Source organism: Thermodesulfobacteriota bacterium, assembly GCA_040757775.1.
Lineage (GTDB): Bacteria > Desulfobacterota > UBA8473 > UBA8473 > UBA8473 > UBA8473.
In genome coordinates this window covers 1-57,671 of record JBFLWQ010000008.1, presented here as the reverse complement: position 1 = coordinate 57,671, position 57,671 = coordinate 1, and the positions used below count along the sequence as shown (strand labels likewise).

Here is a 57,671-nt window from a genome sequence, read left to right as displayed (position 1 = left end):
GTACTTGCCAGCTTAAGACCATATTTTTCAGCGGTACTGGTAGCCGCTCGAAACCCTGTTTTCCCATATTCACTATCAGGGGAGACATAAGATATTTTAGGCTGTTTAACTCCCAAGACTTCTTTTATGTACTTGAACATAAGTGTGATCTGGTCCTCATAGGTTGCGGATGGTATGAAGATGTATCTCCTGTAAGGGATTACCATATCCTCTGCGAGACTTACAGTAAAGGTAGGTATTTTCTCTTTTTCAATATTGCGATACAATGCCTTTGTCTGTCCTGTACCCGATGGGATAAAGACAAACACCTTTTCTTTATAGAGGAGTCTCTTGAAATTTGCCACACATAGAGGGATGCTGTAGCGATCATCCTCAACCACTACTTCAACCTTTCTTCCGTTAATCCCTCCCTTATCATTGATGTGTCTGAAGAAGTTTCTGTACCCTTCCGTCATTTGTCCGAGAATGCTGACTACAGGTCCTGTCATGTCAGTGGAAACGCCTATTTTAATTGCATCATTGGTTATCCCTCTCACTTCCTTTGCATGGACAGGAAGGTCAAATAACATTACAATACTTACAATCAATACTACGAGCGTTAAAACTTTCTTCATAAACTTTATCCCCCTAACTTCTTTTTATTTAGATATTGTCTGATTTCGATATAAACACTATGAGAATTTTGCATTACTCTTAGATGGCTTATGGTGCTATAAAAAAAGAAAACAACTAATATGTAAACGGCCACGACTTATAGTATATTTTGGTTTTGATCCAGCGTCCATATATGCCAGTGGGTTCAAAGATAAGAAAAAGGATTATTGCCAGTCCGAATGCCATTACCTTTACCTCAAAGAACCTGTCTACCAGAACAGGGTAAGAGGTACCAAATACGTCTGCTGCTATTCTTATTCCTTCAGGTAGCATAGTTACAAACATTGCCCCAAAAACAGAACCCAGGATTGACCCCATACCTCCTATGATGATCATGGCAAGGTAGTCTATGGATAGGGTAATGGGAAAATGTTCCGGACTGATATCCGTTATATAATAAGCATATAAACCACCTGCCAGCCCAGCATAGAATGAACTGACAAAGAACGATGTTACCTTATACCGTGCCAGATTTACCCCCATTACCTCAGCCGATATGTCCCTGTCCCTTATGGCTACCCAGGCTCGGCCTACCTTGGTTCTGATAAGATTTCTAGCAAATAGCAGAGCAAGGGCTGTTATGGGTATGATCAGGAAGTAAAATGCCCTATCGTTATCGATTGCATGACCAAAAATCTTTGGCGTTGGGACACCCATACCTGTAGAACCTCTTGTCAGACTTTCCCATTTTATTATTACATACTGAACAATAAAACTGAATGCAATGGTGGTCATTACCAGGTAAAGTCCCTTGAGTCGGAGTGATGGTCCCCCAACTATCAGTCCAGAGATTGCCGTAATCAGAGCCGCAGTCGGTAGTGCAAGCCAAAAAGGAAAGCCTGCATCAGCGGTAAGGATGGCAGTGGAGTATGCCCCGATGGCAATAAATGCCCCATGTCCCAGAGATATTTGACCGGTAAACCCTGTTAATATATTAATGCCCAGCGCACCAATGGTAGCTATTGCTGCCAGGTTTACAACATAAGTTAAATATGGACCTGCCCAGAATGGGAAGAAAATCATAAAGACAATAAATCCTGCCATCCACAACTTTATCCAGACGGTTTGAAATATTGCCATATCTGCCTTATAGCTTGTTTTGAAATCTCCACTCGTCATCTATGAGGTACTCCTTTCTTTTCGTGAATCGTGATTGGTGATTTTTCGTTTTCAACTCTTAGCTTTTTGTTTCTATACACGTTCTATCTCTTCTGTACCGAAAAGACCGTAGGGTCTTATCATCATAATCAGGAGGAGAATTATAAAAGCAGCTACCTCTTTAACACCTCCACCGAATAGGTGATCCAGGTATCCTCCAGCCAGGTTCTCCAGAACCCCTATTATTACTCCTCCAATCATTGCACCTGCGATACTGTCCAATCCTCCCATAACAGCAGCAGGTAAAGCCTTCAATCCTATAAAATAGAGATTTAGATTTAAAAGATTTATATTTGCCAGAAAGATACCGGCTATTGAAGATACCACCGTTGCTATCAACCATGATACAGCCACTACCTTCTTCACACTTATACCCATCAAGAAGGCTATATCCTGATCATCTGCCGTTGCCCTCATGCCGATACCCATTGTAGTGAATTTAAAGAAGGACAAGAATAATATCATAACTATAATAGCCATTATCATTGCCCATAGATGTACATGGGAGACTGCTATGGTACCGAGCATAAGCGGTTCTTCTGAAAAAGGACCTGGAAATACATAGTTTAAAGGTCCCCATATCATTCCTATTATACTTCTAAACACTGTGCCCAAGCCGATTGTTATCATTACTATAGCAAGTATAGGTTCACCTATCATAGGTCTTAATATGATGCGTTCCAGCAAGATACCCAGGATAGCCGAGAAGACGAGGGTAATCAGGAATGCTGGGATATAAGGGATCTTGTAGGTAGTGATAAGGGTAAAACAGAAATATGCCCCAAGCATCATTAACTCACCTATTGCCAGATTGAGTACATCTGTGGCTTTGTAAATGAGGACGAATCCTAAGGCGATTAAGGAATAAACACTTCCTACTGTAATCCCACTTACTACTAATTGAGCCAAAAAATGTAACTGATCACTAAACATCTCTCCTCCTTATGTTTCTTTTCTTTTTAATTATATTTAGTTACACATCATACCCTGTCTCGTGAATTCCCTCAATAATGTCCCTATACATTTCACGAATCGCTGCCCTTCGTACTTTCTGGGTAGCCGTCATTTCATCCTCATCATGATCCAGCTCTTTGGTGAGCAACGTAAACTTTTTGATCTGCCTGTCGTGTGCAAGGGTCTTGTTCACCTTCCTTATCTCCTCTGCAATCAGTCCATATACTTCGGGTCTCATGGAGAGGCTTTTGAATGTAGTATAGGGTATCTTTTGATTCATTGCCCATTTACCCACATACGGGTAGTCTATCTGAATAAGAACAGCCAGATGCTCCTTGCCTTCGCCAACTACTATTGCTTCCATTATAAGTGGACTGAACTTCAGTTTATTCTCTATCTCATCAGGGGCTATCATTTTACCATCGGAAGAGATAAATATATCCTGCCTCCTGCCCAGAACATGGAGATAGCCTTCGTCATCCATATAAACCAGGTCGTTGGTCCTCATCCAGCCATCTCCTTTAGCCTCCTCGGTTGCCTTGGGGTTTTTATAATAACCCTTGAACATAGCTGGAGTTTTGCATATAAATTCCCCTTCCTCGGTTATCCTGTATTCAATACCAGGTAACACCTTACCCGCCGTTCCAATCTTAAATCCCCTTCCCTGATGGGTAGTGGCGATACCGATCTCAGTCATTCCGTATAGTTCTCTCAGCTTGATACCGATGGAATAAAAGAATCTGTTCATCTCCGGAGCAACGGCGGCACCTCCAGTATACATTATTCGGGTTCTCAAAAACCCCAGATGATCCTGAAGCGCCCTGAAACATAGTAGATATGCAAGGAAATTCAAAATCCTCCAGTAAAAAGGTATTTTTTCTCCTTTTTCATCAAAGGCGCATATCCTATGACCGATGGGCATTGCAATCTTATAACACAACCTTTTTATCCAGGTTGCATCCTGCATCTTTATCTGTATGGCAGAGGAGAGTTTTTCATATATCCGGGGAACTGCTAAGAAAAAGGTGGGTGATATTTCCCTGATATTCTGCTCTACTGTTGAGGTATCCTCGGCGAAGTTTACTGTACATCCTATATGAACAGGTATGATTACAGACATAATCCTTTCTATGGCATGATTCAAGGGAAGAAAGGAAAGGACAGTATCGCTTCCATATACTGGATTTGCCTGGGTTAACCCTGATATCAGATGTTTAATGGTTCTATGTGTGTACATCACTCCTTTGGGTTTTCCGGTTGTGCCCGAGGTATAGAGCATCATATTGACATCATCAGTCTCGATTTCATCCATGCGTTTTTGTAACAAGGAAGGATCTTTTCTGTCCAGCTCTTTGCCCATATCTACTAAATCATAAAAGTTGATGATAAAAGGATCATTATAGTTCCGAAGCCCTTTCGGGTCCATCACAATGCATTTCAAAAGATGAGGTTGTCGATCCCTAAATTCCAGGACTTTATCTGTCTGTTCCTGGTCCTCTGCAACGATGAACTTGGCCTGGCAGTTGTCTACAATATATCTGACGCCTTCAGCATAGTCGACCGAATAAATTCCTACTGTAACACCTCCAACTGACTGTATAGCTATATCAGCATAAACCCATTCTTTACAGCTCTCGCCAATAACACATACATTGTCTCCTTTTTCAAGACCAAGGCTTACTAGTCCTAGGGCAAAGTTTCTGACATTTTCTCCATATTCTTTCCATGTTATCTCCTGCCAGATACCAAATTCCTTTTCCCTTAGTGCAACCCTTTTATCTCCGTACTTTTTTACCTGCTCAAAAAACTTATGAGGAAAGGTATCCTTTATCATAGAAGTTCCTCCTTTTAATATTCTTCAACCCGTCTGCCGACTACTAAATCTTCTGAGCCCAGATAGGCTTTAATTACCTCGGGATCTTGCTGTATCTCACTGGCAGTGCCTTCAGCTATCTTCTCTCCGAAATCTATAGCAGCCACCCTGTGGGAAATATCCATTACTACACCCATGTCATGTTCAACAATGACACAGGTTATTCCCAGTTCTTCATTTATATCCAGGATAAACCTTGCAATGTCTTCGGTCTCTTCCAGATTCATCCCTGAGACTGGCTCATCCAGCAGGATAATCTTAGGGTCCATTGCCAGTGCCCTTGCCAGTTCTACCCGTTTCTGGGTTCCAAAGGGCAGGTTTCTGACCACCTGCTTTCTAACTGCTTCCATTTCAAGGAAATCTATTATCCATTCTGCCCTTTTTCTATGTTCGATTTCCAGATGCTGTGCCTTTCCCAAATAAATCCCCCCTGCTATGACACCGCAATTCATGATATGGTGCCTGCCCAGCATAAGATTATCAAGGACAGTCATGTTTTTAAAGAGTTCCACATTCTGAAATGTCCTGGCAATCCCTAACCCCGCGACATTGTGGGGTTTGAGTTTCAGGATATTATGGCCTTCAAAGGTAATCTCTCCCCTTTGGGGCGTATAAACCCTGCTTATGCAATTGAAGATCGTTGTCTTCCCTGCACCATTAGGGCCTATAATAGAGAATATTTCCCCCTTTTTAATCCCGAAGCTCACATTATCCAGTGCCACTATCCCCCCAAACCTCATAGACAAGTCTCTTATCTCTAACTGATATTCATTTGACTGCTGATGCATAACCAACTCCTTTTTAACCTGTAATGTCCTTTTCTAAAACTTAATTTCCATTAACTCAACCACCTTTTCCTTCTCTTATAATGCTTTACCTCCTTGTAGCTCTTCTTTTGAGCATCCTCAGTCAGACCCAGGTAAAATGTCTTTACGTCTTCATTTTCTATTAATTTCTCGCTTTTGTCATCCATTACAATCTTGCCATTTTCCATAATGTACCCATAACTTGCGTGAAGAAGGGCGACATTTGCATTCTGCTCCACAAGGAGTATACCCGTCCCCTCTTCCTGGTTAATACGCATAATAACGTTAAATATCTCTTTAACAACCAGTGGAGCCAACCCGAGAGATGGTTCATCCAGCATCATAAGTTTAGGCTTTGACATCATGCCCCTGCCAATAGCTAACATCTGCTGTTCCCCTCCACTGAGATAACCAGCCAGTTGGTTTTTTCTCTCTTTCAGGAGTGGGAATAAGTCCATCACGAAATCATAGTCTCTGGTTACTCTATTTTTGTCTTTACGGGTAAAGGCGCCTACTCTAATGTTCTCATCAACCGTAAGATCATCGAATACCCTTCTACCCTCAGGAACCTGGCATACTCCCATTCTCACCACTTCTTCAGGACTTTTTTCATTTAATCTTACCCCGTTGAATTCTATAGACCCATCCTCTATTTCTCCATCCTGAGATTTTAATATCCCCGATATTGCTTTAAGGGTAGTACTTTTACCGGCACCGTTAGACCCTAAGAGGGCAATGATAGCCTTGTCCGGGACTTCAAAAGAAATGCCCCTTACAGCTGCGATGACATCATTGTACACAACCTCAACATTGTTTAAGGTCAACATAAGATTTTAATTCCTCCTTCTATCTATTTATAAAATCTTCTTTTCTCCCTTTAAAAGGAGACTATATAACCACATCTATTGAAATTTCGTCTGCCTGTAAAAAAACTTATAAAAGATAAAAGTATTGCAGTGCTTGTTAAAGCTAAAAAGGATAGTCTCTCAAAGCCCTCAAATCTATTAAGTTCAGAGCAGCTTCTTCAAAAATACTGGAGATAGGGTGATTGGGCAGTAGACAGGATGTTAAGTGTATAAAAACAAGATCAGCGCTCAGTTGAAGAGGTCTACCCCATCTTTTTAATTTTGACTAGGTAACAAGACAACAGCGCAACAGGATTATTTGGCTTTTAAAAAATAGAATTATTTAACTAGTATAAAACGTGTAACATGTCAAGAAGAATTTTAATCCCTAAAAAGAACCTTTTTTAAACCTTCCTTCTATCATCCACCAATGGGGCATCCTCAGGGATTATTCCTTTTTTAACCAATTCAAGCTGGGGGGTTACGCGAATGGCAACTTTTAAATCATTTACTAATCTTTCCGTTATGCCTTCTAAGTTAACTGCCTTTTTGTATTCAATCTTTATAGTAAGTTCATCGCGGAGCTTTGGCCTTTCTACAATTATTTGGTATTTACCCAATTCTGGATAATTATCGAGGACGTTGTCTATCTGTCTGGGAGAAATAAACATTCCCTTTATTCTTGGTATATCTCCCACACGACCCAATATTCGTTTGATCCTAGGTGTAGTTCTCCCACAGGAACATGGCTCCAGATTTAAACCTTCAGTAATATCCCCTGTCCTATAGCGGATAATAGGCATAGCCTTCCTGTTAAAATCGCATCCGCATATCTCCCCACTTTCTCCCCAAGCTACAGGCTGTCCTGTATGAGGGTCCAATATCTCCACAAGGACATCTGGATCAAGGTGCATACCACCGCTTTCTGAGCATTCAGCGGCAACTATCCCCAGGTCTGCTGTACCATACAGTTCCCGGACGTTTGCCCCAAATGCTTCTCCTAATGCCTTTTTGCCAGCCTCTGTCCTTACCTCACCAAAAACTTGGACTAGTCTGATAGAAAGGTCTTTATCCGGGGCAATCCCCATTTCAATTGCTGTATCTGCTAATTGCTGACAGAATGTAGGAAACCCAAAGATTAAAGAGCATTTGGTCAGTTTCATCACTTCTATGTGAGTCCTTGTCATGCCAACTCCACCAGGGAGTACTGCGCAACCAACCATCTTCATACCATCACCCAAGAGCATGCCAGCAATTACCCAATTATAATTGACCGTACAGTCTACTATGTCATCTTTGCGTGCACCCATAGTGAAGAGTGCCCGCGCTACGACCTCTATTACATAACCCCATTCTTTCCATGTAAATGGATAGATGATCGGTCCAGGAGCATAAAAGAGCTGGCTGAGTTCCTTTGGCTCGACTGCCAATAGCCCCCCAAAGGGCTGATTTCGAGCCTGAATTTCAATTAGTTGGGGCTTTGATATGAAAGGTATACCCTTTTGATAGTCTTCAAAGGACTTAATATCTTCTGGTTTCACTCCAGCCTCATTAAAACTCTTCTTGTAATAAGGAGAATTTTTATATGCGTATTTTAACTGTTTTTTTAATCTTCCTAATTGATGTTCTCTTAATCTTTCTTGAGGCATGGTTTCCAGTTCTTTGCTCCAGTATTCATACTCATTTGCCATCGAAATTCTCCTTCCGAATGCATGCTAATCAATTGAAATTAAAAGGCTATTAATAATTGCTGCGATTGTTCAAAGAATGACCTCTTTTCTTAAATCCATAACCTTCTTTGCATCATCAGGTATAGTACCCCTGGACACAAATTCAACCTTATTTACCCTAAGACGGCATATATTCTGGAAACTCTTCATAAAAGTGTCAGCTAATTTCTCCTTATCAACACCCTCGTCTGTAAGCTCAAATTTAGCGGTTATGAAGTCCCTCATTTCATGGTGACTGATCAATATCTGGAATTTTGAAACCCCAGATAACCTCGAAACTACATCCTCTGCCTCTAAAGGATGGATAAACATACCCCGTGTCTTTACCGCCTCTCCTACCCTTCCGACAACCTTTACAATACGGGTAGATGTCCTCCCGCAGGGACATGGTTCATCTGTACAATAGGCAAGATCGCCGCTTCCAAAACGAATCCTCGGCAAGACATCATTGAAAAGAGTGGTAACAATTATCTCGCCTACTTCACCACAAGGGAGCTGTTTCCCGGTCAACGGGTCAACTATCTCGACGATAAAGTCTTCCTCTATATGCATGCCAGACTTCTGGTCACATTCACATGCAGGCAACCCCACAGGCAGGAAAGCATAGAGCTCTCTGGTATCTATATTGTAATCCTTCTCCAGACTCTTTCTTACCGGAGAGGTTCCAAGGGCAAGTGCCTTTTTCAGGGCAAAATCACGTTTGAAATCGTACCCCATTTTCTCTGCCTCTTGTATTATATTCATAAGAAAAAGGGGAAATCCGACAAAGTAACTGGCCTCCAAATCATGAATGATCTGAACCTGTAAACTGGTGTTCCCTATCCCGGTTGGAACTACTGTTGCTCCCATAGCAGTTATGAGATCATCCAGTAACAGCCCGGCAGCAACAAGATGATAAGACAGAGCATTTATAACTATATCATCCTTTCTTATTCCTATCTTCCAGACGACCTTTAGTGCATGCTCGATATCCGTATCAGCAAGGGTTTCATATTGGGGGCCGGGATGGATAAAGATTCTCTTGAGTTCCCTGGGATGCACAGTCAAGAAACCACCAAAAGGAGGAGCTTCCCGTTGCATCTTTATAAACTGGTCTCTTGTCACTATAGGAATTTTCTCTAAGTCCTTGATACTCTTTATCTTAGAGGGATCAGCTCCGGCTTCATCAAATCTTTTCTTCATTGCCGGTGCATTCTTATAGGCATGTATAGCCACTTCTCTAAACTTATCTACAAGATACCTTTCTCTATCTTCAACTGGCATCCATTCCCTTTGATCACTAAATTCATTCACATTCTTTCCTCCTTGGTTGTATAAAGACCGAGATGGGAGACTTCTTTACCTCAAAGATACAGGCTAAAAAAGCGTTTTATCCAGTTTCAATTCTTATTGATTAATTGTTACTTGTACTATGAGGTTATCTGTGTTTATATTATATATACTTCCCAGTCAAGGAAAAAGTTGCAAGGGTTTCCTAAGTAAGTCTGATCTATAAGTTAACCAGTTACAACGAGGGAATAAGAATATTCATGTGCTTGGGAATATTGAGGTTGTTTAATTAAAAGTACATATAAAAAAACCAGGAAATAAACTGTGGAATTTGGGCGACATTTTTGTTTATTTTCAACCTTGACTTCCTTTTCCTAATAATATAAATAAGTGCTAGTTAAGTCAATAGATTATAAGGTATAAGAGGATTTTATGCCTTTTTTCCCCTTCTCTCATAAAAATGCGTGGAGTCTTAAGACCAAATTCTATCTTATCTCCGGTTTTTTGATCCTAATGGTTATCATTATGATGGCTTTTTCCATTTATAGAGAATACCGTTTGACAAAGGAGAACCTAGAACGGGGAAAGAAAGATCTGGTAGAAGTGTTTGCGGTTTCTATTTCTGATGCCGTAATGAATGAGAAACCAGAGATGGGGAAGAAGGGTGGGGGAGTGTTAGATAAACATATTGGACAGATGATTAACAAAAACTTAAACATAGGATATGTTGTTATTGCCGATGCCTCTGGCCAGATAATAAGAGACCGTTATAAGGAAGGTTTCGAGAGATACAGAGAGATTCCTCTGGGGCAAACTACTTTGCAAGATACTCTCCCCAATAAGACACTCATTCGAAGATATAAAGCTGACCAGGAAATGTTGGAAATTTCCACACCTCTTATCTATGGATATAAGAAAGTGGGTTATTTAAGAGTTGGATTTTATTTACAGAGTCTGCAAAGCAAGACGCTCAAGCGATATTTAGTTAAACCTTATAATGAGATGATTTTTTTATCGGCAGTGCTGATAGCTCTCACTTTTATTATCGTTTATGTCTTAACCCTAAAGATTATAAGACCTGTTCTAAAATTAACGGACGACCTGAGAGAGGTAAGCAGAGGGAATTTATCGATTCGGTCTTCTATCAGCCATAAGGATGAAATAGGGTTTCTGAGTCAGGCTTTTAACACCATGATGGATAACCTCAATCAGGCCAGAAGGGAACTTAGACGTACCCATGCTAACATGATTCAGACTGAGAAAATGGCAGCGATGGGGAAGCTGGCGGCGGGTTTAGCCCATGAAATCAATAATCCCTTAGGGGGTGTTCTAACCTGTCTTGAAACTCTCAGACAAAACTCGCAGGATGAGGAGTTAAGGGTCAAATATTTTAACCTGATCCAAACAGGTCTGGAACGAATACGGAGGACAGTTAAACAGCTCTTAAATTTTGGCAAGCAAAGGAATTTTCAGCCCGAACCAACTGATATTAATATGTTGATGAACCGGACGTTGGAGATGACCTCCCATCACTTCTCTTCAAATCGTATTACTGTCCTGAAAGAGTTTGATGAAGATATTCCAAAGATATTGGCAGATCCTCATCAGTTAATTCAGGTTTTTGTGAATCTTATATTGAATGCCATCCAAGCTATGCCAGAAGGGGGAGACCTTTGGATCGAGACTCGTCAGGAGGATAAAAATGTTAGTGTAATAATAAGGGATAGGGGGTGCGGGATCCCAAAGGAAAACCTGGATAGGATTTTCGATCCTTTTTTCAGTACAAAAGAACACGAACAGGGAACCGGGCTTGGTCTTTCTGTCAGTTACGCAATTATTCAGGACCATGCCGGAGAAATCGAGGTTGAAAGTAAAGAAGGCTTTGGAAGTCAATTCATGATACTTTTGCCTGTCAATCATCGGGAGGATAAGAAGACCCATAAATCGTTTTTAAAGGGGCTACAGCATGGAGAGAGGTAAGGTTTTGCTTATAGATGATGAACCTATCTTACTTGTGACAGTATCCGATGCTTTAGCCAAAGCCGGATACACGGTGGAGGTCTCTGAAAATGGCCGAAAAGGGCTTATGATGTTCCAAGAGGGTTCCTTTGATATGGTGCTGTTAGACATGGTCATGCCTGATATGTCCGGCATGGATATACTTAGAGACATTAAGAGCCTGTCTCCCCAGACGATTGTGGTTATGATTACAGCGCATGGCACAATTGAAAAGGCTGTGGAAGCAATGAAATTGGGTGCCCACGATTTTATTGCCAAGCCTTTCTCTCTCGATGAACTGATTTTGAAGCTCCAAAATATCAGTTCTTTTCAGTGCTTAAAAGAGGAGAATATCTATCTCCGCCAGCAACTGGAGAAGAAATACCACTTTGGCAACCTTGTAGGCAAATCCGATAAAATGCAGGAGATCTACGAACGTATTCAGATAGTATCGGAAACGGATGCCACTGTTCTGATTCAGGGTGAAAGTGGTACAGGGAAAGAGCTGGTTGCTAACGCTATTCATTATAATAGCCGTCGTAAAAATGGCCCTTTCATTAAAGTGAGCTGTGCTGCCCTATCGGAGACAATTCTCGAGTCAGAGCTCTTTGGTCATGAAAGGGGAGCATTTAGTGGTGCCGTACAAAGGAAACCTGGTCGATTTGAACTGGCAGATCAGGGGACACTTTTTCTAGATGAGATTGGCGACATATCACCTACCGTCCAGGTCAAACTCCTCCGTGTTCTCCAGGAGAGAGAATTTGAGAGGGTGGGTGGTTCCAAGACTATTCATGTGGATGTAAGGGTAATCAGTGCCACAAAATACGACATGGATGAAATAAAGACCAAACGTCTTAGGGAGGATTTGTACTATCGTTTAAACACAATTAGAATCCAGCTTCCGCTCTTACGTGAACGCAGAGAAGATATTCCCCTTCTGGCTAAATATTTCTTTAATGAGTTTAGAGGAAGGACTTCCAAAAGCATAGTTGGATTTACGGAAGGGGCATTGGACCTATTGGAACAATACGAATGGCCTGGCAATATCAGAGAGCTGAAAAATGTCGTGGAGAGGGCAGTGGCCTTTTGCCGCACAGAGAAGATCCAAATTGCGGATCTTCCCCAGGAAATACGAGAGATTCGCTTGAAAAAGAAGCTTATCCAGCACGAGATTGAAACCCTAGATGATGTATTAAAGGCTGTAGAAAAAGAATATCTCCAAAAAATCCTTCGAGTAACGCAGGGGCGGAAGGCTAAAGCTGCTGAGCTTCTGGGTATAAACCGCAAGACCCTGTGGGAAAAAATTAAAGAACACCAACTGTCTGACAAGTCTCCTTCATAGCTACCAAGACATCTTCTTTCTAAAGACGCTTCGTTACTTTTTCGTAACATGGTTTGGATTTGAAATAACTTCTTCAAAAGCAAAGGAAAATTCTATTTTTAAAGAAAACCACTCATTTAAAAATGTTACATTTTTTTCTCCTTTGGGCTATCCGTTTACGGGTTTACTATTTTCCAGAAGATAGCCTTACGTGAATATACTCAGCTTTTCAATAGTTCCTAACTATATTATTAAGGATATTTAATACTGCGATCTGATTCCAAATCATAGTCAGTGAATTTTTCATGGCATGTTTTTTGCTACTCTTTTTAGTTAGGAATATAATATTCTAGAGAGTAATGAGTATTGCCTCGATGGTTCGGATTCTTATAGATGAAGAAAAGTGTAATTGTTGTGGGTTATGCGTGGACGTTTGCCCCAATGAGATACTGATTAAAAGAAAGTATGGTTGTGCTCCCCTGATAACTGGGGGGGAATGCTTCGGATGTGAGAACTGTATAGTAGTATGTGAGACAGGGGCATTGAGCATTATTGGGGAGAGTGGTGAATTTTCAAGGGATGTAGAGCAGGAATATTGAAATTCCAAGGCTATGTTTGGGTAAAGGCAGGTATTCTGTGTACAAAGATGCTAGTTGCTATGTCACTAGATGTGCTAATGTTTATGAATAAGGAAATAAGGAGGTATTCATATGGCAGATTATTACATTAATATCTTTTTGGATAATGAAAAATTCAAGAAGATTGAAAATGCTGGGTTAGCAGATCAGGTTAAGGAGATAAGTGGTAAAAAGGTGATTCAGGTAGGTATTACCCAGAAGGAGCATAAGAAAATTTGTAAGGGTTTCCCAAACATGACAACAGACTCTTCCAATGCTTGTGTGCTTCCAGAAGAGGCAGAAAATACCCTTATGGGTTTTATAGTGAATATGAAGACTCTGGATGTTATGAAGGCTGCTATAATGAAGCTTTATAATCCTCTTGCAGGCAAGGAAATCCGTTCAAAATTACATTAAGATTTTTTTAGGGCGAACATAACAGGGTTTTTGGGTCAAACAGCCTCTGATAGTATCATTCATGGGTTGCGAGAAAGTAATTAATTCCAATTCAAACCTCTTAGAAAAAACTGTTGACTTTTTTAAGGTGCAGTGGTATTTTGCAAAAGTTTGTGAATGAGTATTCATTCAATATTTTCCCCGGTTAGAACAGGGTGCACTTAGTAACCATGCTAAATAATAGGATATTTAGATGAATAGGCTTTCCCCTGAACAGGAGGAAAGGAAAAAGGCTGTCTTCGATGGGATGTCGGCCAGGAATAAGAAGAAAATCCTGGCCAGAGGATACGGCAGATGGGATCCTTTTTTAGACCCAAAGGACCCAATCGATATGAGGGTAAGCCAAGGAAGACATGCGGCATGGGAACTTGCAAAGAACTTTCTTCAAACATGCAGTCACGAAGATTACAGTAATGAATATGGCCAAGGGGTATGGGAAATCTGTACAGGAATTATTAGCGGTAAAGACCGATACAGAGCGATGTACGAGTTTTCCTGTTGGTATCAACGCCTCTTGAAGAATGGTAAGCTATGAGTGAAGAGTTACTCTTAGAAGGTTATGTGAAAGATCTCAGGCATAGGTTAATTGAGAACCCGGGTTGTGCGCTTACCCATTACAACTTAGGGATCGCGCTTATAAAGCAGCATAAATGGGATGAAGCAATATCCGAATTTGAAGAGGCTATAGATGAAAGCCCTAGCATGGTAGAGGCATACATCAACTTGAGTGGGATATATTTCCAAAAGGGAGAAATTGAGAAGGGTATCGATACCTGTAAGAAGGTTATAGAGTTAAGGTCTGATTTTGCCATTCCTTATGGTAACCTGGGATTCGCCTATTTGCAGAAAGGGGAAGTAGAAAAGGCAATTGATATGCTCCAGGTGGCAGTTAAAAAAGACCCAAAATTTGTTCAGGCTCTGAGTACCCTTGGAAGTGCCTATCTCAGGCAGGGAAACATTGAAGAAAGTATTAAGTGTAGTAAGAAGGCTATCGATATTGCCCCTAACTTTGCAGTCGCACATAATAACCTGGCCATTGCCTACTTCGAAAAAGGGGAATTCAAAAAGGCAGAGGAACATTACAATAAGGCGGCAGAGTTTGGTTTTGATGTACACCCGGATCTCTTGAAAGAATTGAAAGCGTATCGTTCTTTATAAACTATAATAATGGCAGGATAACTTGATATGGTTCTAACTAATTAAATTAGATAGTGTTATCCCTTGCCTTGATCAGAGGGTTTGAATACAATTACCAATGTTCTTTGGGAGGGGGTGAGTAGATACAAAATCCATATTAATTGAAGGTAGTTTAAATTTAAACTTAGGAATGGAGGTATTTTGATGGCAAAACATAAAACTCCTATGCTCGATGAGCTAGAGAAGGGAAGGTGGCCAAGTTTTGTCTCTGATATTAAGCAGGAGGCAGAGAATAGGGGAAAGACCAGTGTTGAATTACATGCCCCAAAGGAGGCTTGTGATGATCTACTAGGTCTTCTTGAACTTACTTACAAAGACAAGGTAGTCCACTGGAAACACGGTGGAATTGTTGGCGTTTTTGGATACGGCGGTGGTGTAATAGGCAGATATTGCGACCAGCCTGACCAATTCCCCGGGGTGAGAGATTTTCATACAATGCGTGTCAACCAACCTTCAAGTAAGTTTTATTCCACTGAATTTTTGAGGCAACTTTGTGATTTATGGGAGAGACGCGGTAGTGGTCTTACCAACATGCACGGTTCTACAGGTGATATAATATTGCTTGGGACTACAACACCGCAGTTGGAAGAGATCTTTTGGGAGCTTACCCATGACCTTAATCAGGACCTTGGTGGTTCGGGTTCCAACCTTAGAACTCCGTCGGACTGTATAGGGATGGCTCGCTGTGAATATGCCTGCTACGATACTATGGCTTTGTGTTACGACCTGACTATGGAGTATCAAGACGAGCTGCACAGGCCTGCATTTCCGTATAAATTCAAATTTAAGTTTGATGGCTGCCCCAATGGTTGCGTGGCATCTATAGCAAGAGCTGACATGTCGGTTATAGGAACATGGCGGGATGACATCCGTATCGATCAGGGGGCTGTGAGGGAATATGTTGGCGGTGAGTTTAAACCTAATGCAGGTGCCCATTCAGGACGCGACTGGGGAACCTTCGATATCCAAAAAGAGGTGATAGGTCTCTGCCCAACCCAGTGTATGGAGTGGGATGGAAAGAAACTTAAGATCGATAATAAAGAATGCACCCGCTGTATGCATTGTATCAATGTAATGCCCAGGGCACTGAGAATTGGCCAGGATACAGGAGCATCTATACTCTTTGGCGCAAAAGCCCCGATCCTGGAGGGTGCCCAGATGTCCACTTTGACTGTCCCATTCATGAAGATAGAAGAACCATATGATGAGCTAAAAGATCTGATCGAGAAGGTTTGGGACTTTTGGTCTGAAGAGGGTAAAAACAGAGAGCGTCTTGGTGAGATGATCCAGAGAGTTGGTTTCCAGAAGTTTTTAGAGGTATTAGAAATTGAGCCAGACCCTCGAATGATCCAGGAACCAAGATCGAACCCTTACATCTTCTGGAAGGAAGAGGATGTTCCAGGGGGATGGGACAGGGATATTAAAGAATTCAGGAAAAAACACCAGAGATAGGAGGTTATGTGAATGGGCTACGATCCAAAAGATCCGTTGAAGGATAGAATAACCGATATAGGTCCACGAAATTATGAAGAGTTTTTGCCACCTGTCATTAAGGAAAATTATGGTAAATGGTTGTACCATGATATTCTTGAACCGGGTGTGCTTATGCATGTCTCTGAAACAGGTGCAAAGGTTTACACGGTGAGGGTAGGTGGCTGCCGGCTTATGAGTGTAACGCATATCCGTGAGATATGCGAGATTGCTGATAAACACTGTGGCGGGTATCTAAGGTTCACTACCCGCAACAACATCGAGTTTATGGTAGATGATGAATCAAAATTGAAACCGCTTATGGAGGATCTTGAAAAGAGAGAATTTGCAGGTGGATCAAAGAAGTTTCCAAGGGGTGGGACTGGTGCTGGCCTTACCAACGTAGTTCATACCCAGGGGTGGATTCACTGCCATACTCCGGCAATAGATGCATCAGGTGTTGTAAAGTGCGTGATGGACGAGTTATATGATGATTTTCAGAACATGAGGTTTCCCGCACAGGTTCGCATTTCCCTTGCATGCTGCCTAAATATGTGCGGTGCGGTCCACTGCTCTGACATTGCTATTCTCGGTATCCATCGTAAACCCCCTATGCTGGACCATGAGCATCTGGACAATATGTGTGAGATTCCCTTAGCTATCGCAGCATGTCCCACCGGAGCTATCAAGCCTGCTACAGTGGATGGGAAAAAGACCGTTGCTGTTAAAAACGAGAGATGCATGTTTTGTGGTAATTGCTATACCATGTGCCCAAGTATGCCGTTGGCTGATGAAGAGGGAAGTGGCGTTGCCCTGCTGGTGGGCGGTAAGATATCTAACAGGATAAGTGAACCTAAGTTTTCCAAGGTTGTGGTTCCTTTCCTCCCCAATGAACCCCCACGTTGGGACTCAACAGTAGAGGCGATCAAAAAAATCCTGTACGCCTATGTGGAAGACGCAAATAAATATGAGCGCCTTGGTGATTGGGCTGAGAGGATTGGCTGGGAGAGGTTCTTTGAGAAGACGGGTTTGCCTTTTACAGAGCATCTTATTGACGATTACCGCTTTGCGTATACGACATGGCGACAGAGCACACAATTTAAATTTTAGAGAAAAGGGGTGCTAAATGGGTATCGAAGAGGATAAAAAACTTATACTCGATACATTAAAGGGCAAGACAGGCAAGACAAAGTTCTATTTGAAAGACTTCAATGCTATGTTTCCAGACTGGAAGCCAAGAGACGTAAAGAAGCTTGTAAACTCAATGGTTACTGAGGGGCTCCTTGAGTACTGGTCAAGTGGTAGCACTACACTCATCGGACTCAAGGGTGCCGGCAAGCAACACGGCGCTGAGGATGAGGAGTAGAAAAAGTAAAGAGATGGCAGTAAACTGTTCGAGGGTAGCCTTCTCTGCCCTTCGAGGAAACTCAGGCAAGACTCTCCTCACAGTAGGGGCAGCAGCCTGTCTTCGCAGGGCAGGGCAGGCGTTTTCTCCTTTTAAAAAAGGCCCTGATTATATAGATGCAGCCTGGCTTTCTCTGGCATCTGGTCTGCCCTGTTACAATCTGGATACATTCTTGATGGGAAGAGAGGGTCTCTTTTCTTCCTTTGCAATCCATACTAACCAAACCCATGGTGCCCTGGTGGAGGGCAATAGAGGCCTTTTCGATGGTATGGATCCACAGGGGAGTTACAGCACCGCCGAGCTTGCAAAAATGCTTCAGATTCCAGTTGTTCTGGTAGTCGATTGTAGTATGGCAACACGTACTGTTGCCGCCATGATATTTGGCTGTCAACATTTTGATCCTGAAGTTTCTATAAAAGGAGTTGTCCTGAATCGGATTTCAGGGAACCGTCACGAATCCATTGTGCGTACTGCAATAGAAGAGAAATGTGGGATTCCTGTATTAGGGGCTGTTCCCAAAATGAAGGGTGGGGTTTTTCCAGAAAGGCATATGGGATTAGTTCCGCCCCAGGAACACCCGGATGCCAGAAAAGCTGTAGATGAAGCTGCCAGAATTGTTGAACGGTATATAGATGTGGAGAGGATATGGAAGATTGCAGTCGATGCCCCTTTTTTGAGTTATGATGATCCCAGTAAAGATGGGAAAGAAAAAGCATTGCCCCTAAATTCATCAAAAATGCCGCGGATTGGGGTAATTAGGGATTCAGCTTTCTGGTTCTACTATCCTGATAACCTGGAAGCTCTGGAAAAGCTTGGAGCGAAAATAGTGGAGTGCAGTGCCCTTGTTCAGGATGAACTCCCTCCCATAGATGCTCTCTACATAGGGGGAGGCTTTCCTGAAACCCATGCTGAAAAGTTAGCATCCAATCGGAATTTTAAAAGATCTCTGCGTGAGGCTGTAGAAAGAGGCCTTCCCGTTTATGCTGAGTGTGGAGGGCTGATGTATTTGGGGGAACAACTGATCGTTGAAAAGAAGACATTTCCAATGGTGGGAGTTTTTCCTCTGACCTTTGTTTTACAAGAAAAACCTGAGGGTCATGGGTACACTATCATGGAGGTAGATCAGCCCAATCCTTATTTCGGGGTAGGAGAGACCTTGTGTGGTCATGAATTTCACTATTCGAAAATCCTCGACTGGGGAAAAGATCAACTTACACCGGCATTTAGGGTCAAGCGAGGATATGGTATTGACGGGAGAAGGGATGGCCTCTGCTATAAGAATGTCCTGGCTACCTACTCTCATTTGCATGCTTTAGGAACAGATAAGTGGGCTAGAAGTCTATTTGATAATGCCGCTTGTTATAGCCGGAAACATGCTAAAAATAGAGAAGATGCGTCTTTATGTGGAAGATGCTTCCCCGTTGCTCTCAATTTCTAGGAAGAGAGATATTGGTTGAAAAATGGAAGATGTACGAGTTGCTGCGGTGATGATGTGTTCAGTTGTGGGGAAAACGTCTGATAACCTTTCGCGAATTGAATCGTTTGTCAGAGAGGCTGCTGATAAAGGGGTTGATATAATCTGTTTCCCTGAAGCGAGCATAACCGGTTACAGTGTCCATGAAATAATCAGCTCCTACGCTGAGCCGATTCCCGGTCCCAGCAGTGATGCCCTGGTTAGCATCTCCAGAGCTACTGGCTTAACAATATTGAGTGGTCTGATAGAAAGAGGGGATGGAGATAGCCTATTTATCAGTCATATTGTGACCTCACCCCATGGACTTGGTAGCGTCTACAGGAAACTCCACCTTGCTCCCAATGAGGGGAACATATACAGTCATGGTAATGAATTTTCCACTTATCGACATCCCAAAATGATCTTTGGCATTGAACTCTGTTATGACACGCATTTCCCTGAATTAACCACTATCCTCGCGTTGAGAGGGGTGGAGGTTCTCTTTCTGCCTTATGCCTCTCCACGAGAGACATCTGTGGAAAAGGGGGAACGATGGTTGCGATATCTGTCTGCACGTGCTTATGATAACAGCATTTTTGTGGTGGCATGTAATCAGGTAGGCAACTATGATGAAGGCGGATCGTTTCCCGGAGTGGCTCTGGTATTTGACCCAAAAGGTAATATAATAGTAGATGCCTATGGCGATGAGGAGAAGATTGTCATAGCTGATTTGAGGGTAAGTGATCTGATACAGGTACGAAAGAGTAAAATGGGTTTCTTTTTGAGCCGTCGTCGTCCCGAGATATATGGTGAACTTTCGATTTCACAAATTGACCCTACAATTCTAAATTCAGATCCATTAGATTTTAATTGACTTTTATATAACGACCAAAAAATAACAAAAGGAGGTAAGAAGTATGCCACAAATTGAAATTGGAGGCCAGACCTACGAAGTTGATGAAGATGGTTTCCTTCAGGAACTTGATAAATGGAGTAAGGAATTTGCGCAGGGTTACGCCGCCATGGAAGGTATTGAAGGAGAACTTACTGAAGACCATTGGAAGCTTATCAATTATATAAGGGATTACTATGCCCAGTATGGTATTGCCCCAATGATCAGAAAGCTCTGCAAGGACTGTGATTTTAAACTGAAGTACATATATGAACTGTTTCCATCAGGACCGGCAAAAGGGGCATGCAAACTGGCAGGACTATCTAAGCCTACCGGCTGTGTGTAAATAATTTAGTTCACTATTATTCATGAAGGGTTGAGGGAGGAGGCTCCAGATGGACCTCGTCAATATCAAGCATGAAGGTGGGCTCTGTTTTTCGGTCAATGTACGTAATCATCGATTTCTGGTGGACATGGCAAAAGATGAAGGTGGGGCTGATAAAGGTCCTTCACCAGCGGAATTATTGGTTGCTGCCCTAGGATCATGCGTTGGTGCTCACATTGCCACGTATTGCCAGACAGCCGATATTCCCCATAAGGGGATGGAATTAGACTTAACCTTTCAAGCTGTCAAAGAAGGAAACAAGTTAAGGATTTCAAGTATTGTGGGGGATATATCTCTCCCAAAAGATCCTGGTCCCCGTTCTAAAGCAGTCTTAAGGGCTGGGAAAAACTGTATTATCAGAAATACATTGGCACAAGGGCCTGAAATTGATCTGGAGTTGTAACCTTTAACCCTTTGTGGGTGAATATTTTAATGTTGGAAAACTTTTTAAGACAAAAGAAGGCCACTATTCTGAAAAGGTGGTTTGACATGATACTGGAGACTTATCCCCCTGATACTTCAAGGTTTTTGAAGCACGAAAAGAATCAGTTTGCTAATCCGGTGGGAAATACGATATTATTGGAGATAGAGGATATATATGAAGAGCTTCTCCGTGGTAGAGACTCTGAAAAACTCTCTGACTTTCTCGACAGGATTATCAAAATAAGGGCTATTCAGGATTTTTCTCCTGCCCAGGCCGTGGCGTTTGTCTTTCATTTAAAGAGTGCGATAAGAGAGGAATTGGGAGGTGAAATTTGCGGAGATCACCTTTTTGAGGAGTTATTGGAATTCGAGCTCCGAATAGATAAACTCGCCCTTCTCGCCTTCAACACATATATGAAATGCAGGGAGAAGGTTTACCAAATCAGAGTAAACGAAATAAGAAACAGGACATTTAGGCTATTGGAAAGGGTAAATCTGATAGGTGAGATTTCAGAACAGGAACTGGATATATCTTTGCCTTCTGACTACTGACTTCTGAATTCTCTGACTTCTTAATTTTTAGGGCTTTGCAACTAACTATGAAATAATGAGGTGGTAGCAAATGGGTCTATGGTTTTCTCTGTTCACGGTTGTAATACTTGTTTTGCTTGTCTTCATGGGAGTGGGGGTGGTAGGACTGAATTCCCTCTTTGGAATTGTTATACCCTATGTGGCTCTTCTCGTTTTCCTCGTTGGAATCGTATATCGTGTTGGGAAATGGACCAGGGCACCTGTCCCTTTCCGAATTCCCACTACCTGTGGTCAGCAGAAATCACATCCATGGATAAAGGCAAACAATCTTGAGAGTCCTTACAATGTGTTAGGTGTTATGGCAAGGATGGTTCTTGAGGTACTTCTATTCCGTTCCCTTTTCAGAAATACAAGAGCCGAATTAAGGGATGGCCCGAGGGTTGTATACGGGGGAACCAAGTGGCTCTGGCTGGCAGGGCTGGCCTTTCACTGGTCTTTTCTCTTGATTCTTTTAAGGCACCTGAGGTTCTTTACTGAGCCCATACCTTTCTTTGTGAATCTGTTTGAGAGTATGGATGGATTGTTCGAGATAGGGGTGCCAACACTCTACATGACCGATATCATCATCTTGCTGGCAGTGACGTACCTTTTTCTCAGAAGGGTAGTTATTCCACAGATTCGATACATCTCCCTTGCTGCTGACTATTTTCCTCTATTTCTTATCCTGGGTGTGGCACTTTCCGGCGTCCTTATGAGGCATTTTTATAAGGTAGATATTTTTAAAGTAAAGGAATTGGCTATTGGATTGTTCAGTTTTCATCCTGTGGTCCCTGAGGGGATTGGGCTGGCTTTCTATATCCATCTATTCCTTGTATGTACCTTGCTTGCCTACTTTCCCTTCAGCAAACTCATGCATATGGGGGGAGTTTTCCTCAGTCCCACCAGGAATCTGGCGAATAACAACCGTATGCGAAGACATGTCAACCCCTGGAATTACCCTGTGAAGGTTCATACATATGAAGCCTACGAGGACGAATTTAGAGAGAAAATGAAAGCAGTTGGACTGCCAGTGGAAAAGGAGTAAGATATGTCAGAAGACCTGTCAAATGTTCCGAAACCTGATGAGCTTATGGGGATAGACCATAAGCCTCCTAAAAAGGGGTGGATGGATGTCCCTGTTGATTTTAAACCGGGCACTTATAGTTATCCTGCAAAGGGCAAGAATCTTAAGATTCTTGATATGCCGAATCCGAGGGAATGGTCACCGACCGATGAGGACTGGAAACTGCCCGAAAACTGGAAGGAGATTGTCCGAGAAGGGTTCAAGGATCGGCTCGACAAGTACCGTTCTTTTCAACTCTTCATGGATATATGTGTAAGATGTGGTGCCTGTGCTGATAAATGCCACTTCTTTATCGGTTCTGGAGATCCCAAAAATATGCCTGTCCTCAGGGCAGAGCTGATGAGATCAGTGTACCGGAAGGACTTTACCACGTCAGGCAAGATATTTGGAAAACTAGCAGGGGCGAGAGAGCTTACCGAAGATGTCATAAAAGAGTGGTTTTACTACTTTTATCAATGCACCGAATGCCGTCGTTGTTCGGTTTTCTGCCCTTATGGTATTGATACAGCTGAGATTACCATGATGGGTAGAGAGCTTCTCCATTTACTTGGTTGTGGCATCAACTGGGCTATGGAGCCTGTGGCAAATTGTTTCAGGACAGGGAATCACTTGGGTATACAGCCTCATGGGTTCAAGGATACGCTTGAATTTTTTGCTGACGACATAGAAGATTTGACAGGGATCAAGATAAATGTTCCCCTTAATAAAAAAGGAGCAGAAATCCTCTTTGTTGTACCTTCCGGTGATTACTTCGGTGATCCTGGTACTTACACCTGCATGGGTTACATGATGCTCTTCCATGAACTGGGCCTTGATTACACCTGGAGTACATACGCCTCTGAAGGCGGAAACTTTGGCTTGTTTACATCACATGAGATGATAAAGAGGCTTAATGCCAAGATATATGCTGAGGCAAAGAGGTTAGGGGTAAAATGGATACTTGGGGGAGAATGTGGACACATGTGGAGGGTAATGCATCAGTATATGGATACGATGAATGGACCTGCGGACTTTCTTGAAGTGCCAACTTCTCCTATTACTGGAACGCGGTTCGAGAACGCCAAATCCACAAAGATGGTCCATATCACGGAGTTTACCTCTGACCTTATGAAGCACAACAGATTGAGATTGGATCCCAGCAGGAATGACAACCTGATAGTAACCTTCCATGATTCCTGTAACCCCGCTAGAGCTATGGGACTTATAGAAGAACCACGATATGTAATTAAGAATGTCTGCAACCATTTCTATGAAATGCCGGAAAATACTATAAAAGAGCAAACATTCTGCTGCGGGGGTGGTGCCGGATTGGGCAACGACGAAAATATGGAGATGAGATTAAGGGGAGGTTTTCCAAGAGGAAATGCTGTGAGGTATGTTCAGGAAAAGTACGGGGTAAACCGTCTTGCATGTGTCTGCGCTATTGACAGGGCTACTCTCATACCTGTATGCGACTACTGGGCTCCCGGGGTTGAGGTTACAGGCGTACATGAGATGGTAGCAAATGCCCTGGTGATGAAAGGGGAGAAGAAAAGAGAAACGAACCTTAGGGGTGAACCCCTGCCAGGAAAGGAGGACATAGAGGATGAATAACAGAACTATAATCGTAGCCGGGCTAATCATATTCCTCTGCCTTATAACTTTTCCTGTCTGGTATAATGTAGTTGGGGGGAAAGCCGCATCCGCCCCCGAACTTAAAATTGTTAGCAATGAGAAACAGTGTGTAGAATCCACTAAATATATGAGAAGCAAACACATGCAGCTGTTAAATGACTGGCGAAATTCCGTTGTCCGTGATGATAAAAGGACTTACATAGCTCTTGATGGAAAGAAATATAATATGAGTCTTTCCAATACATGCTTAAACTGTCATTCAAATAAGGCTGATTTTTGCGACAAGTGTCACAACTATGTTGAAGTGACACCTACCTGTTGGAATTGCCATGTCGTACCGGAGGGGAGCAAGTTATGAAAATCGACAGAAGAGGATTCTTAAAGATAGGTGGGTTAGGCATATTGGGGGTTGCGACTAAACCCGTTATTGATATTTTTTCAAAAGTCAAGATAGCAGAGGCTTCGGCTCAAAAAGGGGTCTTGCTAGAAAAAAGATTGGGTATGGTTGTTAATTTGAAGAATTGCAAGGACGGATGCACAGATTGCATCGATGCCTGCCATAGTGTTCATAACGTACCTAAAATTGCCAACCCAAAGGATGAGGTCAAATGGATCTGGACTGAGTCTTACGAGAATGCGTTTCCAGACCAGGAACACCGATTTATCGGGGGCGGAATGAAGGGAAGGCCTGCCATTATACTCTGTAATCACTGTGATAATCCATCCTGTGTAAGAGTATGCCCCACGAAGGCTACATTTAAAAGAAAAGATGGAATCGTAATGATGGACTACCATCGTTGTATTGGATGCAGATTCTGTATGGCTGCTTGTCCCTATGGATCAAGGAGTTTTAACTGGAGAGACCCAAGGCCTTTTATCAAAAAGATTAATCCTGACTTCCCAACGAGGACCAAGGGGGTTGTGGAAAAATGCAATTTCTGTGAGGAAAGGCTTGCCAAAGGTCTTATCCCTGCGTGTGTCGAATCGTGCAAGAACAAGGCATTGGTTTTCGGTGACGTAGAAGACTCCAACTCGGAGATAAGGGAAATTCTTCACTCCAATTACACCATTCGACGTAAACCAGGCCTTGGTACAGGGCCTCAAATCTATTATATAGTGTGAGGAGTTATGTTTGAAAAGGCTTTGATTGGAAGTAAAAAATACTGGGGTTTAGTGATTGGTCTGCTTGCTGTCATGGGGGTAGGTGCAATTTTCTATCTCCAGCAGTGGAATTATGGCTTAGGTATAACAGGTATGAGCAGGGATGTTTCATGGGGGCTTTACATTGCCCAGTTTACATTCCTTGTAGGTGTTGCAGCTTCGGCGGTTATGGTGGTCCTGCCTTATTACCTGCATAACTACAAGGCATTCGGAAGGATTACAATCCTGGGTGAGTTTGTGGCTGTGGCTTCCGTTATTATGTGTGTGACATTTATTATTGCAGATCTGGGTCAACCGACCAGGGCATTTAACTTACTACTTCATCCTACCCCCAGTTCGATCCTCTTCTGGGATACTATTGTCTTGAGCGGTTACCTCCTTCTAAATATTCTCATAGGCTGGAATGTCCTGGCTTCTGAACGAAAGTCGGTACCACCGCCTGCCTGGGTAAAACCCTTGATATACATTTCCATACCATGGGCAGTCAGTATTCACACGGTAACAGCCTTCATTTACGCTGGTCTTCCTGGTAGAGGTTTCTGGCTTACGGCTATTATGGCGCCCCGTTTTCTGGCTTCGGCGTTTGCAGGGGGGCCTGCCCTACTGATCTTATTGAGCCTTATAGTAAGGAAGTTTACAAAGTTCGACCCGGGAAAGGATGCCATTCAAAATCTTGGGAAGATCGTTGCCTATGCCATGTCAGTTAATGTGTTTTTTGTTCTGCTTGAAATCTTTACTGTCTTTTACAGTCAAATACCAGAACACATGCATCACTTTGAGTATATCTTTGCCGGTTTGGGTGAACATGTAAAACTGGTACCATGGATGTGGACTTCTGTTTCACTAGCGGTAATTTCTCTTATCCTATTGATTAACCCTGTTACACGCAGGCGGGAGGGTATCCTGGCATTGGCATGTGTGATAGTGTTCTTTTCCCTGTGGATAGAGAAGGGGTTTGTCCTGATAGTTACCGGATTTATCCCATCGCCTTTAGGTAGAGTATTTGAATATTCACCCACAGTCCCTGAGGTATTTATTACCCTTGGGGTTTGGGCAATGGGGTTCCTGATACTTGCAATTCTGTACAAGATAGCCATAGCAGTTAAGGAAGAGATAGGTGCATAAAAGGAAATTTTCAAGTTTTGATTAACTGATTATATATTTTAAGTAAGATTACAAAAAAGGGGGGATACAGACTATGGGTTACGTAGTAAAAGTTGATAAGGGTAAGTGTGACGGAGACGGTGCTTGTATAGATAATTGTCCCGTGGATGTCTTTGAGATGGGCGAAGATGGCAAATCAAATCCGGTCAACCAGGATGAATGCCTAGGTTGTGAAACCTGTATGGAAGTATGTGAAACCGGGGCAGTTACCGTGGAGGAGGAATAAAGCCAGTTTTATTATCTTGAAGATATTTGTACCCTGAAGGTACAAAAGGCTGATAAATAAAGATTAGAATATGGGACATTTAATATGTGGGGACAATGAAGGGAGGTGGTAAAGGGGGATATCTGTGATTGTATGTAGAAAAGGGCTTAGTATAAACAAGGATCTTTAGAAATTTAAACTATTAAGGAGGTAAGATTATGCCAAGTTATGTCATTACGGAAAAATGTGACGGCTGTAAAGGGCAGGATAAAACGGCTTGTATGCATATATGTCCTAACGATCTTATGGTTCTGGACAAGGAGAAGATGAAGGCATACAATCAGGAGCCTTCATATTGCTGGGAGTGTTACTGTTGTGTAAAGATATGTCCGCAGCAAGCTATGGATGTGAGAGGTTATGCAGACTTTATGCCTCTTGGTGCTGCATCAACACCCTTGAGAGGGTCAGAAGATATCATGTGGACAATAACTTTCAGGGACGGTAGGATAAAGAGGTTTAAGTATCCGATAAGGACCACACCAGAGGGTTCAATAGCTCCATTCGCAGGATTTCCTGAGGCAAATGCAGCGGATATAAACAATCAATTGCTCCTAGGAGAGCCTGACATAATGGGAGTAACATCGCTCCCGACAAAAAATTAGGAAAGGAGGAGTAACCATGAAAGAGTTTGCAACTGAAGTTGTGGAAACTGATGTATTGATACTCGGTGGAGGAATGGCTGGCTGTGGTGCTGCAGTAGAAGCTGCATATTGGGCAAAGCCGCTGGGGTTAAAGGTAACTCTTGTGGACAAGGCTGCAATAGACAGAAGCGGTCCTGTTGCAATGGGGCTTTCTGCCATTAATACCTATATGGGAATGGATGGAAAGGTAACCGCGAATTCCCGTATGCCGGAAAGGTTTGTTGAATATGTGACAAATGATCAGTGTGGTCTGACAAGACAGGACCTGGTCTATGATGTTGCAAGACATGTGGATTCGACCGTCAAACACTTCGATAAATGGGGTCTTCCTATATGGAAGGATGAGGCAGGAAACTTTCGAAAATCAGGTGAATGGCAGGTGATGATATCCGGCGAGAGTTACAAGATTATCGTGGCAGAGGCAGCAAAGAACGCTATGGCCACCCTTGGTGATAAAGGACAGATAATTGAAAGGGTTATGATTACACATCTACTAAAGGATGATAATGAACCCGACAGAGTCTGTGGTGCAATTGGTTTTAGCGTCAGGGAAGAAAAGATCTATGTGTTTAAGGCTAAGGCAACTATCGCTCTGATGGGTGGTGCGGTCCATGTATTCAGGCCAAGGTCTCAGGCTGAAGCTTTTGGAAGGTCATGGATGCCCCCCTTTGTTAGCGGATCAGTCTATGCCCTTGTACTCCAGGCCGGTGGTGAGCTTACACAGATGGATGTGACATTTGTTCCTCCGAGGTTCAAGGATTCCTATGGTCCTGTAGGAACCTTCTTTCTGCTCTTTAAGACGCCTGCAACGAATGGCGAAGGCGGGGCATACGTTGGTGGATATCCGGAAGAGTTAAAGGCGTGGGAACCTTATGCAAGTGCTAAGCCCTGTCCAACTGCTCTCCGAAACTATGAGATGATACTCTGCGCGAAGGAAGGCAAAATACCCTTCCTCATGCACACAAATAAAGTGGCAGAAAGGCTCAAGAATGAGATAACAGATCCAAAGGCACTGAAGAAGGCGTTAAGAGAGTTTGAAAACGAAGCATGGGAAGACTTCCTCGACATGACAATTGCAGGCGCTACAAACTGGGCTGCACATAATGTTGACCCATTGGAAAAACCGATGGAGCTTCAGTTGTCAGACACCGTCTTCATAGGTTCACATGCCTGCTCTTGTGGTTCATGGACCTGTGGTGCTGAAGATCTGATGCCAAAAGAGTATGTTGATTCATTTCCTGAACAGTATAACTGTATGACCACTGTCAAGGGTCTGTTTACAGCAGGTTGCGGAGTAGGTGCATGTGCGCATAAGTTTTCAAGTGGCTCACACGTACAGGGAAGGATAGCAGCAAAGTCAGCGGCAAAATATGCCAATGACAGGAAGGGCTATTCTCCAACTGTGTCCGATGCTTCTATAGGTAAATTAAAGGAAACAATATTGAAACCACTTGCCTTCTTCGAAGAAAAATGCGGATATACAACGAGCTCCGATGTGAATCCTGAATATGTCTCCCCGCATAATTTCCTTTTCAGGCTGCAGAAGATAATGGGAGAGTACGTTGGTGGATGGGAGACATTGTATGGAACGAATGACAAGCTGCTCGAGATCGCCCTCTGGAAGTTGGGTTTCTGTGCAGAGGATATAGAGAAGCTTGCTGCTGCGGATCTACATGAGCTTATGAGGGCTTGGGAGACTATCCACAGGTACTATGTTGGCGAGGCATGCGCCAGGACAAGGCTTGCCAGGAAAGAGTCAAGATGGCCAGGATACTACTATAAGTTCGATTACCTGAAACTGGATGAAAATGAGAAGCATTTTGTAAATGTAAAGTACGATGCTGATAAGAAGGAATGGAGCGTATTTAATAGGCCGATGATTCCTATTATCTAAGCTAGATGTATCTATGGGGGCGGCTGTAAAGTCGCCCCCGCATTTTATTTGATAACAGCCTATGAATGAAGAGTATGCTGAAAAACGCCGAATACTTTCTCTGGAGGACGGATTCAGATTTTCATGTCATAATGAAATTCCCTGTTTTAACACCTGTTGCGCTGATATAAATATCTTTCTCATGCCTTATGATATCCTGAGGATGAGAAAGGCTACGGGGTTCTCTTCGGGGGAATTCTTAAAGGAGTATACCATATCACTCTTGGCAGAAGAGGGGTTGCCTTTAGTAGTACTTAAGATGATGGAGGATAAAAATAAGGTCTGTCCTTTTGTTACTTTTGATGGGTGTAAGATATACCAGGATAGGCCGTGGTCATGCAGGATGTATCCAGTATTTCCCGCTCCTTCAGGAGAACAAGGGTTTGTTATAAAGGAAGGGGAATCATGTCTTGGATGTAAAGAGGAAAAATTGTGGACACTAGAAGGGTGGAAGAAGGATCAGGGGATCGATCTCTATGATAAAATGAATGGATCTTATGAGGAAATAACCCTGCATGATTACTTTCTGAAGGGGAATAAACTTGACCCAGAAATGTCTAAAATGCTTTATATGGCATGTTATGACCTAGACGAGTTTAAAAGATTTATTTTTGAAACAAGATTTTTTGATATCAATGATATGGAAAGGGAACTTATTGAAAGGATAAAAGAAAACGAGGTAGAACTCCTAAATTTTGGATATAAATGGGTAAGATCCAATCTTTTAGGGGAGGACACTTTGAGACTTAATTATGGGGTATTTGATAGCATCCTGAATGCTGATAGTAAAATATAAGCGTTTTATTTGGGTTCCATCTGTCTCCTTAAATATATTTAGTCTTACTTTGCCATGGTTAATAAATATATATCTTTTTTGTTATTAAACCTCATGAGTTATAAGAATTAGCTTGAGGCAATTGTTCAATTTTATCTTGAAGAGTCAGATAGAAAGGTTTAATCAATGTTAATGGATATGGGTATCGTAGAACCTGTTAAACGCACACTGGATTCTAAGTTCAATTTCGTATGTCATAGTGACATGAGTTGTTTTACCGGATGTTGCAGCCGTACCAGTATAATTCTTACCCCATATGACGTAGTAAGGATAAAGAATAGGTTGGGAATCTCTTCAGGAGATTTCCTCGAGAAATACACCTACACCTATATTGATGAAGCGAATTCACATCCTTATGCAGTACTTAAGACCATGGAAGATGATAAAGAGGTGGGATGTCCCTTTGTTTCATCTGAAGGTTGCACTATTTATGAAGACCGGCCTTCTAACTGTCGCTATTATCCTGTCGGTCAAGGTCTTATGATAAGTGGTTCAGATGAAGGACCAGTAAAAGAAGAATTTTATTTCTTTATAAGAGATCCAAATTGTCTTGGTTATCAGGGGGACAAAGAGTGGACAATAGGTAGTTGGAGGATTGACCAGGGGGCTGACCTTTATGATGAGATGAACAAGGAGTGGAAAGAGATCCAGTTAAGGAGGAACCCGTCTGAGTCTTCCAAGCTCGACTCAAATAAACAGGCAATGCTTTATATGGCAAGTTATGATATAGATAAATTTAAAAAATTTGTATTTGAGAGTAAATTGGTCGATATCCTTGAAATTGATAAGGAGGAGGTCGCAAAGATAAAGAATGATGAAATAGCACTGATGAAGTTTGGATTCAAATACCTGAAATATATTTTGATGCTTGAAGAAACGTTGAAAGTAAAGGATGAATGTAGAAATCATCACATAAATTCGTAAGTTAGGAGGGACATGGTGGATACAGGAGTTTTTAACAAAGATATTCTTGTTGTCGGAGGGGGGATCAGTGGGCTCACCACGGCTCTTGAGGCTGCGGAAGCAGGATACAGGGTCATCCTCGTAGAAAAAGAAGCTTTTCTGGGGGGAAGGGTAGCCAGACTAAACAAATACTATACAAAACTCTGTCCTCCAAGCTGTGGACTGGAGATAAACTTCAAGAGGATGAAGCGTAACCCGAACCTTCATTACTTTACACTGGCAGAGGTAGAATCGGTTTCAGGTGAGGAAGGGAATTATGATGTGGCAATCAGAGTGCAACCCAGGTATGTTAACGATAACTGTACTGCCTGTGGAGAATGTGAGAAGGTATGTGCTACAGAAATCGAAGATGATTTTAACCTGGGGATAAATAAGACCAAAGCTGCTTATATTCCTTACCAAATGGCTTTTCCCCTTAAATATGTGTTAGCCCCTGAGATTATTGGAACAGACGATGCAAAGAAGTGTTTAGAAGCCTGTAAGTACAACGCTATTGATTTAGAAATGCAGCCCGAGACTATCAATGTAAAAGTTGGTTCTATAGTTGTTACTACTGGTTGGAAGCCGTATGATGCTTCAAAAATAGACAATCTGGGTTTTGGAAAATACGAAAATGTAATAACTAATGTTATGATGGAAAGATTGGCGGCTCCCAATGGACCTACAAATGGAAAGATATTAAGGCCATCCGATGGGAAAGAGGTCAAGAATGTCATATTCGCGCAGTGTGCCGGATCAAGGGATGAGAATCATCTGCCGTATTGTTCAGCCGTATGCTGTTTGGCATCTCTGAAACAGGCTACATATGTACGGGAGCAGAATCAGGAATCGAAGGTCACCATTTTTTACATAGATGTAAGGGCAATTGGAAGATTCGAAGACTTCTATGTAAAGGTTCAGAGTGATGAAAACGTGACACTTATTAAGGGGAAAGTAGCAAAGGTTGAAGAAGACCCTGTTACAAAAGACCCTATAGTGGAAGTGGAAGATACGCTGTCAGGTGAGAAGATCAAGACAAAAGCTGACCTGGTTGTTTTAGCCACGGGGATAGTTCCAAATATGTTAGAAGATAAAATCCCTGTGAATATAACTTGTGACGAATTTGGATTTGCAGTCCCTGATCCATCTAAGACAGGCATATACGCAGCCGGTTGTGCCAAGAGACCCATAGGGGTTTCGGGGGCGGTTCAAGATGCAACAGGGGCAGCCCTGAAGGCCATTCAAAGTACTTTAAGGAGGTAGCCGATGGATAAGAAAATCGGGGTTTACATATGTTGTGGTTGTGAGATTGGGGAATCTCTTGACATAGATGCTCTGTCCGGTGTTGCAAGTTCTGAGTACAAAGTTCCAATATGTAAGAATCACCCCATGTTATGTGGCAAGGAAGGTTCTTCCCTTATAAGAAGTGATGTAGAGAAGGAGGGGGTTAATACTGTTGTTATTGCTGCCTGTTCTCCCAGAGAAAAGACCGATGTTTTCTTATACGATCCTACGGCTATTAGTATGGAAAGAATCAATTTAAGAGAACATGTTGTATGGTGTCATTCCCCGAATGATGAAGATACTCAGATGCTGGCGGAAGACTATATGAGAATGGGGATCGCTAAGGCACAAAAAATGGCCCCTCTAGAGCCTTTTAGTGAAGAGATAGATAAAACAGTTCTTGTAGTGGGTGGTGGAATAACAGGAATAACTTCAGCGCTTGAGGCAGCCAAAGCCGGGAAAGAAGTAGTTCTTGTTGAAAAGGGACCAGAGCTAGGTGGTTGGATGGCTAAGATATGGAAACAGTATCCTAAAACTCCGCCATACCTTGAACTTCAGGATACGGGAATAGATTCAAAGATCAAAGAGGTAAAGTCCAATACGAAGATTAGGATATATACCGGCGCCAAAATAGAGAAGACGGAAGGTGCACCTGGTTTATTTAATGTTACCATAAGCCAAGACGAAAAGTCTGAGACGGTAAGGGTAGGATCGATAGTTGAGGCTACCGGTTGGCAGCCTTACGATGCCAAAAAACTAGGACATCTGGGTTTTGGTAAGAGCCCAGATGTGGTAACAAATATCATGATAGAAGAGATGGCTAAAAAAGGGAAATTTGCCCGTCCATCGGATGGAAAAGAGGTTAAGAGTGTGGCATTTATCCAGTGTGCCGGGTCGAGAGACAGCAATCACCTGCCGTATTGTTCCACGTATTGTTGTCTTACTTCGCTCAAACAGGCCGCATATATAAGGGAACATGACAGCGATACAAAGGTTTACATACTCTACAAAGACATAAGAACCCCTGCTCAATTTGAGCTTTTTTATAAGAAGATACAGGAAGACCCTGGCGTTTTTCTGACAAAAGGTGAAGTAGTAGGAGTCTCTGAAGATTCTGATAATGGTCTTATAATAGATGTGGATAACACCTTGCTAGGCGATAAGATACAGATAAATGCCGATATGGTTGTTCTGGCAACCGGTATGGTTCCAACCGCTGGAATAGAGGTAAAAGAGTTGGAGCCGGAAGAATCTGATGAAGCTTCAGAGGAAAGAAAACAAGAAGAGATACCAAAAGATCTTATTATACCATCGGATATTTTAAATCTGAAATACAGGCAGGGACCGGAACTGCCAAGTTTGATATATGGGTTTCCTGACTCTCACTACATATGTTTTCCATATGAAACTAGAAGGACTGGTATCTATGCTGCCGGATGTGTAAGACAGCCTATGGATGGCGCTGCCTGTACGGATGATGCAGCAGGGGCTGCAATGAAAGCTATTCAGTGTGTTGAACTTACTGCTCAGGGAAAAGCAGTCCATCCAAGGGCAGGAGATATGAGCTATCCTGAGTTATATATGTCCAGATGTACACAGTGCAAGAGGTGTACTGAAGAATGTCCCTTTGGCGCGTACAACGAGGATGAGAAGGGCAACCCACTACCAAACCCGACCAGATGTCGAAGGTGCGGTATATGTATGGGGTCATGTCCGGAGAGGATCATCTCTTTTAAGGATTATTCTGTGGACATTATCGGGTCTATGGTCAAGGCTATAGAAGTCCCCGAAGAGGACGAGGAGAAACCAAGGGTCTTAGCCTTTCTATGTGAAAACGACGCTTATCCTTCCCTGGATATTGTAGGTCGTAAACGCCTTTCTTACAATCCCTATGTGAGGGTTATACCATTGAGATGTTTAGGCAATGTTAATCTCGTATGGATTGCCGATGCCCTCTCCAGCGGTATAGATGGGGTTATTTTAATAGGGTGCAAACACGGTGATGACTACCAGTGTCACTATATTAAAGGAAGCGAACTGGCAAGCGTTAGGATGGGAAAGATTAAAGAGACTCTGGACAGACTTCGCCTTGAATCTGACAGAGTACAAATACTGGAACTATCCATTGATGAATATGCTCAGTTGCCGAGTATCTTCGATGATTTTATGGAAACGATAGAAAAGGTCGGTCCAAACCCATATAAGGATATGTAGTCTGTTGGACAAAAGGCAAAGGGTGAAAGGTGAGGGGGATTAGCTTTTAACCTAAAACTCCGTTGAGGTGAAAAAATGGCAGGCAGACAACTCATAGAACCGGATATGAATTTTGTCAAAAAGGTAGTGAGCTTTGGAGGGGATACACTTAAGAAGTGTTTTCAATGTGCGACATGCTCTGTTGTGTGTAACCTGACGCCGGAAAAGAAACCTTTCCCGAGGAAAGAGATGATCTGGGTTTCCTGGGGACTAAAAGAAAGGCTCTTGGGCGATCCTGATATATGGCTTTGCTATCAATGTAACGATTGTTCTACCTACTGTCCCCGGGGGGCAAAGCCTGGCGATGTCCTCGCCGCGATAAGAAACTATAGCTTTATGCACTATGCTTTTCCAGGATTTTTAGGTAAGGCTTTGAGTCAGGGAAGGTATTTGCCCCTTCTGTTGGCATTTCCCATTGTTTTGTTTCTCTTTTTGATGGGGATTACCGGTCATCTGAATATACCCCAGGGAGAGATTGTTTTTAAAAAGTTTGTCCCGCATACAATAGTCGACCCTGTTTTCATCATCGTCTCTATCTTGGTTTTTGTATCTATTGTGGTAGGAGTCAAAAGATTCTGGAAAGGGATGAAGAATGGTGTCCACCCCAGTGAATCTCAAAATCTATCATTTTTGGATTTTGTAAAGTCTCATGTAATTCCGGTCCTTGTTGACATTTTTAAACATTCGAAATTCAAGGAGTGTGAAGAAAACAGGCCCAGATATCTTGCCCACATGATGATCTTTTACGGGTTCATAGCCCTGGCAATAGTGACGGGAATCGTATTCCTTGGCATATACTTCCTTGGGCTTCATGAGATGCTGCCTCTCCACCAGTTAAATCCCATAAAAATCCTGGCAAACCTTGGAGCTCTTGCTCTCTTTACAGGTTGTACACTCGTAATATCGAACAGACTCAAGGCAGACGAAGATAAGAGCAGGAGTACATACCTTGACTGGGTATTTATCATAATGGTATATCTGATAGCCATTTCAGGGATACTTACGGAAGTTACGAGACTGTTCGATGTTGCTGCCTTAGCCTATCCTTTATATTTTGTCCATCTAATCTTAGTCTTCTATCTTATAGCCTACCTGCCATTCTCAAAATTTGCCCATTTTATCTACCGAACTGTAGCGTTGGTTTATGCCAGTTATTCGGGGAGAGAGATAAGAGGATAAGATGGGGAAGGGTGTTAAATGGTGGATAACTGGTATTCCCAGCTTTCTGGGGTTAGCTATTCTGGTTAATCCTGTTTGGGCGGAGGTGACTGCTCAGGCTTCTGGTGCAGGAAGTAATGCCCATGCCTGGTGGTTTTGGCCTGTTACCCTTTTTGTAGTTACCCTTGTCATGGGGATTTTAGCGGTACTGGGAGGGGTTGGCGGTGGTGTTCTTTTTGTACCCATTATCAGTGGTTTTTTCCCTTTTCATCTGGATTTTGTCAGGGGTGCAGGTCTTTTAGTAGCTCTAGCTGGCGCACTGGCCGCAGGTCCTGGACTCCTGAGGCTAAACCTTGCCAGCCTGAGACTTGCCATCCCGGTAGCGTTGATTGCTTCGACCTGTGCTATCATAGGGGCTATGATTGGATTGGCTCTCCCCACTAATATCGTCCAAACAGCCCTGGGAGCCACCATCATTGGCATTTGTGTCCTTATGTTGACGGCTAAGAAATCGACACTCCCAGATGTGCCTCAATCTGATATGCTCTCCTCTGCCTTGCGGATATATGGTGTCTACCGGGAGGAAAGTACAGGACAGGTCATTAACTGGAAAATACACCGGACTCCACTGGGTCTTACCCTGTTCATTGCCATAGGTATCATGGCCGGTATGTTTGGCCTTGGGGCTGGCTGGGCTAACGTTCCTGCACTCAATCTTGTAATGGGTGTTCCTTTGAAGATAAGCGTAGCCACCAGTAAGTTTCTTCTCTCGATCACTGATACGTCAGCAGCCTGGATATACTTGAACAAAGGGTGCGTTATACCAATGATAGTAGTTCCCTCTCTGGTAGGAATTATGATTGGTTCCTTTATAGGAGTTCCTCTTCTTAAAGTGGCCAGGCCTTCAGTTGTTCGATGGATAGTTATATGCATGCTGGCATTTGCAGGGTTCAAAGCACTGGGCAAGGGGTTAGGCTTTTAAATAAGGACACTTCCAGGAAGGCGATTTTTATAAGATAAGAACGTATATATAAGGTAAGATTCAAGGAGAAGAACAATGACTGACAAATCACAAACCTCATTAGAGGCAGGACCTGAACAGATTCTCTATGCCAAAGTTTTGAGAAAAGGGATGTACCTGGGTCTTGTGATTCTCTTCATTACCTTTGCTATCTATGCTTTAGGCATTGTAAAGCCCTATATCCCCAAGGACAAAATCTGTCTCTATTGGACCATGAACGTCCATGAGTATCTTTCTTCTACTAATATCAAAGACGGTTGGAACTGGCTTGGGATGTTGAATTATGGTGAATTTACTAACTTTATAGGGATTGTTATCCTTGCTGGTATTACTATCATTTGCTATATTGCGATTATACCTGTTCTCTTAAAAAATAACGACAAATTATATGCAGTTATGTCTCTGCTGGAAGTGATTATCCTTGGCTTGGCAGCCAGTGGTATCCTTGCAGTAGGGCACTAAGGTAAAATAGAACAGGCCATTTCCATAAATTCCTTCCTGTAAGAACAGCTATCAGCAATCGATTTTTAAGACAAGAGGTTAAATGATTCCCTTAAGGGATGAAAATCCTTCCAGCACTATCCCCTTTGTCAATACCGCTCTTATCTTAGTCAACATTTATGTCTTCATCTATCAAAACTTTTTTATGCCAGGGGAGAGTAGTTCTCTTTTTTTCCGGTTGGGTACTGTTCCCTACGAATTTACCCATTTTGTGGATATTCCTCCCTCATCCTTAGTTCCTGTGCCTTTGACTATCTTTACAGCGATGTTCATGCATGGTGGCTGGATTCACCTCATAAGCAATATGCTTTTCCTGTGGATCTTTGGTGATAATGTTGAGGATGTGCTCGGTCATATTAAATATCTGTTTTTTTATATAGTATGCGGGGTTCTTGCGTCTTTCCTTCACATACTCACCAATATCAATTCCCAGGTTCCAAGTATCGGTGCCAGTGGTGCTATCGCAGGAGTGATGGGAGCATATCTGTTCCTCTTTCCAAAGGCACGCATCAGAACCCTTGTGATATTTGTTATATTCATACAAATCATAAGGCTTCCCGCAATAGTCATACTCGGTTACTGGATATTAATACAGATATTGAGCGGATTTGCTGAAATTGGGCTCCCTAAAGGTGCTGGTATAGCCTGGTTTGCCCATATAGGAGGATTTTTTTCTGGGTTTTTCCTCATTATGATAATGAAGAAACGAAGAAGGCACTATCGGAGAAATAGGGCCAGGAAATAGGAGTTGCCTTTTCTACCGGTTACTCATCCAATTCCCTCCTTGCTTCCTCCTTGGCATATTTTCTATTATACCCTTTTTTGCCCTTCTTGGTAGAAAGGGGTATGCTCTTCTTTAAGGGAAGGGGTATCCTTATCATCTTCCAGAAAGGTTTCTTTTCTTTCATTATTTTTGCCTGTAAGAAAGGATTGAGCAAGTCCAATATTTATCCCTGACGGTATAATTCAGGGGTTTAGAAATGCAACCTGTTAGGATGAAATCTAATCTTTTACATGGAGGAAAAGAGAATAACCTATCATCTTGTAGACGAGTTTAGCTGCAAGAAAATCGGGTGCAATTACGCCCGGAACGGGACAGAGCTCCATTACATCAAACCCTACGATATTCCTGTTTTCTGCTACTTTTCTTATAATATTCAATAAGTCATGCCAGCTCAACCCTCCGGGTTCTGGTGTTCCAACCGAGGGCATAATACCTGGATTTAGAACATCGAGGTCCAAGGTTATATAAATGTTCTGAGAAAGATGGGATATCATTTCATCTATCCATCCTTCTCCCTCCACAACATCCTCCTCAAAGAACACAGAAAGCCTTTTCGTTTTAATAAATTCCATCTCTTCCCTGGAAAGGCTCCTGATTCCTACCTGCACGGTAGATGCATAATCCATTACCCTTCTCATAACAGTGGCATGATTGTATTTGGTATCACAGTAAGTATCCCTCAGATCGGCATGGGCATCTAGCTGGAGAACACTGAAGTTTTTATACTCTTCTGCAAAAGCCTTCACAGCTCCGATACTCAGGGAATGCTCTCCTCCCAGCATTATCAGTAACTTCTCTTTGTCGTTAAAGATGGAAACAATATCGTAAACCCTTTTCAACATACCTTCTGGCCCGGACATATCCGGTTCCAGCTCTTTTAGGGTATGTATACCAACCCTGTAGGACTCTAAATCAAGTTCCTGATCATAGAGTTCTATATGTGCTGAGGCATTAATTATAGCCCTTGGGCCTTCCCTTGTTCCGGCTCTATAAGAGACTGTTTGGTCATATGGTACAGGAAGAATGACCACCTTTGAGGTATCAAGTTCACTAGACTCCCTTGATAGTCCTCCAAAGTTATTTGGCAAAAATAAGCTGCTGTCTAATAATATTTTTTCTTCAGAAGAAAATAAACTCAGTTACAAAACCTCCAAATTTTCTTCCCATTTTAAACTTGGGAATTATCCTGTCTTTCAATGTTTCCCTGGAACCGCTCAGAGTTGCACTGGCAATAAGAGGAAAAGCCAATGTGGCAGCATTTTGACTTGGCAACTTGGTCACTGCGGAAAGTCCTGTCGCTTTCTGAGTGTGTCGAAGTCTTGATCAGTAGTAGCCCGCTCTGACAAAGCTGGATCAAGTTCGATGGCCTTCCGAAGTGCATGCAATGCCTTAAGAACCCATTGCTCCCGCTCTTTCGCTTTGTACTTTATCGATGCCCGTGCAGCGGTCCATGCGAGGTCATAGAATAGCCGCGGTAACATGAGCCCATTTGTGATAGTTTGATCGAGAAAATTAGCTGCGTTTTCCGGCTGTCCGAGCTCCGTGAAGGCTACCGCCATCTTGAAGTAATATGCTTCTGTTCTTGGAAAAAACCGGATAAGGGGATTCAAACAGTCCTCTATTGCGATCTTGTATCTACCAGCATCAAGGAGAACTTGGCTCAGTGAATCAAGTGCTAAAGCACAGTTTGGATCAATGTTCAATGCTTTACGTAGTACCTCTTCGGCTCGGCTAAGGTCGTAGATAGCCGCGTAAGCTTGGCCCAGCAGCACTAGATATCTGATGTTTTGAGGATCCAAGTCAGAGGCGGCCTGATACTGGTCTATGGCATCGCAATGTAGGCCTTCGAGTTGTAAAACATCCCCCAAAGCAACGTGATACTCAGGCGAGAAAGCCTTCGACCTGCTTCTTTCTTTAGAATCAGCTTCAATTAAATGCAGCTCCGCTTTTAGCATGTCGTGGAGTTTCATGATACTATCAGGATCGTAGACCGCACATTTCACGCCAGCAATATCCGAAAAAGTTTCAGGGATATCCTTTACAACATGCTTGGGCGCAAGAAGAATCAAGTCTTTGTTAAGGGCATACGCCAAGCCCAGTTCGAATGCCACATTATGAGAAATATGGCCAGCAACCACAATGACAAGGTCTGCCCGCTTAACCGCATCCAAAACTCCGGTTAGGAGTAGTTGCCCGGAGGGCAAGGAAGAATCAAGAGTGTCGACCTGCCATTTTTGTCTTGAGCTATAGCTATGTGAAAGCTTTTCAAAGAAATCCTTAACTACGGCAACCGCATCATTCTCCTTTGGAAGGTCTCTGAAAACTACAAAAACTCTCTTTATAGATGTTCTGTTGTTAGACATTTCGCTCTACCCTCTGGTTAGATGCCTCCTTTACTGGTTAGCCTTGTCATGCTCAATCCCTTTCTGTTATTGGGTATGACTCACCTGTGGGTCAGCCGCGAATCGTGCCATTCATCAAGTCGAGCAGAATATTGTCTTTCTGTTCTCGCTTTCCATGCACCGTCGTGATACGCAGCACTAACTATCAGAGGAAAAGCTAATGTGGCTTCCGAATAGACCATCTGTTCAAATGTCGTGTCTACTTTACCCCAGGAGCAGGCTTCCTTGAGAGTAGAGCCGGAAAGACCGCCGTCTCTCTCGTCTGCTACAGTTATCTGGACTGCATACTTGTGCATCGGAGTTTTGAACCCGAGCACTTCCCCAGCTATGACAGTATCTTGGATAAAGTTTTTGGGCACGCCCCCTCCTACGATAAAAATGCCTGTGGAATGCGCATCCAGCTTTATCTTTGTGAGTTCTAAGAAATCCCGAACTGAGTCAATATGCACTGTATTACTAGGCGAGTTCCACTGGTGCAGCATTAAACCAAACCCGGCCGAGCTATCAGAGAAGGCAGGACAAAAGATAGGAACCCGCTTACGATAGCAGGTGTGGACTATAGAATTTTGGTCTTTTCCATTCTGTTCAATCCATCGACCCATTTCGTCGATGAACTCACGTGAACTAAGCGTTCTTGGGGCAAGGGATTCAGCTATCTCTGCGATTGTTCTATCACAGACCTTGAGTTCCTCTTCATTAATAAATGTATCGTAGATCCGATCAATACCTAACTGTCGTAGGTGATTGTCGTTTACGTGCTTACTGCCAATATAATGTTTATATCCCAGAGCCTCAAAAAAGTCCTGGTCGACTATGTTTGCACCGGTGGCCACGATAGCATCAACCATGTTATATTCTATCATGTCGATGATGACCTGCTTCAAACCTGCGCTGATTAAACTACCTGCTAGCCCTAAGAGTATGGTGCAATCTTTGTCCCTTAGCATGCTCTCGAAGTGTTCGGTCGCCCGAGAGACATCTCTACTGGTGAATGCCATATGTGCCATTGCTTTCACAAGGCCACGCATATCCAGGTTCTTGATGTCAATGTGCCTGATCGTTTCCTTCAAGAGATGATTATTTTCCATCAGCATCCTCTCTATCCAACCATGTTTAATCGTTCTCTGTATACTATATCAGTAGCCAAACAGATATCTCTTGGAAATTCTAGTCCTCTATTCAATAGTTTGATTTCAGTTTTTGTCAGACCAAACATATCTTTTACAAAACAGATAGCATTGTCTGAATCAAATGTTTTGCAGGAAAAAATATCAAGGCTCAGGTACTGTTTAAAAGGGAAAGTGTGGATGCTTATATGGCTTTCAGCGATAAGGACAACCCCTGATAACCCCCAGTCTTCGGGTTTCTTTCCAATGTATTTGAAAACATACGGCGGCATGATCTTTGTCATTTCCATTTTTTCAGGATAGGTATCCAGAAAATTATAGATCAATTCAATGTTTTCCATTTTTTTACTGTTACCGCCATAGCCATCTACCATTAGATGTTGTCCAAAATAATCCATCTTTCCAAATACCTCCTTTATCTTTAAAATATCAATGATCATCAGCGGGATAGAGACTAAAGGAACTATAGTCTCGTAAATCGCAATTTGTGAATCGTAAGCCATTTACCATTCATGGTTTTTGCCAGATATCCAATCTTTTCTCAGATTGGATATCTAAAGGTTAAGATTCTCCTGCCAAGGAACTACAAGTTACCAAGACTGTAACGTATTCTTATTAAAGAAAAATTGGGCAATTAAAGAGCCAGCATTCTCAATTTTCTGACTCTAGGGGAAGTGTGGTGGGATATAATGGGAGGCATTTTTTCTATTTATTGCTACCCCCAATCCACCATCCTTCCGATGCTTAGCTTCTTATTATCGGCCTCACCTTCATCCGCCGTATCCATAAAAACCCCTATCTATTGAAAACGTTCTGTTTAATTAGAGAATATCAAAACTAAGTCTAAATACATTAATTGATAAGAAATGTCAAGATTTTTTTAAGGTATTAAATATTACTTAAATATACTCTTTTACAAGGATTTCAGCAATCTGAACGGCATTGAGGGCAGCACCTTTGCGAAGGTTATCCGCTACAATCCACATATTGATCCCTTTTTCAATGGATTCATCCTCCCGGATCCTTCCGACAAAGGTGTCATCCTTGCCGGCAGCATCAATAGCCAGGGGGTATCTTGCAGATGCAGGATCATCAACAACAGTTACCCCTGGGGCTTGTGAAAGCAACTTTCTCACCTCATCTGCAGTAATCTTTTTCTCGGTTTCTATGTTGACTGATTCTGAATGACCATAAAACACCGGCACTCTCACCGTGGTTGCAGTTACCCTGATTGAGTCGTCCACCAGTATCTTCCTGGTCTCATTTACCATCTTCATCTCTTCTTTAGTATAGGCATTTTCGAGAAAGATATCTATATGGGGCAAACAGTTAAAGGCTATTTGGCGGGGATAAACTTTACACTCAACATCCTGAAAGCTCAGTATATCCCTGGTCTGATCCTGAAGTTCATCTATAGCCTTTTTCCCGGTTCCAGATACCGCCTGATAAGTTGATACTACAATCCTTTTGATCTTTGCCACATCATGGATTGGCTTTAATGCCACCACCATCTGAATTGTAGAACAGTTGGGGTTGGCAATAATCCCTTTATTCATATATTGGGCAATGGCATGGGGGTTTACCTCTGTAACCACCAGGGGAACCTGACTGTCCATTCTGAAGGCACTGGTATTGTCAACCACTATACAGCCTGAACTGGCAGCAATGGGGGCAAACTTTTCGCTTACAGTCCCCCCTGCTGAGAACAAAGCAATATCAACCCCTTTAAAAGAATCCTCATCGAGTATCTCAACCTTTATATCTTTACCATAAAACTCAACGTAAGAACCAGCCGACCTACTGGAAGCCAGCAGTTTTAACTTCCCAACAGGGAATTTCCGTTCTTCCAGGATCTTTACCATCTCATTGCCAACTGCTCCTGTTGCCCCAACAACTGCAACGCTGTACTTCTCTTTCTTCATAAGACCTAACCCCTTATAGCTCCTTCATGTACTTTATTACTAAATCACCGACTTCTCTGGTGCCATATCCCATCTCCCCTGCTGAGAGACTCTTAATATCTCTGGTGAGCACCCCGATGACCGCATGTTCTATAAGCTTTGCTGAATTTTCTTCTCCCAGATGCTCTAACATCATCTGACAGGCCGAAATTGCGGCTAAAGGGTTTATTACATTTTTCCCAGTGTATTTTGGGGCTGACCCTCCGATAGGTTCAAACATACAGGTTCCCTGGGGGTTAATATTTCCACCAGCAGCTATTCCCATCCCTCCCTGAATTATAGCCCCGATGTCAGTGATTATATCTCCGAACATATTATCAGTGACGATTACATCAAACCATTCAGGATTTTTTATCAACCACATGGATATTGCATCCACATGGGCATAATCGGTGGTAATATCGGGGTAGTCCTTTGAAACATCTTCAAAGGTTCTATCCCAGAGGTCAAAGGCGTAGGTCAAGACATTTGTCTTACCGCATAGGGTAAGCTTCTTAGATTTGTTTCTCTTCCGACATAAATCGAAGGCATATCTGATGCATCTTTCCACACCCTTTCTAGTGTTTATAGACTCCTGTATTGCCACCTCATCAGGGGTCCCTTTCTTCAAAAACCCTCCGGAACCCACATAAAAACCCTCTGTATTTTCCCTAACCACCACGAAGTCAATATCTTCTGGCCCCTTGTTTTTGAGTGGAGTATCTACACCGGGGTATAATTTTACCGGTCTGAGATTTACATACTGATCAAGCATAAATCTTAGCTTCAGGAGTATCCCTCTCTCCAGGATTCCGGGTTTCACATCAGGATGTCCTATCGCACCCAGGTATATTGCATCCATTTTCCGGAGTTCTTCAACTACTGAATCAGGGAGGATTTCACTGGTCCGAAGATACCTCTCTCCTCCCAGGTCATACTCCATCAGATCATACTTGAATCCGTTTATCTCCGAAGCAGCCTTTAGTATTTTGAGCCCTTCAGCAACCACCTCTGGACCTGTGCCATCACCAGGTATAACCGCTATGTTGTATGCGTTCTTGCTCATATGAAATTTAGCTCCAATTCGCTCAATCTTACAAGTTTTTCCAGAATCTCATCAAACCAAATAATGCCTTTGATTTTCAAGTCATCTTCTCCAGCATCTTTGGCATATTATATATCATAGCCCCTTATTTTCATAGAGTTTTTTTCTCTAAGGGGAAAGTTCAGTTGAACTCTTTTTCTGTCATTGGTTAGTCTCAAGGTTTACTTGAAGCCCTTTAACTTGATAATTCCCTGTAGCTTGGCTTGCTACAGGGTTCAATAGTCATTCCTGTGAATTCCGTATCAAGTACGGGGCAGGCGCAGGAATCCAAAAAACTAAAAGACTAGATTCCGTGTCGAGCACGGAATGACAGAATATAGAATAACGAAAGCGTATCTGAAGTCCAGCGAAGCTGGATTTGGGCGGGGTACCAAAGGCGCGTAGCCAGATAGATTCTATTATGAACCGTAGATTTTCCCATATAATCTTTCCCCCAACTCCATAATATCATTTTTTCTGACTACCACATCTATCCAATTTTTTGGAATATTCTCGTAGCCATAATATATGCCTGCCAATCCTCCAGCTACAGTTCCCGTTGTATCGGTATCACCACCGAGATTTACTGCAGTGAGAACAGTGTCTGTATAAGAATTATTATTGAGAAAACACCATAGACTTGCTTCTAGAGTATCCACCACATAACCACTGGATTTGATAGACTTTTCTGGCAATTCAAATATATCAGATTCTAAGATTCTCGCAAAATTAGTTAATTCTATGGAATATGGTGGTTTGGAATAATATTTTAAAACAACATCTTTCATGTTTTTGTATGCCAATTTGGGAGGGTTTCCCTTAAGAATATTGATCACGAGATGAATGTACATACCACATGCCATTTGAGAGCGTATGTGTCCGTGTGTTAAACAGGATACTTGATGAGTGATTACAAATTGCTGAGGGCTATCAGATTTTTCTAACTGAAATGCTAATGGCAAAATTCTCATCAACGACCCATTACCATTGCTAAATTCGTCATTTGGTCCTGCATCTAAAAGATTTATTCCCTTCTTTAAACGAGAAATAGCAATACGGGTAGTGCCTCCGATGTCAAAAGCTCTACCATACGGAGTCCAATAGCCTTCGTATAACCATCTAACAAATCTATCAGCAATATCTTGAATATCAAAACCATTACAAAGAGATTCGGCTAAACAAAAAGCAAGCGAACTGTCATCTGACCATGTTCCCGGCGGTTGATTGTGACTCCCGTAACCGACCATATCTGTAATGGGGTTTTTCTTTAGTTGGCTTCTGGACTTAAATTCCACTGGGACTCCAAGCGCATCACCAATGCATAACCCAAATAGGCCACCAAGCACCTTGTTTTTTCTCATAATATTCTCACCTATTGAAATCTATGGCTATCGGGTGCAGGCCAGAAGAAGTACGAAGCATTTCAAGAATGTCTTTTGCTTTTGGGGTGTTGTTATCTGCTGGTGCGGGCAGTAAGTTTTATGAAACATTCATGAGCTATTAGCTCACAAAGAATGATGAAAACCTGTTCCTGACAGGTTCAGGAATTGCAGTCAAGACAGCCGATCCGCTTCTGGCGGACTACTATGGATGGTGATCTTATAACCGACAGGTGTCCCACCTGTCAAATGGGGATTTTTTTAAGTGAAGATAAGAAAAATATCACATTTTTTATAAATAATTCCATTAATCAACACTAACTTCACGACACAATATTTCTTCTATTTCTTGAATCATCATGCGAAGTTGAGGGATGGAATTGCCGATGTTTGCTCCAGAGGAATTTTTCAGGGGGAACTAATCATCTTTTTTGTTACATATCCCATCAATCCCCCGCTCTGGACTAATTCCTGCATAAAAGGTGGAATGGATTCACAACTGAAGGTTTTATGCCTTGTATGATTTATAATCTGTCCCCTGTCGAGGTCTATCTCTACCTCATCTCCAACCTCGGTGGCATCAACGGCTTCGGGACATTCCATTATAGGAAGGGCCATGTTAAAAGAGTTTCGATAAAATATCCTGGCAAAACTCTTGGCAACCACGCAGGATACCCCTGCTGCTTTTATTGCAATAGGGGCGTGTTCTCTCGATGATCCACAACCGAAGTTTTTTCCCGCAAATATGATATCACCCTGTTTTACCCTTTCGGCAAAGGATGGATCAACATCTTCCATGCAGTGCCTTGCCAGTTCTTCCGGATCAGAGGTATTCAAATAACGGGCAGGTATAACAGCATCCGTGTCAATATCTGATCCAAATTTCCAGACCCTCCCCTTAAATCTCATCTATTTCTCCTGGGTTTTGGAGTTCTTCCGGGCTCCCTATTCTTCCAAGGACAGCTGATGCCGCTGCTATTGCTGGATTTGCCAGATAGACTTCACTCTCAGGGTCTCCCATTCTTCCCACAAAGTTTCTATTCGTTGTAGCCACTGCCCGCTCTCCCTTGGCAAGTACCCCCATATGGCCACCAAGACAGGGGCCGCAGGTTGGGGTGCTGATAGCGGCGTTGGCATCCAGAAAAATGTCAAAAAGCCCCTCTTTCATGCTCTGCCTGTAGACCCACTGAGTAGCCGGGATAATTATTAACCGGGTATAGGGGGCTGCCTTTCTGCCTTTTAAAATACGGGCTGCTATCCTCATATCTTCCAGCCTTCCATTGGTACATGATCCTATTACCACCTGGTCTATAGAAATATTTCCTGCTTCACTGACCCCTTTTACATTTTCAGGGAGGTGAGGAAAAGCAACCTGAGGCTCAATCCTTGAGACGTTGTATTCTCTTACATCACAGTACCTGGCATCATTATCACTTGAATAGAATTTATACCCTCTCTTTGCCCTACTACCCACATACTCTTCTGTTATTTTGTCCGGGACAATTATGCCACTCTTTCCCCCGGCCTCTATCGCCATATTGGCCATGGTAAACCTGTAGGCCATTGGGAGATTTTCTATAACATCCCCTGTAAATTCCATAGCCTTATAAAGGGCTCCGTCTACCCCAATATCCCCTATTGTATAGAGGATAAGATCCTTTCCACTCACCCACCTTTTTAGTTTTCCAGTATAGACAAACTTAATTGTTTCAGGAACCCTTAACCATGACTCCCCGGAAATCATAGCTGCTGCCAGGTCAGTACTGCCAACACCGGTAGAAAAAGCCCCCAGTGCACCATATGTACATGTATGACTGTCGGCACCTATCACCAGATCCCCCGGTAGTACTATCCCTTTCTCCGGGAGGAGGACATGCTCGATCCCCATCTCACCCACTTCATAGTAATGGATGATATTCTGTTCTTTAGCGAAATCCCGTATTAACTTGGCTTGATTGGCGGATTTAATGTCCTTATTCGGGGCGAAGTGATCTGAAAGCAGAACCAACTTTTCCCTGTCAAATACCTTTAATGCTCCTGCCTTTTTAAACTCTTTGATGGCAATGGGAGCAGTGATGTCATTGCCCAGGGCTATATCTACCCTTACATTGATTATCTGTCCCGCTTCAACCTCACGCTCTCCAGCATGATCAGCAAGTATTTTCTCTGTAATGGTCATTCCCATAAGTCTTTTTCTACCCTGGAAGTTCTGCCTGTCGGCAGACAAGAATTCAACTATCAGCCCTCAGCTTTCAGATACAGGGTGGGTTAACAGCACTAAATATATCAACCGCCTATTGGTAAGTTACGTAAACGAATTCTGTTTTGATCAAAAACAACAACACAACCCCTTTCCAAGCTTTCTGTTAAAGTTGATAGATTTGCTATCAGAACTTGTAACTGTTTTTCAGGTCGGCGGGTTGTCATGCCTCGGAATAAAATGAAAGATGGTTTACTCTCGGCACGGAGCGCAAGTAATGTTCCGAAATCGGTATCCGCTGAGACAATAACGCGATTTTCCCTAAGGGTACGTTCCAGAATTTCTGTATCCGATGCGCTTTGCATCCCATAATCACGCACATGAACGGTATCGTATCCCGACGATCTCAATCCGTCTGCAACCAGTGGAGACAAGGCATTATCTATCAGGAATTTCATGCCTGCATAACCAGTGGTAATTCACGTTCACGAAGCGCTTCCGCTGCATACCTCAGTGATTCAACGATATCACCCTTTTCAAGATCAGGATAGGCTGACAGGATCTCCATATCGTTCATCCCTTCCGCCACCATAGCAACAATCGTAGCCACAGGAATCCTCAAACCACGAATACAAGGCATCCCGTTCATCTGGTATGGATTAATAGTGATTCGTGAAAAGTTCATACATTTGCCTCCTTCAACCTGTTGCCCGGTCCTCAAACACAGTCAACTGAACTACAATTGCAGGTCTGACACCTTGTTGTTCGTATCCGCCAGAAGCAGGAATTTCAACGAGATAAATATCTCCGAAAATCACGATAAATTAGCCTCAAAATTACTTAGTGCTTCGTAGCTTAAAGTATCCCACTCGTCAAATTCTTTTTTGAGATAGAAATCAGCTTCCCGATGCATATTGATACTTTTTTTAAAGATACGTATCATGTTGAGAAGATTAAGAATCTGCTCATCAGGTATATTTTGCAACTCCTTGATAATCTCATCTTTGTACTTCATTTGCGTATGCATTTATTACTTCCATCACATTAATGACAATTGAGACTTCGCACAACCTGCCGAGAGCTTGAAGAAATCCCCTGAAGGCGAATCCGCTTATAGCGGATCAAAAAACCGTAAGTCGTGAATCGGCTTGCTGATGGCTGTCCGCTGATTGCTGGTTAGTTACTGTATTATAATGGGGTATTTCTTCCTGTACTCAAGTCTATTAAGGGCATTTACAAAGGCTTTAGCACTTGCCATAATGATGTCTGTATCTGCACCCTGCCCAGTTACCTGAATGCCATTCTCCTCTAATCTAACTGTAACTTCTCCCAGGGCATCAGTCCCTCCGGTGATGGAGTTTACGGAATATCGCACCAATTTGCTTTCTGTCCTTGTAATCTTTGAAATAGTTTTGAAAATGGCATCTACAGGACCTGTCCCGAATCCAGCCTCCTGTATAGTCTCCCCTCCCATCTCAATCTGAACTGTAGCCACTGGCACAGTGACACTCCCGCTGATTACATTCAGATATACTAATTTATAGGTGTCCGGAATTCTCAAGATTTCATCTATGATTATGGCTTCTATGTCCTCATCAAAAACCGTCTTCTTTTTATCGGCTAATTTCTTAAAGCGCTTAAATGCCAGATTAAGGTCTTTCTGCGATAATTCATACCCAATTTGTTTCAGCCTTTCACGGAATGCATGCCTCCCTGAATGCTTTCCAAGAACCAGAGTACTTTGAGATACACCTATAGATTCCGGGGTTATTATTTCGTAGGTTGTCTTCTCCTTAAGCATTCCGTCCTGATGTATTCCTGATTCGTGGGCAAAGGCATTACTGCCGACAATTGCTTTATTTGGTTGTACAGGTACGCCTGTAATATGAGTAAGCAACCTGCTTGTGTTGTATATATGGTCTGTGCGAATATTGGTATCACATTTGTGGAAGTCTTTCCTCGTTCTAAGGGCCATTACAATCTCCTCTAAAGAGGCATTTCCTGCCCTTTCGCCTATACCGTTTATAGCGCACTCAACCTTCCTCGCCCCATTTTTGATTGCAGCCAGACTATTTGCTACAGCCAGTCCCAGATCATTATGGCAATGGACACTTATTACAGCATTATCGATATTTGGCACACTTTTCCTTATATGCTTTATCAATGAACCAAACTCCTCCGGTATTGCATAGCCAACCGTGTCGGGAATATTGATAGTTGTTGCCCCTGCGTCTATAACGGCCTCGAATATCCTGCATAGGTAGTCTACATCACTTCGGGTAGCGTCTTCGGCAGAGAATTCAACATTTTGTGTGTACCCTTTGGCATGTTTTACAGCCTTCACTGCGGCTTCCAACACATCTTCTTTACTCTTCATTAATTTATATTTAAGGTGTATATCCGATGTAGCAATAACAATATGGATAAGGGGATTCTCTGCGTATTGTAATGCTTCCCATGCCCTATTAATATCTTCAATATCCGTACGGGCAAGGCCGGCAATCTGCGGTTTCCTGATGTTCTTAGCGATCTCTCTAACTGCTACAAAATCCCCTTCGGAGCTAATGGGAAACCCAGCCTCAATAATATCCACATTGAGCTTTTCCAGTTGCTCTGCCACTCTTAGCTTTTCAGCAACATTCATGCTGAAACCAGGCGACTGTTCGCCATCCCTCAATGTGGTATCGAATATCTTGATAATCTCTGTCACAATCTTTACCCCCATGATCTAAAGATCTGCACTCTCACTCTCACTCTCTTTTTCGCTCAACTTCTCAGTCGCCTTTCTTCTCTGGTAGAATATCATAGTTACAGGACCAGATAGAGCATAGGATAGAAAAAGGATGAACAGCATAATCTGTGGCTTGGCTACGACAAGCATAAGGACAAGAACTAAGGTTACTAAAAAACTGAAAGGCCTCCTCTTTAGTAAACCGAGTTCTTTAAAGCTGTTATACTTAATGCTGCTAACCATCAAAAATGAGAGCAGATAGATCATAACCAAAACAGTTATGTGTTTGGTATCTTCATCATAACCAAGATAATAAAAGAACAGCACTGTTGATGCTATAAGGCTTGCTGCTGCTGGTATGGGAAGCCCGTTAAATTTATCACTTTTAACATCAGTTATCTGAACATTGAATCTGGCCAGTCGAAGGGCACCACATGCTACGTAAAGAAAGGCTGCCAGCCAACCAAACCTTCCAAATGGTACTAATGCCCACGAAAAGACAAGCAACCCTGGTGCTATCCCGAATGCCACCAGATCTGCTAGAGAGTCATATTCGATACCAAATCTGCTTGTACTCCTGGTAAGTCTTGCAATTCTGCCGTCGAGCCCATCGAAGAGGAGCGAAACCAATATAGCACAGGCTGCATATTGAAACTTACCATCCAAAACCGAGACAATTGCATAAAACCCTGAGAGTAAACTCACAGTGGTAAAGAGATTCGGCAGCACATAGATGCCCCTTTTCATACTGTCTTTCTTTTCCTTTTTTCTTCTTTTCATGTCAAATACCCCAGTATTGTTTCTCCACCCTTAACCCGTTGGCCGATTTTGACATCGATTTTAGTCTCTGGAGGTAAAAAGATATCCACACGGGAACCAAAGCATATCAGACCAAATCTCTGCCCCCTTATTACTGCGTCTCCCTTTTTAATCCAGCAGATAATCCTCCTCGCAACCAATCCGGCAATCTGGATAAAAACTATCTTTTTATTATCCTCTGTTTCCAGGAGTAACGCATTCTGTTCATTTAAAAGAGATGCTTTATTAAAATTTGCTGAAAAGAACCTTCCTTTTCTGTAGAATACATCTGTTATTCTACCAGATGCTGGTACCCTGTTTATATGAACATTAAATATAGACATAAATATACTGATCTTAACTGTCTTTCCGCCCATGAATCGGTCTTCTAAGTATTCTCCTGCATAGATAACCTTACCATCAGCCGGAGCTACGACAGAGCCTTTGAAGTCTGGTATCCTTCTTTTTGGATTACGAAAGAAGTATAACAGAAATAGATCGATTAAGATTAGCAGGAGAGTAACGTAAACTGGGAGTAAGAATCCAAGAACTATTGTAAGTATGGAAAGAGGGATGACAAGTATAAGCCCCTCTTTGGCAACAGGAAATTCCGTAAACCGCAAGGTTAACCCTTCTTTCCAATCCAGCCCATCATGCTGCGGAGTTTCTTCCCGACTACTTCTATAAGGTGTTCACTGTCCTGTTTTTTCAAAGCGTTATAGACAGGCCGGTTTGCCTGGTTTTCCAGTATCCATTCCTTGGCAAACTTACCGCTTTGTACTTCTTCCAGAACCCTTTTCATCTCTTTTCTTGTCCCCTGATTGATTATCCTTCTTCCAACCATCAGGTCTCCGTATTCGGCAGTGTCGCTCACTGAGTACCTCATATAGCTGATCCCTCCTTCATAAAACAGGTCCACGATGAGTTTCAACTCGTGAAGACATTCAAAGTAGGCTATCTCGGGCTGATACCCAGCTTCGACCAGTGTATCGAACCCGGCCCTGACTAATTCTGAAACACCTCCACATAGGACACATTGCTCGCCAAAAAGGTCCGTTTCGGTCTCTTCTTTAAAGGTTGTTTCAATCACTCCTGCCCTGGTTGCTCCTATCCCTTTTGCGTAAGCCAAAGCGGTGTCTTTTGCCTTTCCGGTATAATCTTGAAAAATAGCCAACAAAGACGGAACCCCAGCACCTTTTTCGTATTCTCTTCTGACTAAGTGTCCGGGGCCTTTAGGCGCTATCATAATTACATCTATATTGTTGGGTGGAACAATCTGGCCAAAATGTATGTTGAATCCGTGAGAGAACACCAACGTCTTTCCTTTGGTTAAATTGGCTCTTACTTCATTTTGGTATAGTTTTGCCTGGACATCGTCCTGTGCCAGGATTTGTATCACATGAGCTTTAGCTGATGCGTCCGAGGCACTAACAGGCTTGAATCCATCCTCTATGGCTTTTTCATAGTTTGGTGTCCCTTTAAGTTCAGCAACTATTACGTCAATGCCACTGTCTCTCAGGTTTTGAGCCTGGGCATGACCCTGACTGCCATATCCAATAATAGCTATCTTTTTTTTCTTCAGGGTCTCTAACTTCGCATCTTTTTCATAATATATTTTTGCCATTACGCCTCCTTATTAAAATAGTTCTTCTAAAACATATTCAATAACACATTTAAATCCCCTTACTGCCCCGGGATATAGCTACTTTACCTGTCCGGACTACCTCTTTTATCCCCATAGGTTTAAGAAGATCTATTATTGCTTGAATCTTATTCTCATCTCCTGAGACTTCTATAGTGTATGACTTTGGAGTTACATCAACTATTTTCCCTCTAAAGATATCCGTAATCCTTAGAATTTCAGCCCTGGAAGATGATTCAGCCATAACCTTTATCAGTATCATTTCCCTGTCAATATAGTCATTCCCAAAGAAATCAACAACCTTGATTATGTCTACAAGTTTATTCAACTGTTTGGTTATCTGTTCTATAATCTGGTCATTGCCTCTGGTTACTATAGTCATCCTTGAAACAGACGGGTCAAGGGTCTCTCCAACGCAAAGGCTCTCTATATTAAATCCTCTGCCGCTGAAAAGACCTGCTACCCTTGCCAGAACACCAGGTTGATTCAAAACGAGGGCTGATATAGTATGTCTCATCTCCAAAACCTCCCTGTCTGTGTGCGCTGACGCACAGGCAGGCACATCAGACTAACAACATTTCCTTAAGAGGGGCACCCGCTGGGACCATAGGGTACACATCCTCTTCCCGCTCTACCACAAAGTCCATAATAACTGCCTTGGGGATTGACAGGGCCTTTTCGATTGTCGGTACAACTTCCTCCGGTTTTGTAGCCCTCAAACCCACAGCCCCATAAGCTTCAGCTAGTTTTACAAAATCAGGAGAGACTTCTAGACAGGTATTGGAGTATCTTTTATCGTAGAATAGCCCCTGCCATTGACGTGGCATTCCCAGGCAACGATTGTTTAAGACAGCAATCTTAACAGGCAGATTGTATTGAGCTACCGTGGCCAATTCCTGAATGTTCATCTGTATACTTCCGTCACCGGCTATATCTATAACTGTTTTTTCAGGGAATGCAATCTGCGCTCCTATCGCTGCAGGGAATCCATAACCCATGGTACCGAGGCCACCTGAGGTTAAGAGGGTTCGAGGTTTGGTGAAAAGGTAGTACTGGGCAGTCCACATCTGATGTTGCCCAACCTCGGTTGAGATTATTGCTTTTCCCCTTGTTAATTCATAAATCTTTTCCACCACATATTGAGGTTTTATAACATCCCTCTGTTCATATGTCATAGGATAGGTATTCTTCCACTCGTTTATCTGATCAAGCCATTCTCGACGGATGCTTGTCCAATCCTCTTTCTCCTCTTGAATCAACTTGTTGATCTTCTTTAAAACATCTTTTGCGTCCCCCACTATAGGGATATCTACTCTAATATTTTTACTGATAGATGTAGGGTCAATATCGATATGTATTATCTTTGCGTTGGGGGCAAACTCATCTGTTTTCCCGGTAACCCGATCGTCAAAACGTGCGCCAACGGCTATTAATAGATCACAGTTGGTAACGGCCATATTCGCCCTGTAGGTGCCATGCATTCCCAACATTCCCAATGAAAGTTCATCTACTCCGGGGAAACAGCCTAAACCCATTAAGGTGCTGGTAACAGGGATGGCGAGAGTCCTGGCAAATGCTGTTAACTCCTCAGAGGCATTGGAAGAGATTACTCCTCCACCTGCATAAATCAGAGGTCTATCAGCCTTTAATATCAATTTAAATGCCTTTTGAATCTGGCCACGATGCCCTCTGTAAGTAGGGTTATAACTCTGCATATTGAGACTTTCAGGATAATTGAACTCTGCTGAGTCGGCAATAACGTCTTTGGGTAGATCTACAAGTACAGGACCAGGTCTCCCTGTCCCTGCAATATAAAATGCCTCTTTAATTATTCTGGCTAATTCTTTTATATCTTTAACAAGATAGTTGTGTTTTGTACATGGCCTGGTAATTCCCATTATATCTGCTTCCTGAAATGCATCATTACCTATTAGTCCGGTAGACACCTGACCAGTTAAAATTACTACCGGGATAGAATCCATATAAGCTGTGGCAATTCCTGTAACCGTATTAGTTGCTCCAGGCCCGGATGTTACAAGACAAACACCGGTTTTACCCGAAGAACGGGCATATCCATCAGCCGCATGGACAGCTGCCTGTTCATGCCTTACCAATATATGCCTGATGGGGGAATTCAATAATTCATCATAGATGCCAAGTACTGCCCCCCCTGGAAAACCAAAGATGATGTCTACACCTTCTAAACAAAGGCTCTCTAATAGAATTTGGGCTCCTGTCTTCTTCACAATGCCCCCTGTTTTAAATGTAATTAACGATACTTACCAAGTTTCACAGTGGTCAGGGATCAGTTGTCAGATAGGAATTAAAGTTCCTTTACTGAATCCTGTTAACTGAACCCCGTAAACTGTTAACGATACTTTGATAGAATTTCTTCTATTTTATCTTTCCCCGCAAGTTTCAACTTTTGAATTCTCTTTCTTTCGATCTTTTCTTCCGGGGTAAGGTACGGTTTTTTATTATACTCCTCCAGTTTTTTTTCAAATTCAATATGCTCATCTACATAACCCTTTAACTCTTTATCTGTTTCTACCAATTTTTCTATTAATTTCGCATCCCTTTCCTCCATCAAACAACACCTCTCATTACTTTAGATGTTTATAATTCTCTAAAATAATTAGTTTTTCTTATCAGTAAAGCTGAACCTCCAAATTCGGCTGCGACTTGATTAATTATGTCAATAAGTTGTAATCGTAAAAATCAGTAAAATTTATAATATACTTGAATAGATTTGTCAATAAGCAATTAGTAAGCAATTGGTTTAATATGAGCAACCAAATGGGTATCATTGTTCTTTTTATCTTGATAGAGGAGGGATATCCTGATATGAATATATGATCTCAAGTTAAGAAAAAGGGTTCATCTCCCAAAGAGTTGGGAGATGAACCCAGCAAAGAAGATACCCTTCACCAATAGCAAAACAATGACAAAGGTTATTAAAGTTGACCCGATAGTCCCTGACCCATTAATTATTTCAGAATCTGCCTTGTTAATCAATAAAGAAGGCGTGATAGTCTTTCCCACGGAAACCCTTTATGGTATCGGGGTAAATGCCCTCAGCGAAAATGCGATCAGAAAGGTTTTCAATATAAAAGGTAGAAACTATGAAAACCCCATACCAATCCTGATTAATAAAAAAGAGACTTTACCTGAATTTGTATCTAACGTGCCTGAAAAGGCAGAGAACCTGATTAAAAAATTTTGGCCAGGGGGATTAACAATTATCTTCGAGGCATCTCACAAACTGCCCTCTCTGCTTACAGGCAATACAGGGAAGATAGGCATTAGAATATCAAACAACCCAATAGCACAGGAGTTAGTTAAACAAGCAGATGTCCCTGTAACAGCTACCAGTGCAAATATTTCCGGTCAAAAGGGCTGTACCACTGCCCTTGAAGTCTATGAAAGCCTAGGGAACAGGGTTGATTTGATACTCGATGGTGGAAAAACCAGGGGTTCCATTGGATCAACTGTAATAGATGCCACCTGCAAGCCTATTAAAATCATAAGAGAGGGTGTAGTAAGTTTAAGGGATTTAAAAAAATATCTTTGAGAATCAGCCGTTCAGCATTTGGCTTTCAGCAAGAGGGAGAAAAGAAATAAAAAAATCATAGCAGAATTAAAGACCTCCTCCAGATTTCCACATGCCACTGACTTCCTCAACTTTCTCCTATTCGCGGTTAAGAACTAAAAAAGTAACTATAGTACCTTTTGCCCAGACATATAACTAGAGCTTCGAAAAACTGCCAATAGTGTCATTCCGAACCCTTCACCTGTCATTCCGAACGAAGTGAGGAATCCTGTCTTTCTGCTCAGGATAAACTCAACGAGAAATCTGTCTCTTCGTTCAGGGCAGGCTCCGGGAGAAACCTTGAAAAGATTAAAACCATTAAGATTTCTCGTCGCTATTGCTCCTCGAAATGACAAAATTCAAAGGCCTCATAAAATCTAAATTGCATTACTATATTCCTATTATTTTTATAAATATAAAATATATCTATTGACATTTAGAAAATATTGGGTTATTTTATATAAAAAATTAATTCAGAGGATTTATGGAAAAAGAGACAAGACACGAACGTTTCAAAAGGGTAGCGTCAAAGAGGACTAATGATATCCTTGAAAAAATAAGGATACTCGGAAATTGCTCTAATAAAAGTTCTTATGAGTATACAGAGGAAGAGGTAAATAAGATTTTCTCAGAGATTGATAAGCAGCTGAAGTTGACGAAGGC

61 protein-coding genes (1 of these 61 running past the window's edge) are annotated in these 57,671 nt (G+C 42.4%); 31 read left to right on the top strand and 30 right to left on the bottom strand.

What is annotated here, in order from left to right; genetic code table 11:
* From AB1401_06935 to AB1401_06900, 8 genes are all read right to left on the bottom strand, one after another.
* Positions 1-614, bottom strand: partial view of an ABC transporter substrate-binding protein gene (locus tag AB1401_06935; protein MEW6615180.1) — the 5' portion only. It extends 568 nt beyond the left edge of the window; the window shows 614 of its 1,182 coding nt (coding positions 1-614); the start codon lies at positions 612-614; its stop codon lies off the left edge, out of view.
* 115 nt (positions 615-729) lie between these two features.
* Positions 730-1,773 carry a branched-chain amino acid ABC transporter permease gene (locus AB1401_06930; protein ID MEW6615179.1) on the bottom strand — a complete coding sequence of 348 codons (1,044 nt, stop codon included), beginning with the start codon at positions 1,771-1,773 and terminating at the stop codon, positions 730-732.
* Between the two features lie 72 nt (positions 1,774-1,845).
* Positions 1,846-2,745, bottom strand: a complete 900-nt coding sequence (locus tag AB1401_06925; GenBank protein MEW6615178.1) for a branched-chain amino acid ABC transporter permease — start codon at positions 2,743-2,745, stop codon at positions 1,846-1,848.
* A gap of 40 nt (positions 2,746-2,785) precedes the next feature.
* Positions 2,786-4,600, bottom strand: a complete 1,815-nt coding sequence (locus tag AB1401_06920; protein ID MEW6615177.1) for an AMP-binding protein — start codon at positions 4,598-4,600, stop codon at positions 2,786-2,788.
* 14 nt (positions 4,601-4,614) lie between these two features.
* On the bottom strand, positions 4,615-5,427 hold the full coding sequence (locus AB1401_06915) for an ABC transporter ATP-binding protein (protein MEW6615176.1): 813 nt from the start codon (positions 5,425-5,427) through the stop codon (positions 4,615-4,617).
* 50 nt (positions 5,428-5,477) lie between these two features.
* Positions 5,478-6,272: an ABC transporter ATP-binding protein gene (locus AB1401_06910; GenBank protein MEW6615175.1), complete on the bottom strand. Its 795-nt coding sequence runs from the start codon at positions 6,270-6,272 to the stop codon at positions 5,478-5,480.
* 422 nt (positions 6,273-6,694) lie between these two features.
* On the bottom strand, positions 6,695-7,981 hold the full coding sequence (locus tag AB1401_06905) for an AMP-binding protein (protein ID MEW6615174.1): 1,287 nt from the start codon (positions 7,979-7,981) through the stop codon (positions 6,695-6,697).
* Positions 7,982-8,050: 69 nt separating this feature from the next.
* Entirely contained in the window at positions 8,051-9,313 is a 1,263-nt protein-coding gene (locus tag AB1401_06900) for a hypothetical protein (protein MEW6615173.1), read from the bottom strand.
* Between the two features lie 408 nt (positions 9,314-9,721).
* Between AB1401_06900 and AB1401_06895 the strand changes: the two genes are divergently transcribed.
* The 30 genes from AB1401_06895 to AB1401_06750 all read left to right on the top strand — a co-directional run bounded on the left by AB1401_06895 (position 9,722) and on the right by AB1401_06750 (position 38,077).
* On the top strand, positions 9,722-11,269 hold the full coding sequence (locus tag AB1401_06895) for an ATP-binding protein (GenBank protein ID MEW6615172.1): 1,548 nt from the start codon (positions 9,722-9,724) through the stop codon (positions 11,267-11,269).
* Positions 11,256-12,629, top strand: coding sequence for a sigma-54 dependent transcriptional regulator (locus AB1401_06890; protein ID MEW6615171.1), 1,374 nt, complete (start codon positions 11,256-11,258; stop codon positions 12,627-12,629). The genes AB1401_06895 and AB1401_06890 overlap by 14 nt, the downstream gene beginning before the upstream one ends.
* Before the next feature lie 353 nt (positions 12,630-12,982).
* Complete coding sequence (locus AB1401_06885) at positions 12,983-13,207, top strand: 4Fe-4S binding protein (protein ID MEW6615170.1); 225 nt, start codon at positions 12,983-12,985, stop codon at positions 13,205-13,207.
* 111 nt (positions 13,208-13,318) lie between these two features.
* Complete coding sequence (locus AB1401_06880) at positions 13,319-13,642, top strand: hypothetical protein (GenBank protein MEW6615169.1); 324 nt, start codon at positions 13,319-13,321, stop codon at positions 13,640-13,642.
* A gap of 232 nt (positions 13,643-13,874) precedes the next feature.
* Positions 13,875-14,216 carry a hypothetical protein gene (locus AB1401_06875; GenBank protein ID MEW6615168.1) on the top strand — a complete coding sequence of 114 codons (342 nt, stop codon included), beginning with the start codon at positions 13,875-13,877 and terminating at the stop codon, positions 14,214-14,216.
* Positions 14,213-14,839: a tetratricopeptide repeat protein gene (locus AB1401_06870; protein MEW6615167.1), complete on the top strand. Its 627-nt coding sequence runs from the start codon at positions 14,213-14,215 to the stop codon at positions 14,837-14,839. The genes AB1401_06875 and AB1401_06870 overlap by 4 nt, the downstream gene beginning before the upstream one ends.
* Positions 14,840-15,022: 183 nt before the next feature.
* Positions 15,023-16,330: a dissimilatory-type sulfite reductase subunit alpha gene (gene dsrA / locus AB1401_06865; protein ID MEW6615166.1), complete on the top strand. Its 1,308-nt coding sequence runs from the start codon at positions 15,023-15,025 to the stop codon at positions 16,328-16,330.
* A gap of 12 nt (positions 16,331-16,342) precedes the next feature.
* Complete coding sequence (dsrB, locus tag AB1401_06860) at positions 16,343-17,458, top strand: dissimilatory-type sulfite reductase subunit beta (GenBank protein ID MEW6615165.1); 1,116 nt, start codon at positions 16,343-16,345, stop codon at positions 17,456-17,458.
* Positions 17,459-17,480: 22 nt separating this feature from the next.
* Positions 17,481-17,714: a dissimilatory sulfite reductase D family protein gene (locus AB1401_06855; protein MEW6615164.1), complete on the top strand. Its 234-nt coding sequence runs from the start codon at positions 17,481-17,483 to the stop codon at positions 17,712-17,714.
* The gene (locus tag AB1401_06850; GenBank protein MEW6615163.1) at positions 17,704-19,191 is read left to right on the top strand and encodes a cobyrinate a,c-diamide synthase; all 1,488 of its coding nucleotides are present in this window, start codon (positions 17,704-17,706) and stop codon (positions 19,189-19,191) included. Before AB1401_06855 ends, AB1401_06850 begins: the two co-directional genes overlap by 11 nt.
* 22 nt (positions 19,192-19,213) lie before the next feature.
* Positions 19,214-20,080: a nitrilase-related carbon-nitrogen hydrolase gene (locus tag AB1401_06845; GenBank protein MEW6615162.1), complete on the top strand. Its 867-nt coding sequence runs from the start codon at positions 19,214-19,216 to the stop codon at positions 20,078-20,080.
* A 43-nt stretch (positions 20,081-20,123) separates the two neighbouring features.
* On the top strand, positions 20,124-20,444 hold the full coding sequence (locus AB1401_06840) for a TusE/DsrC/DsvC family sulfur relay protein (protein ID MEW6615161.1): 321 nt from the start codon (positions 20,124-20,126) through the stop codon (positions 20,442-20,444).
* Positions 20,445-20,493: 49 nt separating this feature from the next.
* On the top strand, positions 20,494-20,886 hold the full coding sequence (locus tag AB1401_06835) for an OsmC family protein (protein MEW6615160.1): 393 nt from the start codon (positions 20,494-20,496) through the stop codon (positions 20,884-20,886).
* 29 nt (positions 20,887-20,915) lie between these two features.
* Positions 20,916-21,458: an RsbRD N-terminal domain-containing protein gene (locus tag AB1401_06830; protein MEW6615159.1), complete on the top strand. Its 543-nt coding sequence runs from the start codon at positions 20,916-20,918 to the stop codon at positions 21,456-21,458.
* 70 nt (positions 21,459-21,528) lie between these two features.
* Complete coding sequence (dsrM, locus tag AB1401_06825) at positions 21,529-22,521, top strand: sulfate reduction electron transfer complex DsrMKJOP subunit DsrM (GenBank protein ID MEW6615158.1); 993 nt, start codon at positions 21,529-21,531, stop codon at positions 22,519-22,521.
* 15 nt (positions 22,522-22,536) lie between these two features.
* Positions 22,537-24,153 carry a sulfate reduction electron transfer complex DsrMKJOP subunit DsrK gene (gene dsrK, locus AB1401_06820; protein ID MEW6615157.1) on the top strand — a complete coding sequence of 539 codons (1,617 nt, stop codon included), beginning with the start codon at positions 22,537-22,539 and terminating at the stop codon, positions 24,151-24,153.
* On the top strand, positions 24,146-24,532 hold the full coding sequence (dsrJ, locus tag AB1401_06815) for a sulfate reduction electron transfer complex DsrMKJOP subunit DsrJ (GenBank protein MEW6615156.1): 387 nt from the start codon (positions 24,146-24,148) through the stop codon (positions 24,530-24,532). The genes dsrK and dsrJ overlap by 8 nt, the downstream gene beginning before the upstream one ends.
* Entirely contained in the window at positions 24,529-25,296 is a 768-nt protein-coding gene (gene dsrO, locus AB1401_06810) for a sulfate reduction electron transfer complex DsrMKJOP subunit DsrO (protein ID MEW6615155.1), read from the top strand. The genes dsrJ and dsrO overlap by 4 nt, the downstream gene beginning before the upstream one ends.
* A gap of 6 nt (positions 25,297-25,302) precedes the next feature.
* Positions 25,303-26,460, top strand: a complete 1,158-nt coding sequence (dsrP, locus tag AB1401_06805) for a sulfate reduction electron transfer complex DsrMKJOP subunit DsrP (protein ID MEW6615154.1) — start codon at positions 25,303-25,305, stop codon at positions 26,458-26,460.
* Between the two features lie 73 nt (positions 26,461-26,533).
* Positions 26,534-26,725: a ferredoxin family protein gene (locus AB1401_06800; GenBank protein ID MEW6615153.1), complete on the top strand. Its 192-nt coding sequence runs from the start codon at positions 26,534-26,536 to the stop codon at positions 26,723-26,725.
* A gap of 197 nt (positions 26,726-26,922) precedes the next feature.
* Positions 26,923-27,366: an adenylyl-sulfate reductase subunit beta gene (aprB, locus tag AB1401_06795; GenBank protein ID MEW6615152.1), complete on the top strand. Its 444-nt coding sequence runs from the start codon at positions 26,923-26,925 to the stop codon at positions 27,364-27,366.
* A 16-nt stretch (positions 27,367-27,382) separates the two neighbouring features.
* Entirely contained in the window at positions 27,383-29,299 is a 1,917-nt protein-coding gene (gene aprA / locus AB1401_06790; GenBank protein MEW6615151.1) for an adenylyl-sulfate reductase subunit alpha, read from the top strand.
* Between the two features lie 61 nt (positions 29,300-29,360).
* Positions 29,361-30,134 carry a YkgJ family cysteine cluster protein gene (locus AB1401_06785; GenBank protein MEW6615150.1) on the top strand — a complete coding sequence of 258 codons (774 nt, stop codon included), beginning with the start codon at positions 29,361-29,363 and terminating at the stop codon, positions 30,132-30,134.
* A 165-nt stretch (positions 30,135-30,299) separates the two neighbouring features.
* Positions 30,300-31,097 (top strand): YkgJ family cysteine cluster protein, encoded by a 798-nt coding sequence (locus AB1401_06780; protein MEW6615149.1) that lies wholly within the window; start codon positions 30,300-30,302, stop codon positions 31,095-31,097.
* A gap of 12 nt (positions 31,098-31,109) precedes the next feature.
* Positions 31,110-32,378 carry a CoB--CoM heterodisulfide reductase iron-sulfur subunit A family protein gene (locus tag AB1401_06775; protein ID MEW6615148.1) on the top strand — a complete coding sequence of 423 codons (1,269 nt, stop codon included), beginning with the start codon at positions 31,110-31,112 and terminating at the stop codon, positions 32,376-32,378.
* 3 nt (positions 32,379-32,381) lie between these two features.
* Positions 32,382-34,613 carry an FAD-dependent oxidoreductase gene (locus AB1401_06770; protein ID MEW6615147.1) on the top strand — a complete coding sequence of 744 codons (2,232 nt, stop codon included), beginning with the start codon at positions 32,382-32,384 and terminating at the stop codon, positions 34,611-34,613.
* A gap of 75 nt (positions 34,614-34,688) precedes the next feature.
* Entirely contained in the window at positions 34,689-35,831 is a 1,143-nt protein-coding gene (gene qmoC / locus AB1401_06765; protein ID MEW6615146.1) for a quinone-interacting membrane-bound oxidoreductase complex subunit QmoC, read from the top strand.
* Between the two features lies 1 nt (position 35,832).
* The gene (locus AB1401_06760) at positions 35,833-36,792 is read left to right on the top strand and encodes a sulfite exporter TauE/SafE family protein (GenBank protein MEW6615145.1); all 960 of its coding nucleotides are present in this window, start codon (positions 35,833-35,835) and stop codon (positions 36,790-36,792) included.
* Between the two features lie 75 nt (positions 36,793-36,867).
* Positions 36,868-37,293 (top strand): DUF1634 domain-containing protein, encoded by a 426-nt coding sequence (locus AB1401_06755; protein ID MEW6615144.1) that lies wholly within the window; start codon positions 36,868-36,870, stop codon positions 37,291-37,293.
* Positions 37,294-37,375: 82 nt separating this feature from the next.
* The gene (locus tag AB1401_06750; protein MEW6615143.1) at positions 37,376-38,077 is read left to right on the top strand and encodes a rhomboid family intramembrane serine protease; all 702 of its coding nucleotides are present in this window, start codon (positions 37,376-37,378) and stop codon (positions 38,075-38,077) included.
* 19 nt (positions 38,078-38,096) lie between these two features.
* Here AB1401_06750 and AB1401_06745 read toward each other — a convergent pair whose 3' ends face one another.
* The 22 genes from AB1401_06745 to AB1401_06640 form a co-directional block, all read right to left on the bottom strand.
* Complete coding sequence (locus AB1401_06745; protein ID MEW6615142.1) at positions 38,097-38,240, bottom strand: hypothetical protein; 144 nt, start codon at positions 38,238-38,240, stop codon at positions 38,097-38,099.
* 94 nt (positions 38,241-38,334) lie between these two features.
* Positions 38,335-39,204 (bottom strand): agmatinase, encoded by an 870-nt coding sequence (speB, locus tag AB1401_06740; GenBank protein ID MEW6615141.1) that lies wholly within the window; start codon positions 39,202-39,204, stop codon positions 38,335-38,337.
* Positions 39,205-39,235: 31 nt separating this feature from the next.
* A complete protein-coding gene (locus AB1401_06735) occupies positions 39,236-39,397 on the bottom strand; it encodes a hypothetical protein (GenBank protein ID MEW6615140.1) in 162 nt (53 codons plus the stop codon).
* Complete coding sequence (locus AB1401_06730; protein ID MEW6615139.1) at positions 39,394-40,479, bottom strand: hypothetical protein; 1,086 nt, start codon at positions 40,477-40,479, stop codon at positions 39,394-39,396. The genes AB1401_06735 and AB1401_06730 overlap by 4 nt, the downstream gene beginning before the upstream one ends.
* A gap of 80 nt (positions 40,480-40,559) precedes the next feature.
* On the bottom strand, positions 40,560-41,606 hold the full coding sequence (locus tag AB1401_06725) for a deoxyhypusine synthase (protein MEW6615138.1): 1,047 nt from the start codon (positions 41,604-41,606) through the stop codon (positions 40,560-40,562).
* Between the two features lie 11 nt (positions 41,607-41,617).
* Positions 41,618-42,043, bottom strand: coding sequence for an S-adenosylmethionine decarboxylase (locus AB1401_06720; GenBank protein MEW6615137.1), 426 nt, complete (start codon positions 42,041-42,043; stop codon positions 41,618-41,620).
* Positions 42,044-42,544: 501 nt separating this feature from the next.
* Positions 42,545-43,567, bottom strand: coding sequence for an aspartate-semialdehyde dehydrogenase (locus tag AB1401_06715; protein MEW6615136.1), 1,023 nt, complete (start codon positions 43,565-43,567; stop codon positions 42,545-42,547).
* A gap of 13 nt (positions 43,568-43,580) precedes the next feature.
* Complete coding sequence (locus AB1401_06710) at positions 43,581-44,651, bottom strand: 3-isopropylmalate dehydrogenase (GenBank protein ID MEW6615135.1); 1,071 nt, start codon at positions 44,649-44,651, stop codon at positions 43,581-43,583.
* Positions 44,652-45,088: 437 nt separating this feature from the next.
* Positions 45,089-46,030, bottom strand: coding sequence for an ADP-ribosylglycohydrolase family protein (locus tag AB1401_06705; protein ID MEW6615134.1), 942 nt, complete (start codon positions 46,028-46,030; stop codon positions 45,089-45,091).
* Between the two features lie 426 nt (positions 46,031-46,456).
* Positions 46,457-46,957, bottom strand: a complete 501-nt coding sequence (locus AB1401_06700; protein MEW6615133.1) for a 3-isopropylmalate dehydratase small subunit — start codon at positions 46,955-46,957, stop codon at positions 46,457-46,459.
* Positions 46,947-48,233 (bottom strand): 3-isopropylmalate dehydratase large subunit, encoded by a 1,287-nt coding sequence (leuC, locus tag AB1401_06695; protein MEW6615132.1) that lies wholly within the window; start codon positions 48,231-48,233, stop codon positions 46,947-46,949. Before leuC ends, AB1401_06700 begins: the two co-directional genes overlap by 11 nt.
* 101 nt (positions 48,234-48,334) lie before the next feature.
* Positions 48,335-48,706 carry a DUF5615 family PIN-like protein gene (locus tag AB1401_06690; GenBank protein MEW6615131.1) on the bottom strand — a complete coding sequence of 124 codons (372 nt, stop codon included), beginning with the start codon at positions 48,704-48,706 and terminating at the stop codon, positions 48,335-48,337.
* Entirely contained in the window at positions 48,703-48,933 is a 231-nt protein-coding gene (locus tag AB1401_06685) for a DUF433 domain-containing protein (GenBank protein ID MEW6615130.1), read from the bottom strand. Before AB1401_06685 ends, AB1401_06690 begins: the two co-directional genes overlap by 4 nt.
* Before the next feature lie 13 nt (positions 48,934-48,946).
* Positions 48,947-49,066, bottom strand: a complete 120-nt coding sequence (locus AB1401_06680) for a type II toxin-antitoxin system PemK/MazF family toxin (GenBank protein MEW6615129.1) — start codon at positions 49,064-49,066, stop codon at positions 48,947-48,949.
* On the bottom strand, positions 49,063-49,275 hold the full coding sequence (locus tag AB1401_06675) for a hypothetical protein (protein ID MEW6615128.1): 213 nt from the start codon (positions 49,273-49,275) through the stop codon (positions 49,063-49,065). The genes AB1401_06680 and AB1401_06675 overlap by 4 nt, the downstream gene beginning before the upstream one ends.
* A 153-nt stretch (positions 49,276-49,428) precedes the next feature.
* A complete protein-coding gene (locus tag AB1401_06670) occupies positions 49,429-50,958 on the bottom strand; it encodes a 2-isopropylmalate synthase (protein MEW6615127.1) in 1,530 nt (509 codons plus the stop codon).
* 18 nt (positions 50,959-50,976) lie between these two features.
* Positions 50,977-51,759: a CDP-diacylglycerol--serine O-phosphatidyltransferase gene (gene pssA, locus AB1401_06665; protein MEW6615126.1), complete on the bottom strand. Its 783-nt coding sequence runs from the start codon at positions 51,757-51,759 to the stop codon at positions 50,977-50,979.
* Positions 51,756-52,400, bottom strand: a complete 645-nt coding sequence (locus AB1401_06660) for a phosphatidylserine decarboxylase family protein (GenBank protein ID MEW6615125.1) — start codon at positions 52,398-52,400, stop codon at positions 51,756-51,758. Before AB1401_06660 ends, pssA begins: the two co-directional genes overlap by 4 nt.
* Positions 52,401-52,402: 2 nt before the next feature.
* Entirely contained in the window at positions 52,403-53,401 is a 999-nt protein-coding gene (gene ilvC / locus AB1401_06655; GenBank protein MEW6615124.1) for a ketol-acid reductoisomerase, read from the bottom strand.
* A gap of 49 nt (positions 53,402-53,450) precedes the next feature.
* Positions 53,451-53,936 (bottom strand): acetolactate synthase small subunit, encoded by a 486-nt coding sequence (gene ilvN / locus AB1401_06650; GenBank protein ID MEW6615123.1) that lies wholly within the window; start codon positions 53,934-53,936, stop codon positions 53,451-53,453.
* Positions 53,937-53,982: 46 nt separating this feature from the next.
* On the bottom strand, positions 53,983-55,665 hold the full coding sequence (gene ilvB, locus AB1401_06645; protein MEW6615122.1) for a biosynthetic-type acetolactate synthase large subunit: 1,683 nt from the start codon (positions 55,663-55,665) through the stop codon (positions 53,983-53,985).
* Positions 55,666-55,787: 122 nt separating this feature from the next.
* A complete protein-coding gene (locus AB1401_06640; protein ID MEW6615121.1) occupies positions 55,788-56,006 on the bottom strand; it encodes a DUF465 domain-containing protein in 219 nt (72 codons plus the stop codon).
* Between the two features lie 312 nt (positions 56,007-56,318).
* On the opposite strand from AB1401_06640, the gene AB1401_06635 reads away from it, so the two are divergent.
* Positions 56,319-56,990, top strand: a complete 672-nt coding sequence (locus tag AB1401_06635; protein ID MEW6615120.1) for an L-threonylcarbamoyladenylate synthase — start codon at positions 56,319-56,321, stop codon at positions 56,988-56,990.
* Positions 56,991-57,671: the final 681 nt, after the last annotated feature.

Coding starts and splice junctions, on each gene's coding strand:
- aprA (MEW6615151.1), top strand. CDS start 27,383: ATGAAAGAGTTTGCAACTGAAGTTGTGGAAACTGATGTATTGATACTC.
- AB1401_06725 (MEW6615138.1), bottom strand. CDS start 41,606: ATGGAAAATAATCATCTCTTGAAGGAAACGATCAGGCACATTGACATC.
- AB1401_06770 (MEW6615147.1), top strand. CDS start 32,382: ATGGATAAGAAAATCGGGGTTTACATATGTTGTGGTTGTGAGATTGGG.
- dsrP (MEW6615154.1), top strand. CDS start 25,303: ATGTTTGAAAAGGCTTTGATTGGAAGTAAAAAATACTGGGGTTTAGTG.
- AB1401_06830 (MEW6615159.1), top strand. CDS start 20,916: ATGTTGGAAAACTTTTTAAGACAAAAGAAGGCCACTATTCTGAAAAGG.
- AB1401_06750 (MEW6615143.1), top strand. CDS start 37,376: ATGATTCCCTTAAGGGATGAAAATCCTTCCAGCACTATCCCCTTTGTC.
- AB1401_06715 (MEW6615136.1), bottom strand. CDS start 43,567: ATGAAGAAAGAGAAGTACAGCGTTGCAGTTGTTGGGGCAACAGGAGCA.
- leuC (MEW6615132.1), bottom strand. CDS start 48,233: ATGGGAATGACCATTACAGAGAAAATACTTGCTGATCATGCTGGAGAG.
- dsrB (MEW6615165.1), top strand. CDS start 16,343: ATGGGCTACGATCCAAAAGATCCGTTGAAGGATAGAATAACCGATATA.
- AB1401_06910 (MEW6615175.1), bottom strand. CDS start 6,272: ATGTTGACCTTAAACAATGTTGAGGTTGTGTACAATGATGTCATCGCA.
- AB1401_06800 (MEW6615153.1), top strand. CDS start 26,534: ATGGGTTACGTAGTAAAAGTTGATAAGGGTAAGTGTGACGGAGACGGT.
- AB1401_06850 (MEW6615163.1), top strand. CDS start 17,704: ATGAGGAGTAGAAAAAGTAAAGAGATGGCAGTAAACTGTTCGAGGGTA.
- AB1401_06755 (MEW6615144.1), top strand. CDS start 36,868: ATGACTGACAAATCACAAACCTCATTAGAGGCAGGACCTGAACAGATT.
- AB1401_06690 (MEW6615131.1), bottom strand. CDS start 48,706: ATGAAATTCCTGATAGATAATGCCTTGTCTCCACTGGTTGCAGACGGA.
- AB1401_06840 (MEW6615161.1), top strand. CDS start 20,124: ATGCCACAAATTGAAATTGGAGGCCAGACCTACGAAGTTGATGAAGAT.
- AB1401_06845 (MEW6615162.1), top strand. CDS start 19,214: ATGGAAGATGTACGAGTTGCTGCGGTGATGATGTGTTCAGTTGTGGGG.
- dsrM (MEW6615158.1), top strand. CDS start 21,529: ATGGGTCTATGGTTTTCTCTGTTCACGGTTGTAATACTTGTTTTGCTT.
- AB1401_06700 (MEW6615133.1), bottom strand. CDS start 46,957: ATGAGATTTAAGGGGAGGGTCTGGAAATTTGGATCAGATATTGACACG.
- AB1401_06675 (MEW6615128.1), bottom strand. CDS start 49,275: ATGCATACGCAAATGAAGTACAAAGATGAGATTATCAAGGAGTTGCAA.
- ilvC (MEW6615124.1), bottom strand. CDS start 53,401: ATGGCAAAAATATATTATGAAAAAGATGCGAAGTTAGAGACCCTGAAG.
- AB1401_06730 (MEW6615139.1), bottom strand. CDS start 40,479: ATGTCTAACAACAGAACATCTATAAAGAGAGTTTTTGTAGTTTTCAGA.
- AB1401_06915 (MEW6615176.1), bottom strand. CDS start 5,427: ATGCATCAGCAGTCAAATGAATATCAGTTAGAGATAAGAGACTTGTCT.
- AB1401_06785 (MEW6615150.1), top strand. CDS start 29,361: ATGAATGAAGAGTATGCTGAAAAACGCCGAATACTTTCTCTGGAGGAC.
- AB1401_06720 (MEW6615137.1), bottom strand. CDS start 42,043: ATGGATTATTTTGGACAACATCTAATGGTAGATGGCTATGGCGGTAAC.
- AB1401_06705 (MEW6615134.1), bottom strand. CDS start 46,030: ATGAGAAAAAACAAGGTGCTTGGTGGCCTATTTGGGTTATGCATTGGT.
- AB1401_06920 (MEW6615177.1), bottom strand. CDS start 4,600: ATGATAAAGGATACCTTTCCTCATAAGTTTTTTGAGCAGGTAAAAAAG.
- dsrA (MEW6615166.1), top strand. CDS start 15,023: ATGGCAAAACATAAAACTCCTATGCTCGATGAGCTAGAGAAGGGAAGG.
- AB1401_06745 (MEW6615142.1), bottom strand. CDS start 38,240: ATGAAAGAAAAGAAACCTTTCTGGAAGATGATAAGGATACCCCTTCCC.
- aprB (MEW6615152.1), top strand. CDS start 26,923: ATGCCAAGTTATGTCATTACGGAAAAATGTGACGGCTGTAAAGGGCAG.
- AB1401_06870 (MEW6615167.1), top strand. CDS start 14,213: ATGAGTGAAGAGTTACTCTTAGAAGGTTATGTGAAAGATCTCAGGCAT.
- dsrJ (MEW6615156.1), top strand. CDS start 24,146: ATGAATAACAGAACTATAATCGTAGCCGGGCTAATCATATTCCTCTGC.
- AB1401_06635 (MEW6615120.1), top strand. CDS start 56,319: ATGAACCCAGCAAAGAAGATACCCTTCACCAATAGCAAAACAATGACA.
- AB1401_06685 (MEW6615130.1), bottom strand. CDS start 48,933: ATGAACTTTTCACGAATCACTATTAATCCATACCAGATGAACGGGATG.
- AB1401_06895 (MEW6615172.1), top strand. CDS start 9,722: ATGCCTTTTTTCCCCTTCTCTCATAAAAATGCGTGGAGTCTTAAGACC.
- AB1401_06710 (MEW6615135.1), bottom strand. CDS start 44,651: ATGAGCAAGAACGCATACAACATAGCGGTTATACCTGGTGATGGCACA.
- AB1401_06875 (MEW6615168.1), top strand. CDS start 13,875: ATGAATAGGCTTTCCCCTGAACAGGAGGAAAGGAAAAAGGCTGTCTTC.
- AB1401_06925 (MEW6615178.1), bottom strand. CDS start 2,745: ATGTTTAGTGATCAGTTACATTTTTTGGCTCAATTAGTAGTAAGTGGG.
- AB1401_06775 (MEW6615148.1), top strand. CDS start 31,110: ATGGTGGATACAGGAGTTTTTAACAAAGATATTCTTGTTGTCGGAGGG.
- ilvN (MEW6615123.1), bottom strand. CDS start 53,936: ATGAGACATACTATATCAGCCCTCGTTTTGAATCAACCTGGTGTTCTG.
- AB1401_06835 (MEW6615160.1), top strand. CDS start 20,494: ATGGACCTCGTCAATATCAAGCATGAAGGTGGGCTCTGTTTTTCGGTC.
- AB1401_06890 (MEW6615171.1), top strand. CDS start 11,256: ATGGAGAGAGGTAAGGTTTTGCTTATAGATGATGAACCTATCTTACTT.
- qmoC (MEW6615146.1), top strand. CDS start 34,689: ATGGCAGGCAGACAACTCATAGAACCGGATATGAATTTTGTCAAAAAG.
- pssA (MEW6615126.1), bottom strand. CDS start 51,759: ATGAAAAGAAGAAAAAAGGAAAAGAAAGACAGTATGAAAAGGGGCATC.
- AB1401_06930 (MEW6615179.1), bottom strand. CDS start 1,773: ATGACGAGTGGAGATTTCAAAACAAGCTATAAGGCAGATATGGCAATA.
- AB1401_06905 (MEW6615174.1), bottom strand. CDS start 7,981: ATGGCAAATGAGTATGAATACTGGAGCAAAGAACTGGAAACCATGCCT.
- AB1401_06880 (MEW6615169.1), top strand. CDS start 13,319: ATGGCAGATTATTACATTAATATCTTTTTGGATAATGAAAAATTCAAG.
- AB1401_06760 (MEW6615145.1), top strand. CDS start 35,833: ATGGGGAAGGGTGTTAAATGGTGGATAACTGGTATTCCCAGCTTTCTG.
- dsrO (MEW6615155.1), top strand. CDS start 24,529: ATGAAAATCGACAGAAGAGGATTCTTAAAGATAGGTGGGTTAGGCATA.
- AB1401_06885 (MEW6615170.1), top strand. CDS start 12,983: ATGGTTCGGATTCTTATAGATGAAGAAAAGTGTAATTGTTGTGGGTTA.
- AB1401_06780 (MEW6615149.1), top strand. CDS start 30,300: ATGTTAATGGATATGGGTATCGTAGAACCTGTTAAACGCACACTGGAT.
- AB1401_06640 (MEW6615121.1), bottom strand. CDS start 56,006: ATGGAGGAAAGGGATGCGAAATTAATAGAAAAATTGGTAGAAACAGAT.